We start from the raw sequence: 57,671 nt of genomic DNA, 5'->3' as shown, positions 1-57,671 counted from the left end.
TGTAGCAACAGGTTTATTATCATTATTAATGTTGTTTTCTGCAGGAATGTATTTGTTTAATCATGAAGCAGTAATGCAGATGTTTACAAACTTCGGATACCCAACATATATTATTTATCCGTATGCAGCTGCAAAAATATTAGGCCTAGTTGCTATTTGGTTTGTAGCAAATAAAACAATTAAAGAATGGGCGTACGCAGGTTTTTTCTTTGCATTTATACTTGCTTTTTTTGCACATGTTATGATTGGTGATGGTGAGCAAACAGCAGCATTGGTTGCAATGATTTTATTAATTATTTCGTACGTATACAGTAAAAAAATATAAAGATAAATGGCAAGTAAAGTATCATCAGAAACCATATTAACAACTAATAATTATTTTGCAGAGGCAACTATGCGAAATTATAAGGCGGTAATTGATGTGCCAACTAATAAAGGAGGTAATGATAAAGGACCAACGCCTGTAGAGTATTTATTAACAGCAATTGGAAGCTGTGTGTCAATTACATTACGAATGTATGCAGAGCGTAAAAAATGGGATGTTGGTAAAATAACTGTTAATGTAACTCAGAAAGAAGAGTTAACATCCGAAGGAATAAAAAAAACACTAACAGAAGAAATATCTTTTGAAAAAGAAGTTACAGAGTCGCAAAGAATTAAGTTGTTAGAAATGGCAACGAAATGCCCTGTTGCTAAAATGGTAAAAGGAGCAACTCCTATAACATCAAAAATAATATAAGAATGAAAAAAATAATAGCATTTGCAGGAAGCAATAGTAAGAAATCAATTAATAAAGAATTAGCAATTTATGCTGCTAGTTTAGTTGATGGGGCAGAAATAAATGTCTTAGATTTAAATAATTTTAGTTTACCTGTGTATGGAATCGATGAAGAGAATGTAAATGGAATACCGAAGAATGCTCAGAAGTTTTTTGATTTAATTCAAGATGCAGACGGAATTATCTTATCGTTAGCAGAACATAATGGGAATTTTACCGTGGCATTTAAAAATATGTATGATTGGATGTCTCGTATTAATTCGAAATTATGGAATAACATTCCGATGTTATTAATGGCAGCATCTCCAGGAGCAAGAGGTGGAGCATCTGCTTTATTAATAGCTAAAAACGGATTTCCACATTTGGGTGGAAACATAGTTGCAGATTTCTCTTTACCTAGTTTCTTTGATAATTTTAAAGAGAATACTATTGTTGATGAAGCTTTAAAACATCAATTAGAAAAAGCTGTTTTAATATTTAAAAAATCATTGTTATAAATTACGTGAACTGATTTTATATTCCTTGGAATTTAAAAGTGTTTTTGTGTAAATTTGTATTAATTAAAGAAATAAAAAATGAAGATTGTTATATACGGAAGAAAAGGACACGCCCACACGGTAGCTTTTAAAAACTATTTACGAATGGCAGATATTCCATTTGAATATAAGGATGTAGCAACTGATGAAAAAGCCAAACAGCATACAAAAGAATTATATGATGGCGTTTTAAAATACCCAACATTATTTATTAATGATGAGGTGTATTTAACACCAACTTCTGATGATTTTAATAAAATATTAAAGGAAGCTAGCCTAAAAGGTTAAGCTGACTTTATACTAATTACGATTAATTAAAAATGGGAGATATTTCTAAAGACATAAAATCTAAATTTCCAAGTAATAAAGTAAAAGCATTAATAAATATTAAATATACTGCAAATTGGTTAAGTAGTAACGAAAATGAATTTTTTAAACCTTACGGAATTTCACCGCAGCAATTTAATATTCTAAGAATTTTACGAGGAGCAGGAGAAGCTATAAAAGTACAGGTTATTAAAGACCGAATGATAGAGCGTGCTCCTAACGCAACTCGTTTAATGGATAAGTTATGCGAAAAAAAATTTATAGAAAGAATTCGTTGTGAACATGACAGGAGGGTAGTTTATATTAATATTTCTAAACAAGGATTAGAATTATTAACTACAATTGATAAATCATTAAATTTAGATTATTTAGGTAATTTAACCGAAAAAGAAGCTGCTCAACTAAGTGACTTATTAGATAAAATAAGATAATATATTTAGTAGTTAATATATTGAAATTGAATAATTATGTAAAAGTATTTTCCATGGAGATTATTTAGTGTTAAATCAATATAAAATGAAGAAACTAAAAACAATACAACATAAAGTAGCGAGTCCTTTAGTTAACATGGGGCCAATAAAACTGCGACAACCATTGCCAACAGAAGGGATCGAAAATGTAGATCCTTTTTTATTATTACACCATTACGGACCGTATGCAATTAGTGAATTTAACAATCCGTTTGATTTACCACCGCATCCACATCGTGGTTTTGAACCTATTACATTGTTATTTAAAGGCGAGCAATTACATAGAGATTCTTTAGGAAATGAAATGATTGTAAAAGCGGGAGATGTACAATGGACAACGGCTGGAAGAGGAATAATTCATGGAGAAGGACCATCAAAAGAATTTATTAAAAAAGGAGGTGATTTAGAAGGAATCCAATTGTGGTTAAACTTACCAGCGTCAAAAAAAATGATGCCAGCTAATTATCAACATTTAAAAAGTGAATATATCCCTGTAATTGAAAACGATGATGAAACTATTCAGTTAAAAGTTATTGCCGGAGAGCAGGCTAGTAAAAAAGGTTTGATAAAAACGCAAACAGCAGTGAATGTTTTTACGTTAAAAGTTAAAGAATCAGGAAGTGTAGAAATTAATATTCCTGAAGATCATCAGTCGTTAGTTTATTTATTAGATGGGGAAATTCTGATAAATGAATCAACAATATTAAAAAAAGGAGAAATACAAATGGTTGTTTTTAATAAAGACGGAAACTTAATAAAAATTGAAGCAAAAGGTACATCCAACTTGTTGGTACTTTCAGGAGCGCCTATTAAAGAAAAAATAACGCAATACGGACCTTATGTAATGAACACGCAAACCGAAATTATGGAAGCTATGCGTGATTATCAAAAAGGAAAGATGGGTTATTTATATTAATATTTTAGAAAATACTTTTGGTTCTAACAAACACCATTATATACTTGATGAACGCGATAAATATTTAAAACGATGAAAAAAATAATTCACAAAGCAGCCTCTAGAGGTTATGCAGATCATGGTTGGTTAAAGTCTAATCACACGTTTAGTTTTGGAAGTTATCAGGATTTTGAAAGAATGAATTTTGGAATGCTCCGTGTTTTAAATGATGATATTGTACAACCAAAAATGGGCTTTGGTACGCATCCTCATAAGAACATGGAGATTATTTCTATTCCAATGTCAGGTGCATTGTCTCATAAAGATAGTATGAATAACAAGCGTTCGATAGAAGTAGGAGAAGTGCAGGTGATGAGTGCCGGAACAGGAGTAACACATTCTGAATTTAATGATAGTAAAACAGATGAAGTTAATTTTTTACAACTTTGGATTATTCCAGAAATAGAAAATGTAACACCATATTACAATCAAAAAATGTTTGATGCTTCCGGAAGAAAAAATAAATTTCAAACATTAGTATCGCCAAGAAATAAGCAAATAGCAAACTCTTTACCTATAAATCAACAAGGATATATAGCAATGATTGATTTAGATGAAGGTGTTGAAGTTACCTATGAATTAAAAAATGCAGCTTATTTTTTCTTAATAGATGGATCGATTGATATCAATAATGACACATTAGAAACAAGAGATGCAATAGGTATTTATGATGTAGGTGTCGTAACTATTACTGGTAACAAAAACAGTAAATTATTGGTTATTGATGTGCCCATGAATATGTAATAATAATTGAATTTATTTATTCAAAAACCTTAGTTCTCTTTTAAGATCTCTTTAGCAGAAGAAAAGAGGTATAAATATATTAGTTTAATATATCCGTTATAATTTATCCTACTTAACAGATCTTAATATGATAGGATTTATTTATTAATATTTTATGATTTTGTAATTAGTTGTTTTACTTTTTAAGTTCAAAAAATAAACATATATTGCAAAGTATTATGCATGCATAATACTTTTAAATATTCAATTCATGAAATACAAACATATATTTGAGCCATTAGATTTAGGTTTTACAATCTTAAAAAATCGAATTTTAATGGGATCTATGCACACTGGTTTAGAGGAAGAAAAAAACGGAACTGAGAGAATTGCAGCATATTATGCAGAACGTGCTAGAGGAGGAGTAGGATTAATTATTACAGGTGGAATATCACCAAATATTCAAGGTTGGACAGCGCCATTTTCTGCTCGAATGAGCACAAAAAAACATGCAAGAGAACATAAAGTAGTTACAGATGCAGTGCATAAAGAAGGTGGTAAAATTTGCATGCAAATTTTACACTCAGGTCGTTATGGCTATCACCCAGTAACAGTAGCACCGTCAAAAATACAAGCACCAATTAATCCGTTTAAACCGTTTGCTTTAAAACAATCGGGAATTCGTAGAACGGTTAAAGATTTTGTGAACTGTGCAAAACTATCACAAGAAGCTGGTTATGACGGAGTAGAAATTATGGGTTCAGAAGGTTATTTAATTAATCAATTTATTGTAAAAAGAACTAATCAACGAACCGATAACTATGGAGGTAGTTACGAGAACAGAATTCGTTTAGCAGTTGAAATCGTTGAGAAAATTCGTAAAAGTGTAGGTGAAAATTTTATTATCATTTACCGATTATCAATGTTAGATTTGGTTGAACAAGGAAGCTCGTGGGAAGAAGTTGTTCAATTGGGTAAAGAGATTGAAAAGGCAGGAGCTACTATAATTAATACTGGTATTGGTTGGCATGAAGCACGAATTCCTACCATTGCAACATCGGTACCAAGAGCAGCATTTACTTGGGTAACACAAAAAATGAAAGAAGAGTTATCAATTCCGTTGATAACTTCTAACCGTATAAACATGCCAGAAACGGCAGAGAAAGTATTAGCAGAAGGACATGCAGATATGGTTTCTATGGCGCGTCCGTTTTTAGCAGATCCTGAATGGGTAAATAAAGCGAGAGAAGAAAAGGATGATGAAATAAATACCTGTATTGCTTGTAATCAAGCGTGTTTAGATCATGCTTTTCAGAAAAAAGTAGCTAGCTGTTTGGTAAATCCGAGAGCTTGTCATGAAACAGAATTCAATTATAATCCAGCAGAAACAAAGAAAACAATCGCAGTTGTTGGAGCAGGTCCCGCAGGTTTGGCAGCGTCAACCATTGCTGCTCAAAGAGGGCATGAGGTTACACTTTTTGATGCTGATAAAGAAACTGGAGGTCAGTTTAATATTGCAAAACAAATTCCGGGTAAAGAAGAGTTTTATGAAACTATCCGTTATTTTAATAAGCAATTAGAACTGCATAATGTAACTGTAAAATTAAATACAAGGGTATCTGCAGATGATTTAGCAAAAGGTAATTTTGATGAGGTTGTAATTGCAACAGGAATAAAACCTAGAGAGTTAAAAATTAACGGAATTGATCATGAGAAAGTATTAAGTTATATTGATGTCGTTAAATTAAAAAAATCGGTAGGCAAAAGAGTTGCCGTTATTGGTGCAGGAGGAATTGGGTTTGATGTATCAGAATACTTAGCACACGAAGGAGAAAGCACTGCTTTAAATATTGATGCTTGGTTAAAAGAATGGGGAATCGATAAAACTCTTACCGCAAGAAGTGGAATAGAAGGTGTTAAAGCAGCAATACATCCATCACCAAGAGAGATTTTTATGTTCAAACGAAGCAAAGGTAAGTTTGGAGCGAATCTTGGAAAAACAACAGGTTGGATTCATCGTGCAACTTTAAAGAAGAAAAAAGTACAATTTATTAATGAAGTGCAATACACTAAGATTGATGATGAAGGATTGCATTACACTCAAAATGAAGAACAAAAAGTATTAGCAGTTGATCATGTAATTATTTGTGCAGGTCAAGTTCCGTTAAAAGAATTACTAGAGCCTCTAGAAGCCAAAGGAATAAAAACCCATGTAATTGGAGGTGCAGATTTCGCATCAGAGTTAGATGCTAAAAGAGCTATAAATCAAGGCAGTAGGTTGGCTGCAGGAATATAGCTACAAGTAAAATTAAAATATTAAGAATCCTACATCAAGTAGGATTTTTTTGTTGCATAATTAAACAGTATTTTTAGCAAACTAATCAGAAAAAACAAACATGAAATCATTCACAATAAAAGAAATTAACTCATTATTAAAGGGGGAATTAATCGGAGATTGTTCCGAAGAAATTACCGCTCCAGAGCAAATTGAAAAAGCAAAAAAAGGTCAAATTACTTTTATTGGAAATAAGAAATTTGCTCGTTTATGGGATAGTTCTAACGCTAGTGCCGCAATTATTGATGCTAAAATAGAAATTGAACCAGGAGTTGATAAAGCATTTATAAAAGTAACAAATGCGGATCTAGCAATGGCAACATTATTAGAAGCATTTCAAGAAGATGGTCCTCATTTTGAAACTGATATTCATCCAACGGCAGTAATTGATAAAACAGCAAAAATTGCTGCAGGTTGTAAGATTGGTGCTAACACATATGTTGGTAAAAATGTGGTTATATCAGAAGGCGTTATTTTGTATCCGAATGTTTCAGTTTTTGATGATACTACTATTGGTAGTAATACAATCGTTTGGTCGGGTACCGTAATCAGAGAGCGAAGTGTAATTGGTAATGATTGTATTTTTCATGCAAATGTGAGTATTGGAGCAGATGGATTTGGTTACAGACCAAGTGAAAAAGGTTTAACTAAGATTCCACATATAGGAAATGTTATTATCGGAAATCAAGTAGAAATTGGAGCAAATTCTTGTGTAGATAGAGGTAAGTTTAGTTCTACTATATTAGGAGATGGATGTAAGATTGATAATTTAGTGCAAATCGGTCATAACTCTGTGTTAGGTAGATTTTGCATCATGGCAGGAAATAGCGGTTTAGCAGGTTCGGTAACATTAGGTGATGGCGTTGTTATTGGAGGAAGTGCTTCAATAAAAGATCATACAACAATTCATTCAGGTGCAAAGGTAGGAGCAGGATCAGGAGTTATTGCAGATGTTGCCGCAGGAAAAACAGTAGTTGGTTATCCTGCAACAGATGCTCGTGAAATGATGAAACAATGGGTTGCTTTACGTAAGTTAGCAAGAAGTTAAAAAATAAATTTACTTTTAAAAATCTTACTTCTGGTAAGATTTTTTTATGCGAATTATTTAAAGAGAAAATAAATGTCGATATTTGCAGTTCACATTTTTTATAAAGAGTAAATTATGGCAATGAATAAAAATACTGTCCTAGCTTGGGCAACGTTTATAATGATTTTAATAGGTCTTTTACTAGTAGGTTTAGGGGCTTTTAGATATGATGAAGTAGCTGGCTATGGATTTGCAGCAGTAGGTTTAGGTTTCTTTGCAAATGCATGGGTTTTTAATGCATTAAAAGGAAGAGTTTAATTAATAAAAAACAATAAAATGTCAGACGATAAGAAGGTCATTTTTTCAATGAATAAGGTTTCAAAGACCTATCAAAGTACTAATAAACAAGTTTTAAAAGATATTTATTTAAGCTTCTTCTACGGAGCCAAAATTGGTATTTTAGGTTTGAATGGATCGGGTAAATCTACCTTATTAAAAATCATCGCAGGAGTTGAGAAAAATTTCCAAGGAGATGTAACTTTTTCACCAGGATATAAAGTTGGTTATTTAGAGCAAGAGCCTAAATTAGATGATAGTAAAACAGTTATCGAAATTGTAAAAGAAGGTGTTGCAGAAACAGTAGCTATTTTAGAAGAATACAACAAAATCAACGATATGTTTGGTTTAGAAGAAGTGTATTCTGATGCTGATAAGATGGATAAGTTAATGGCGCAACAAGCAGAGCTTCAAGATAAAATTGATGCTTCGAATGCTTGGGAACTAGACACCAAACTAGAAATTGCCATGGACGCATTGCGCACTCCAGATGGTGATACACCAATTAAAAACTTATCAGGAGGGGAAAGAAGAAGAGTTGCTTTATGTAGACTTTTATTACAAGAACCTGAAATTTTATTATTAGATGAACCAACAAACCACTTAGATGCAGAATCTGTTCACTGGTTAGAGCATCATTTAGCACAATATAAAGGAACTGTAATTGCGGTAACGCACGATAGATATTTCTTAGACAATGTTGCAGGTTGGATTTTAGAATTAGACAGAGGTGAAGGAATTCCTTGGAAAGGGAATTACTCTTCTTGGTTAGATCAAAAATCTTCAAGAATGGCACAAGAAAGCAAAACAGCTTCTAAGCGTCAAAAAACATTAGAACGAGAATTAGAATGGGTTCGTCAAGGAGCAAAAGGTCGTCAAACAAAGCAAAAAGCGCGTTTGAAGAACTATGATAAATTGATGAGTCAAGATCAGAAACAAACTGATGAGAAATTAGAAATCTACATTCCTAACGGACCTCGTTTAGGAACCAATGTAATTGAAGCGAGTGGAGTTTCGAAAGCGTTTGGAGATAAATTATTATATGATAATTTAGAATTTAATCTTCCGCAAGCTGGAATTGTTGGAATTATTGGACCAAACGGTGCTGGTAAAACCACCATTTTTAAAATGATTATGGGAGAAGAAACTCCTGATGGCGGAAACTTTAAAGTAGGTGAAACAGCTAAGATTGCTTATGTAGATCAGGCACACTCTAATATCGATCAAGATAAATCTATTTGGGAAAACTTTTCTGAAGGTCAAGATTTAGTAATGATGGGCGGTAAGCAAGTAAATTCTAGAGCTTATTTAAGTCGTTTTAATTTCGGTGGAAGTGAGCAAAATAAAAAGGTTTCTACACTTTCTGGTGGTGAGCGTAATCGTTTGCATTTAGCGATGACTTTAAAAGAAGAAGGAAACGTTTTATTATTAGATGAGCCAACAAACGATTTAGATGTAAATACTTTAAGAGCCTTAGAAGAAGGTTTAGAGAATTTTGCTGGTTGTGCGGTTGTTATTAGTCACGATAGGTGGTTTTTAGACAGAATTTGTACACACATTTTAGCTTTTGAAGGAAACAGTGAAGTATATTTCTTTGAAGGTGGTTTCTCTGAATATGAAGAAAATAAGAAGAAACGTTTAGGTGGAGATTTAATGCCGAAACGTATTAAATATAGAAAGCTAATTAGATAATTACTTACTATATTTTATTATAAAAAACAAAAACTCGAAGCTAGCATACTTCGAGTTTTTTCTTTCCTTTTCATTTAACAATTCTCCCACCAATAATAAAAACTGTTTAGTAGATAGTTTTTCATAGTTTGTGTTTTATGTTAAAGAATTGTTAACTGCAATAAATGTGCCAAAAAACAATAATATTTATTACAAATACATAAAAAGTTTATAAATAGTGTTTATTTTTAACATTTAAGAAGTGTATTTTGTATTGTTGCTAAAGGTTTTAAACTAAGAGTAAGTGCTCTATTTAATATTTTAAAATAGTTTTATTAAAAATGATAAAGAAAAAGTATCAAAATAGTATAAAGATTTTAAGTGTTTTATTACTATTATTAATAGGAGTAAATTTTTATATATCAACTAAGGTAGAAAAATTTCTTTTAAAAAAATCGATTGAAAATAAAATTACATTTACAGGTAATGTATCAACAAATGTATTGTTTGGTAATGTATCAGTAAACAATATTGTAATTAAAAAGGGTAGTTTAGAGGTAGAAGTAGAAAGTGTATTATTAAAAGGTTTTTCATATTACTCATATTTTAAAAACAAAAAAATATCAGCAGATTTAGTACAGTTAAATACATTAGAACTTCAAGGAAAACTATTAAAAGATATTGTAAATAAATCAACAAAAGGCAGTACTAAAACGAATGCGACAGAAATAGAAATAGGTGCTGTAGAAGTAAATGGTTTAAAAGTAGATGTTATTGATTTAAAGAATAATTTTCTTAAAGTAGAGGAAGTTGTATTAAAAGTTACGGAAGTTAAATATGATACATCTCTAAAAAACGCTATTCCTTTTTTGTATAAAGAAATGTTTGTGTCTGTAAATAATTTTGAAAGAAAAACTTCAGAAACGCAAGCTTTTAAAATAGGTAATTTATCTTTTGAAAATTCAAAACTTACAATTGATAGTCTAGAAATAGTACCGTTAAAATCTAGAAAAAATTATATATACCATGTTGCTTATGAAACAGACTTATTAAGTCTTTTTATAAAAAAAATTAATATCCCTGAATTAAAAGTTATTAATAAAGAGAAATTATTTTTTGAAGCAAAACAGTTATTTATAGATGAAGGTGATTTTAATGTATACTTAAATGGAACAGTTTTAGAGGATGCAAATGAACGAAAAGACTTATACAGTAAAAGTTTACGAGAGTTGCCGTTTGAACTTAAATTAGACACGGTAAAAATTAGTAATAGTAAAATTGTATATGAAGAGTTAGCGGATGTTGAAAGAAAAGCCGGACTTATTAGTTTTCATAAAATAAATGCAACTATAAGTAACTTATTAAACATAAAAGTAAAAGATAGTTTTCCTACAACTAAAGTAATAATAAACTGTAGTTTTATGAATACATCTCCTTTAGAAATTGATTGGAGGTTTAATGTAGGTAGTTTAAATGATGCTTTTCAAATTAAAGGAAAGTTAGGAGCAGTGTATTCAGATAAAATAAATTCATTTATAAAACCAAATTTAAATGTAGAGTTAGATGGAGAAATTTCAAAATTATTTTTTAATTTCTATGGAAATGATACTGAGTCTAATGGAGATTTTGCAATTCAGTATAAAGGATTAAAAGTAAAAGTATTAAATAAAGATAGACAAATAAAAAAATTAGTGTCTTGGATTACTAGTTTAATAGTGAAAAACTCCTCTAAAGATGGTATAGAAAAAGTGAAAATTTTAAAACTTGAGCGAAATAAAACTCGTTCTTTTTGGAACTTTTTATGGGAGAATATTAAAGAGTCTTTGAAGAAAATTTTACTATAAAAAAACCTCACCAAATAGGTGAGGTTTAAGCAGTGTAAACTTATATTTTTTCTTTCTAACTATGAAAAGCAGCGTTATGTGCTAAATCTCCAGCACAACTATTACATTTACCAGCGGCATCTCCACCTCCTGCACATCCATTAGCACAAGTATAGTGGTATTGGCCAGCAGCGTTTGGTCCGGCAGCCGTTGGTGCTACAGGAGTAGACATTGGTGTTGTAACGGGTGTTTGTGGTGTGTTATGAAAAGCTTGGTTATGAGCAAGCGCTGTGTTACAAACCGGGCAAGCACCTTGAGCGCTTGAGCTTCCTCCTTTACATTTCTTAGGGCATATATAATGTGCACCACCTACAACATTAGTAGCGGAATTATTCATGCTTGGAAGTACAGGAACAGGACGTTCGTTAAAAGGAACGTTTAAAGGATGTGTAGCAGCTTTTTTTTCATCCGTTTTACAAGAATAAAAACATACTACTAACAATGCGAATATAGGGATCAATTTTTTCATCCTCAAAGATAAAAAAAAAACCTCGCCTAATAAATAGGAGAGGTTTCATTTATATAAACTTTAAGAGTTTTATAAGTGAATTACTTCATCATAAGCATCAGCAACAGCTTCCATCACTGCTTCACTCATTGTTGGGTGTGGGTGGATAGTTTTTAATACTTCATGACCTGTAGTTTCTAACTTACGGCCTAAAACAGCTTCAGCAATCATATCGGTAACACCAGCACCAATCATATGGCAACCTAACCATTCACCATACTTAGCATCAAAAATTACTTTTACAAAACCATCAGGAGTTCCAGCTGCAGTAGCTTTACCAGAGGCAGAGAAAGGAAATTTACCAACTTTTAATTCGTAACCAGCTTCTTTTGCTTGCTCTTCTGTGAATCCAACAGAAGCAATTTCTGGAGTAGCGTATGTACAACCAGGAATGTTTCCGTAATCGATAGCTTCAGTATGTACACCAGCTAATTTTTCAACCAAAGTAATTCCTTCGGCAGAAGCAACGTGTGCTAATGCAGGTCCAGGAGTAACATCTCCAATAGCATAATAACCAGGAATGTTAGTTTGATACCAGTCGTTTACTAAAATTTTATCTCTATCAGTTATAATACCAACATCTTCTAAACCGATGTTTTCAATATTCGTTTTAATTCCAACAGCCGATAATAAAATATCTGCTTCTAAAGTTACTTCTCCTTTTTTAGTTTTAACGTTCGCTTTTACGCCGTCACCAGAAGTATCAACAGATTCTACAGAAGAACTTGTCATTACTTTAATTCCAGCTTTTTTGAAAGAACGTTCCATTTGCTTAGAAACATCTTTATCTTCAACAGGAACAATATTTGGCATAAACTCTACAACAGTAACCTCAGTTCCCATTGAGTTGTAAAAATGCGCAAATTCAACACCAATAGCACCAGAACCTACAACTATCATAGATTTTGGTTGGCTTGGTAAGCTCATTGCTTCACGATATCCAATTACTTTTTTACCATCTTGTGGTAAATTAGGTAATACTCTAGAGCGAGCACCAGTAGCGATAATAATATTATCAGCGCTATATTCAGTTATAGTTCCGTCTTCGGCAGTAACATCAACTTTTTTACCAGTTTTAATTTTACCAAAACCGTTAATAATATCAATTTTGTTTTTCTTCATTAAAAAAGAAACACCTTTACTCATTCCTTCAGCAACACCACGACTACGTTTAATAACAGCTTCGAAATCTTTATCGATTGCTTCTGCCTTTAAACCATATTGGTCTACATGTTTTAAATAATCATAAACCTGAGCAGATTTTAACAATGCTTTTGTAGGAATACATCCCCAGTTTAAGCAAATTCCACCTAAGCTTTCTTTTTCAATTACTCCAACCTTAAATCCTAATTGAGATGCTCTAATAGCAGTTACATAACCTCCAGGACCACTTCCGATTATTAATACGTCGTATTTCATGTCGTTTATTTTTACTTGTTGTTTGTTTATTCGTTTTTATTTATGTCATCTCGAGTGATTTTATTTTTAAAATCATATCGATAAGTTGGGCGTTCGAGCGGGCTTTCACTACTCGCTTTTTTAGTTTTGTTCTCGATACAAATTTATTCATTCTTCATAAATTTACTCGAACTGACAACTAAAAAGAGCTCAAACACACCATTCAATCCCTAACGCGTTTACTTGTTAATTATCTACATTCTCTCAGGAACCTGAATTCCTAATAAGTTAAATGCTGATTTTATAGTATCGGCTACCTTTTTAGATAACTGAACTCTAAATACTTTTTTATCTTGATTCTCTTCTCCTAAAATGTGTACGTTTTGGTAAAAAGAATTGAATTCTTTTACTAATTCATACGTGTAATTAGCAATTACAGCTGGTGAATAATTCTTCGCAGCTTGCTGAATTATCTCAGGATATAATTCTAATTGTTTTATTAATTCTTTTTCTTTAGGGTGTAATTCTATCTCGGCTGCGCTCGATATGACATTGTAGTCGAAATCTGCTTTTCTTAAAATAGATTGAATTCTAGCATAGGTATATTGAATAAAAGGTCCTGTATTTCCTTGAAAATCTACCGATGCTTTTGGGTCAAACAAAATACGCTTTTTAGGATCTACTTTTAAAATAAAATATTTTAAAGCACCTAAACCGATAACTCTGTATAGTTCCTCTTTTTCTTCATCAGAATACCCTTCTAACTTTCCTAATTCTTGCGAAATAGTTCTTGCTGTTCCAGTCATTTCATCCATCAAGTCATCAGCATCTACAACAGTTCCTTCACGAGACTTCATTTTTCCAGAAGGTAAATCTACCATTCCGTAACTTAAATGATGTAACTGTTCTGCCCAAGAGTATCCTAATTTTTTTAAGATTAAGAACAATACTTTAAAGTGATAATCTTGTTCGTTACCAACAGTGTATACCATTCCGCCAACATCAGGCATGTCTTTAGAACGTTGTATAGCAGTACCAATATCTTGTGTCATGTAAACTGCTGTTCCGTCAGAACGCAATACTAGTTTTTCGTCTAAACCCTCGTCAGTTAAATCACACCAAACAGAACCATCTTCTTTTTTAAAGAAAACGCCACTTTTTAAGCCTTCATCAATAACATCTTTACCCAATAAATAGGTGTTACTTTCGTAGTATAACTTGTCAAAATCTACTCCAATACTTTTATAAGTAACATCAAATCCTTCATAAACCCAACTGTTCATTTCTTTCCACAAGTCAACTACTTGTTTATCTCCAGCTTCCCATTTACGCAACATTTGCTGTGCTTCAATAAATAAAGGTGCTTGTTTTTTAGCATCATCTTCAGAAATTCCTGAAGTAACTAAAGTTGCTATTTCTTTTTTATATTCTTGATCGAATTTTACGTAGTAATTACCAACTAATTTATCACCTTTTAATCCGGTAGACTCAGGAGTTTCTCCGTTTCCGAATTTTTCCCAAGCTAACATCGATTTACAAATATGAATTCCGCGATCGTTTATAATTTGTGTTTTGTATACTTTTTTACCTGATGCTTTTAAAATTTCAGCAACCGAATATCCTAATAATACATTACGAACATGCCCTAAATGTAAAGGTTTGTTGGTGTTTGGTGATGAATATTCAACCATACGAGAAGAATCATCCGCCGAAGGCGAAACAAATCCGTAAGTAGTATCTGTAGCTATTTTATTAAAGAAATCAGTATAAAAACTATTTTCAATTACTAAGTTTAAGAAACCTTTTACCACATTAAAATTAGTAATTTCAGTAACGTTTTCAACTAAATAAGCACCTAAATCGTTACCTATCTGAACAGGGTTTCCTTTTTTATACCTTAAAAGAGGAAAAACCACCACGGTGATATCTCCTTCAAAATCTTTACGAGTTGCTTGAAATTCTACTGTAGGAATTTCAATATTATATAAGGCTAAAAATCCTTCTTTTACTTTGGTTTCTATTAAGGTTTGTATGCTCATTAGTTGTTGAAAATTGAAGTGCAAAATTACATAATTTATTTGGATGATATTTAAACTGATTATAACAATTTATATGGTTAGTTTTGCAGTAAGTTTTGTCTTTAATATTTCTGAATATTATTTCAGGTAATTATTTGTTAATTAACAGTATCGAAACTTCTTCTTAAAATAAAAATTATGGATAAAGATTTAGAGAATTTAGAAAAGTTAGCAGCAGACGTAGAAAAGCAAAATAAAAAATACTTTGCCACCATAAAAAAGCGAGTACCTAAAAATTTTGATGTTGTAGTACAAGATATACATGAGAAGGAATTTGCAAAAACAGATTGTTTAGATTGTGGTAATTGTTGTAAAACTACAAGTCCGATTTTCACTGATAAAGATACAGAGCGTATTTCTAAGCATTTAAAAATGAAGGTTCGTGATTTTGAAGCGCAATATTTAGAGCGTGATTCTGATAATTTTATGGTGTTAAAAACAGCGCCATGTTCATTTTTAGATGAAAGTGATAATTCATGTTTTATTTATGATGTACGTCCGAAAGCATGTTCAGAGTATCCACATACAAACCGTAAGAAATTTATTCAAATAGCAGATTTAACAATAGCAAATACAGCTATTTGCCCTGCAACATATAGAATTGTTGAAGAACTTAAAAAACGTTTACCAGTTAGATCTAACGAGAAAATAAAAAGATTAGGTTAGTATTTTTTTCTTATTTTTAGAAAAATATTTTAACATTGGAAACCCTTATTCATTATTTTGAGACGATACCGTCTAGTCATCGAAGTTTAATTTTAGTTGGCGGAATTACTTTTTTCTGGTTATTAGAAGGAGCGATTCCTTTATTTGGATTTAAATATAGTAAGTGGAAACACGCTTTTCCTAATTTGTTTTTTACAGCAACTACCATTGTAATTAATTTTGCGCTTGCTTTTTTGTTGCTAAAAACTGCAGACTGGGTACAAGTAAATAATTTCGGATTGATTAATTGGTTGCCAGAAATTCCTTTATGGCTATATGTAGTTTTAGGCGTATTGTTTTTAGATTTCTTCGGAGCATATTTAGCACATTTAACCGAACATAAGATTCCAAAACTTTGGATGGTGCATTTGGTGCATCATACCGATCATGAGGTGGATACAACTACGGCGAACCGTCATCATCCTTTAGAAAGTGTAATTCGTTTTAGTTTTACTTTGGTTGGTGTTTTCTTGGTAGGAACTCCAATAGCAATTATAATGTTATATCAATCAATGTCGTTAATTTTTACACAGTTAACACACGCAAATATAAAGATGCCAAAAAAGCTTGATAAAATATTGAGTTATATTATTGTATCACCTGATATGCATAAGATTCATCATCATAATATGTTGCCTTATACCGATTCTAATTATGGAAATATTTTTTCTATATGGGATCGCTTATTCGGTACGTATATGGAGCTCGATAGAGAGAAAATTGTATACGGAGTAGATACTTTTCCAGATGCTGAAAAAAATGCCAGTTTAAAAGAGTTATTAAAACAACCTTTTGCAGGTTATAGAAAACCAACTAACTTATAACAGTAAAACTAATTACCGTCTACAAAAATAGTTTCTAAGTTTTTTATATAAGTATTCATTTTTACATTTGTTAAATTGGTAAGAATAGCGATTGTTATTTCTTCTTCCGGATAAATTAATAAGTAAGAAGAAGCTCCAATTCCGCCACCAGAATGACTTAGCTTTAGAGAATTGTTTTTTGTTTTTGAAATACTAATTCCAATCCCGTAATTAGTTTTTTTACCGTCGTTTGTTTTGTTAGATTTTGTTATTTCTAGTAAAGATTTTTTACTTATTATTTTGGGATTGATAAATTCAGATCCTAACAAAACCAAATCTTCTGATGTTGATAAAAAACCACCACCAGCAGCTTTATATAGATTGTTTACTTTTGGACCTATAATAACTTTATCTCTTCGTTTTATGTAAAAATTTGTAAGGCTATTAACTTTATAATTTGCAGATTCTGCAAAAGTATGATTCATTTTTAAAGGATTAAAAATTTCTTTATACATGAACTCAAAAAAATCATTATTTGAAGATTCTTGTATAACAACGCTTAATAAATTAAAGCCATAAGTACTGTATTTAAATCTAGTCCCTGGTTTAAACAAAAGGGCTGAGTTTTTAAATACATCTAATCCTTTTGTTATCGACATTTTTTTGTTGATTAAAAACTCATTTCCATTATAATGTCTAATTCCGGCCATATGTCCTCCAATTTGCCTGAGTGTAAAGTCATATTTTTTTCGAGGGAAATAGGGAGCATATTTGTACAAACTCTCGTTAAGTTTTATTTTATTTAGGTCAATAAGTTTGGCTAAACCGATTGATGTTATAGTTTTAGATATACTAGCAACTCTAAATAGTGTAGAGTTTGAAGAGACCTTCTTTTTATTTTCTAAATCAGCATAACCAAAACCTTGAGACCAAATATTAACACCCTTTTTTGCAATTGTTATACTAAGCCCGGGTATATTTTGATTAAGTATAAGTTTTTTAGTAATATTTGTTGCAGTAGTTATTTGTTTTTTTAGTTGAGCATTTGATATGCTAAAAGAAAACGAAACCACAAATAATAGTAGTTTAACAGATAATTTCATAGTTATTCAATTTTGTTTATCAAATCTAAAATATATTTTCCACGAGCTTTACAACCTTTACTTTCATGAATAATTTTAGTTCTTATTAAGTGTTGTAATTCGGTATGGACCCAATCTTTTTGTAATCCGAATAAATATAAAAAATTCATAGTATAAGCACGTACTGCTATTTTTTGATCCGTAATCAACCAATCAAATCCAACTTCAATAATTGTATCTATATGCTTTTGTGTTACTATAATTTGTGTTTCGTTTTCCTTTTTAGAAGTATATGCGTTTGCCAAATGTTCACAAATTTTAGCACAAGGTCGCACAGCACTATCATAATATACTCTCGATATATTATCAACAAAATTAGTAACGTAAGGATGTATATATTCAATTCCGTGATGCGTACAAATCCATTCTAACACCCAAGCGGCCTTAATAGATATTTTATTATTTACATCAAAAGTTAAATCAACTAATTGTTTTATTAAATTTGGTTGTGCCAGTACAATATTAGCAGCCTTATTTCTGTTTACCCTAGCAGGATTTTTCATATCATTTAAAACAGAAATTAAAAAATCAATACTCATATTGGTACGGTTTGTGTATTTTTGGTTTTAGTAAATCATCAAATTAAGTAAAAAAATTATCAATGCTAAATATAAAGAGGATATTTTCAACAGTACTTTTATTATCAGTTTTTTTTGTGGTTTCTGTAGAAGCTCAGAAATTAAATAAATTAGATGTAAACGGAAAAAGAACTGGGGTTTGGAAAAAGAATTATGATAATGGGAAAATTCGTTATTCAGGTACTTTTAAAAACGGAAAAGAAATAGGAGTTTTTAAATTTTACAATATCACATCATCTACCATACCAACAATTATAAAAACGTTTGTTAATGATACAGCAGATGTTAAATTTTACAATCAACTAGGTAAACTAAAAAGCGAGGGTAAAATGATAGGTAAAAAGCGTATTGGTAAATGGGTTTATTATTTTTCTAACGGGAAAATTTTTTCTGAGGAAGAATATAAAGATGGAAAACTAGATGGAAATCTTAAAAATTATTACCCTAACGGAAATCTAACACAAGAAACATTTTATAAGCAAGGTGAAAAAGATGGAGTTTCTAAAACGTATACTGATTCTGCAATTTTAATAGAAGAGGTGTTTTATGTAAACGGAATGTTAGAAGGTGAAGGTAAGTATTTTGATTTAAAAGGAGTTATAAAAGAAAAGGGTGTCTATAAAAACGGAAAAAGAGTAGGTAAGTGGGAGTTTTATATGGACGGTGAAATCGTTGATAAAAGGAAAAAAGAAAAACTATCTGACTTAAAAAATAAGAATTAATAGTTATCAATTAAATTGATGATTCTATTAGTTTTATCCATTATATAAACAGAAACTTATTCGTAAATTTGTAGCTCATAAAAGTAAAGAATGAAAAGAGTAGTAGTAGGACTTTCGGGAGGTGTAGATAGTAGTGTAACCGCTTATTTATTAAAAGAACAAGGGTACGAAGTAATTGGTTTGTTTATGAAAAACTGGCATGATGATTCGGTAACTATATCTGATGAATGCCCTTGGTTAGAAGATAGCAATGATGCAATGATTGTTGCAGATAAATTAGGAATTCCTTTTCAAACAGTAGATTTAAGCGATCAATACAAAGAACGTATTGTAGATTATATGTTTAATGAATACGAAAAAGGACGTACACCAAATCCGGATGTTTTATGTAACCGAGAAATTAAGTTTGATGTTTTTATGGACATTGCTTTAAGTCTTGGTGCCGATTATGTGGCAACCGGTCATTATTGTAGAAAAGATGAAGAAGTTATTGATGGTAAGCCTATTTATAAACTTTTAGGAGGAAAAGATAATAATAAAGATCAATCGTATTTTCTATGCCAATTATCGCAAGAACAATTATCTAAAGCAATGTTTCCTATTGGTGAATTAACAAAGCCAGAAGTAAGAGAAATAGCTAAAAAAGCAGATTTAATTACTGCGGATAAAAAAGATTCTCAGGGATTATGCTTTATAGGTAAAGTTCGTTTACCTGATTTTTTACAACAAAAATTAGAACCTAAAGAAGGAGTAATTGTACAAATTCCTTCAGATTTTGAACAATATACGCGTCCAATTCCGAAGTTTAAAAACAAAGAAGCAGAACTAAGTTATTTTTCAACAAAATTCTCTTATAATAAAGAGGACGGAAAAACAGTTGGGAAACATCAAGGAGCGCACTATTTTACAAAAGGACAACGTAAAGGTTTAAATGTTGGGGGTACCAAAGAAGCTTTGTATGTTATTGAAACCGATGTAAACGAAAATGTAATTTATACAGGTGAAGGCAAAAATCACCAAGGTTTATATCGTAATGTATTATTTGTGTCGAATAAAGAATTACATTGGGTTCGTGAAGATTTAGCTTTAAAACCAGGCAAAACCTTGGAAGTTGAAGCTCGAATTCGTTACCGTCAGAAATTAGAAAAAGCAACGCTTCATAAAGTTGAAAATGGATTGTATGTTGAGTTTGAAAACAAGCAATCTGCTATTCAAGAAGGGCAATTTGTAGCTTGGTATATAAACGAAGAGCTTTTAGGTTCGGGAGTTATTTCTTAAAAGATATCATAAAGAAGAAAATAAAAATATGAAAAAAGGATTGCTATTATTAATCTTATTAGTGAGTTTTAAAGGTTATTCTCAAAAAGATTCTATTGTTAATTATTTAGATAAAAAAGGAAAGATAACAAAGGATAAGGAGATAGCTAGATCTTTTGAAATAATAACAAAGAAATCAGATTCTTTGTGGTTTGTTAGAAAATTTAGAAGAAGCGGAAAGTTATATAATTATACCTATTATAAATCAAAAGATAAAAAAAATAAGATTGGCGAGTCGGTTAATTTTAACAAGTATGGGAAAATGACTTCTTTATTATATTACAATAATAAAGGAGAAAAACATGGAAAAGAAACACGTTGGTTTGACAATGGAAATAAGAATATAGAAGCCTTATATTTAAAAGGAAATAAAGAAGGAGTTTGGAAATTATATCATTATAATGGAACAATTGCCAGTAGAGGTGTTTTTAAGAATGATTCCCTATTAAAGTCTACTTTCTATAATTTACAAGGAAATAAAATTGATTTTAAATACGTTAATTTTAAGATTAAAAAACCAACATTTAAAGGTGGAAATAAAAAATATATTGATAAACTTAAAAAGTTAATAAGAAATATAGACTTTAAGGTTAAAGGAAAAGTCAACGTTTATTATGTAATAGATACTAAAGGAAGGATTAAAGATGTTACTATAGATGAGGAACTTCCCACCAAATTAAAGGAACAAATAACCACTTTTTTTGAAAATATTGAAGGTTGGATTCCTGCAACACATTTAAATAGAACAATTCCATTTAATTTTTCTCAACCATTAAACTTTAGAGGTTAAAATGCAAAACAAAATCACACAACTTTTTAATATTAAATACCCAATTATTCAAGGAGGAATGATTTGGGTTTCTGGATGGAAATTAGCGTCTGCTGTTTCTAATGCAGGCGGATTAGGTTTAATAGGTGCAGGATCTATGTATCCAGATGTTTTACGTGAACATATTCAAAAATGTAAAAAAGCAACAGATAAACCTTTTGGTGTAAATGTACCAATGTTATATCCTGATATTGAAAAAATCATGGATATTATTATTGAAGAAGGTGTTAAAATCGTTTTTACATCCGCAGGGAATCCTAAAACGTGGACTTCTTATTTAAAAGAAAAAGGAATTACGGTTGTACATGTTGTAAGTTCTGTAAAGTTTGCTTTAAAAGCCGAAGCTGCTGGAGTAGATGCTGTGGTTTGTGAAGGTTTTGAAGCTGGTGGACATAACGGACGCGAAGAAACTACTACGCTTACCTTAATACCAATGGTAAAGCAAGAAGTTAAAATACCTGTGATTTCTGCAGGAGGAATAGGATCGGGTAGAGGAATGTTAGCAGCGATGGTTTTAGGAGCAGACGGTGTACAAATTGGTAGTCGTTTTGCGGCAACTATAGAGTCTTCAGCACACGATAACTTTAAGAAAAAAATTGTTGATGTTAAAGACGGAGGAACGCAATTAACATTAAAGGAATTAGCACCAGTTCGTTTGGTTAAAAACAAGTTTTTCAATCAGGTTGAGGAGTTGTACGCTAATAATCCATCATTAGATGATATAAAAGAATTATTAGGACGTGCAAGAGCCAAAAAAGGAATGTTTGAAGGTGATTTAGAAGATGGAGAATTAGAAATTGGACAAATAGCAGGAATTATAAATGAAATAAAGTCAGCTAAAGAGGTTATCGAAGAGATAGTGACAGAATACGAAGAGATTAAATTATCAATAAACAATTTATAATTAGTTAAATTTATAAAAATAAAAAAAGGAAGCTCTAGAGCTTCCTTTTTTTATTTTATAAAATGCATGTTTTAGTAATTTACATAATCTACAATTTCTAATCCGTAACCAATCATACCAACACGTTTGGTTTGTTTTGTGTTAGAAACTAAACGCAATTTATGCAAGTGTAAATCGTGTAATATTTGTGCTCCAATACCAAAATCTTTGTTATCCATCACAACATTAGGAGCCTTCATTTCACCATTAGCTTGGTTGTCTTTTAAACCTCTTAAACGGTTTAATAAGTTTAAAGCTTGATTTTCTTGATTGATAAAAACAATAGCACCTTTACCTTCTTCATTAATGACATTAAACATTTGATCTAGTTTTTTGTCAGCATTGTTGGTTAGAGTACCAAGAATATCATTGTTAATTAAAGTTGAATTAATTCGGGTTAACACAGCATCATCTTTTGTCCAATTACCTTTCGTTAAAGCGATATGGATTTGTTTATTGGTAGTTTGTTGATAAGCTCTTAAACGAAAATCACCAAAACGAGTTTGTATATTAAAATCCTCTTTCTTTTCAATTAAAGAATCATGTTCCATTCTGTACGCCACTAAATCTTCAATAGAAACAATTTTTAGGTCGAATTTTTTGGCTACTTTTAATAGCTGCGGTAAACGAGCCATCGTACCATCTTCATTCATGATTTCTACAATAACACCTGCTGGTTTTAAACCGGCTAAACGTGCAAAATCAATTGCAGCTTCGGTATGACCGGTTCTTCTTAAAACACCTCCGTTTTTTGCTTTTAAAGGAAAAATATGTCCTGGACGAGCAAGATCGAAAGGTTTCGTATCAGCATCAACTAGAGCTTTAATTGTTTTAGATCTATCGGCAGCAGAAATACCGGTGGTAACACCTTTTCCTCTTAAATCTACAGAAACGGTGAAAGCAGTTTCTAAAGGATCTGTATTGTTGTTAACCATCATATTTAACTCCAGTTCTTTACAACGATCTTCGGTAAGTGGTGTACAAATTAAACCTCTACCGTGTGTTGCCATGAAGTTAACCATCTCTGGAGTAATTTTTTCGGCCGCAGCTAAAAAATCACCTTCATTTTCGCGATCTTCATCGTCTACAACAATTATAACTTTTCCGTCTCTAATATCTTGTATGGCCTCTTCAATTGTATGTAATTGAATTTTAGTTGCTGTTTGTGTTGTCATTGTTATGTTGTTTTCTCTTTTTAGAGAATAGGTTTTTAAATAAATTGACAAGCGGACTGATAAAGGTTTTAAAATCGAACAAACCTTTGTCTTTACTTGCTCTAATCGTTAATGTTATAGCCAAAGGTAGCATTAAAAATACACTTAGCCAAGAGCCTGTTATAGCTGTTACAGAGCTTTCTTCAGCTAGGTTTCGTCCAAAAGTATTTGTAAAAAAATAAAGAACATATATACCAATGGCTAAAATCATGGGTAACCCCATTCCTCCTTTTCGTATGATAGAACCTAGTGGTGCCCCTATAAAGAAAAGTAATAGGCAAGAAAGTGAAAAAGCAACTCTGTTGTAAAATTCAATATCATATAAGTTAAGATATTTTCTTCTTCTTTTTAGTGTTTCTTTACTGGATTTATAATTATTTAAGCTACGTTTAATTTTCGAGTTTGCAGTATTTATTATATTTTGTTTTTCTCTAACCTCAAAATTTTTAAGTATATCAGACGAAAGTTCTTTATTAACTAAAGAGTCTGGATATGAATGTAAATCTTCAATATCAATACTTAAAAATAAATTTTTAGATCGACTAGTAATAAAAGCGTCATAGTTTTTTTTTAGGGTAGGCAGCGTATCTTTAAGTTGTGCTAAACTTAACATGTTGTATTGCCTTGTGTATTTTTCTTCACCAATATCATCTTCACTAAAAGAAGAGATGTCTATATTAATAGTGTATTCATCAAAATAAGCATGAGAAGCAGGCATTTTTTGCTTTTCCTTAAATGTCATACCGTTACTAATATGATGCTCAAAATAATATCCCTCTTCTAAAATTAGGGTCATATATCTGCTTCCTTCTTCAGAAATTATTCTTCCTCTTTTCGCTGTTATAATTTTATTATTTCCTTTTTTAGCAGATAAATCATAAATCATTACTTGTTTAAGAAGGTTGTTTTCTTCACCATACTTTTCTTCAAATTTAATTTGAAAGTTTGGTAATTCGGTATTAAAACTTCCAGCGACTAGAGCAATTGCAGGTTGTTTCTTCTTAATATTTACCTTCATGTTTAGTTGTTTTAACATTGCATACGGATATACATTGTTTAAAAACACAAAGTTTACAGCACTTAAAAAAATAGTTAAAAACATTAAAGGTCGCACCATTCTAGGTAACGAAATACCAGCGGATTTTGCCGCTGCAAACTCATAGTTTTCAGATAAGCCTCCTAAAGTCATAATAGAAGAAAGTAAAACTCCAATAGGTAAAGCTTGCGGTGCCATAAGTAGCATTGTGTACCAAAGAAATTTTAAGATAATAACAAGGCTAATTCCTTTACCTGCAAAATTATCAAAAGCAAGCCATAGAGCTTGCATTACTAATACGAATAGTATTATTAAGAATGTTGCGAAAAAAGGCTGTAAGAAGCTTTTTAAAATATATTTGTCTAATGTTTTCACAGTAGCAAAGGTAGTGGGTTAGATGAATAAAAGAGTATAAATTTTGTTAATGATTTTTACAATCATTAACAAAATTTATACTTTGAGTTTAATCGATAAAGTATCCTTGTTTTAGGAACTTTTCTTTATCGAATGAAAATAGATTTTTAGAAATAGGTTGATTACTTTTAAACTTAGTTATTGTAAAAGTTGTTTCAGCTCCGTTGGAACCTATTTGAACTAATTTATAAATATGCTTTGTTTTTGCATCTATACCTAATTGAACTTTTATAATATCAGAATTACTATCAATAGGCGTTAGGTTTACAAACTGTACTTTACGGCCGTTGTTGTTTTCTAGTTTTCCCATAGAAAAAGTATAGCCTTCTTTATAAAAAGTTAATAGTTTAGATGGATAAATAAATCCGTCTTCTTCTTCTAAATCTCCATTAGATATATTTACTTCTTTTTCTTCTTTATTGATTACAACTAATTTTCTACCATCAAAAACAAAGTTATTTCCCAAATAATCTAAATTGTATTTTTCGCCAGATAGTGTAATTACTCCACGTATAGGAGGATCGTTTGTTATACCAGCTTCTTTATTTATTAAAGAAGAGTTAAAACCAATAAGCATGTTATTGTAAGCGCCCATTTTGCTAGAAACTTCATCTAACAACTGTTTAGCCTGCGTAGAAGTGTTTTGACCAATGGTGGTTACACTAATAAATAATCCAATAAATAATAATGCTAGTTTTCTCATTTTATATCTTTTTTCCGTTACGGGAATATTTTTATAACTATTAATTTTTTTCGTTTTCTAGTAATTGTTCTAAAGCAACAAAATCAGGAACTAGAACTTGCCTAGCTTTGCTTCCTTCAAAAGGTCCCACAATACCAGCAGCTTCTAGTTGATCTATTATTCTACCAGCTCTATTGTATCCTAATTTTAATTTACGTTGCAATAAAGATGCCGAACCTTGTTGTGCTGTAACAATAACTTCGGCAGCACTTTTAAACAATTTATCCCTGTCTTCAATGTCTATATCAACATTTGTGCCACCTTCTTCACCTACATATTCAGGTAGTAAATGGGCATCAGGATATGCACGCTGTGAGCCAATAAAGTCTGTTATTTTTTCAACTTCAGGCGTATCAACAAAAGCACACTGAATTCGGTTTAAGTCATTTCCTGCGGTATATAATAAATCTCCACGACCAATTAATTGATCTGCTCCACCAGCATCTAAAATTGTTCTAGAATCTATTTTAGAAGTTACTCTAAACGCTATTCTTGCAGGGAAATTTGCTTTAATAATACCTGTAATTACATTTACAGAAGGTCTTTGTGTAGCCACAATTAAATGAATTCCTATGGCACGTGCTAATTGTGCTAAACGAGCAATTGGTGTTTCTACCTCCTTACCAGCAGTCATAATTAAATCAGCAAATTCATCAATTACCAAAACGATATATGGTAAAAATTGATGTCCGTCATTCGGATTTAACTTACGTGCTTTAAACTTCGTATTGTATTCTTTGATATTACGAACCATGGCGTTTTTAAGCAAGTCGTAACGGTTGTCCATCTCTATACATAAAGAGTTCAATGTGTTTACAACTTTGGCAGTGTCGGTAATAATAGCCTCTTCACTGTCAGGTAATTTTGCCAAATAATGACGCTCAATTTTATTAAACAATGTTAATTCTACTTTCTTCGGATCTACCAAAACAAACTTAACTTCTGCAGGATGTTTTTTGTATAATAAAGAAGTTAAAACAGCATTTAAACCAACTGACTTTCCTTGACCTGTTGCACCTGCCATTAACAAGTGTGGCATTTTAGCTAAATCGACAACAAAGGTTTCATTAGAAATTGTTTTACCCAAGGCTATAGGAAGCTCCATTTGAGATTCTTGAAATTTCTTTGATGCAATAACAGAATGCATAGAAACAATTGTCGATTTTTTATTCGGAACCTCAATACCAATAGTTCCTTTACCAGGAATAGGTGCGATAATACGAATACCTAAAGCAGAAAGAGATAAGGCAATATCATCTTCTAAATTCTTTATTTTCGAAATTCGAATACCGGCTTCAGGAACAATTTCATATAATGTAATTGTTGGTCCTACGGTTGCTTTAATTTGTTCAATACCAATTTTATAGTTCTTAAGTGTTTCTACAATTCGGTTTTTGTTAGCCTCAAGTTCTTCCGGATCTATAGAAATAGTTTCGTTATATTCTTTTAATAAATTAAAGGTTGGGAATTTGAAGTTTCCTAAATCTAATGTGGGATCAAATTCACCAAAATCTTTAACTAATTTATCAGATAAGTTTTCAGCAACACTTTTTTCTTCAGAATTTTGTTCAATAGCAATCTCAATCTCTTTTTTTGTTTCTTCGGATACTTTTACTAAAGGTTCGTTCTTTAAAGCTACATTTAAAGTAATCTCTTCTCCTTCTTCTTTTGGTTCTGTAGTGGTTTTTACTCCAGAATGTTTAGAAATAGTAGGCTGCAAGTTTTCTACAGATAATTCAAATCCAGACTTTGGCTCTGTAGCTTTCGCTTTAAGAGGTTCTTTAACAATATCTTGATTAACGATTGTTGTGTCTACTATTTTGTTTTCTTTTGCAGCTTTTACTTTCTCGCTGATTTTTTCAGGAGTAATACTAAAACGAATAATTAAATAAGCAATCAAAAAGAAAAACAATAAAATGCTTAATCCTGTTTTTCCTAAGAATGTTTGTAAGTATTCATTTAATTCAAAACCAATAACACCAGATAAAAGTGCATTCTTTTTTTCTACAAATCCTAATGAAATAGATAACCAAAGCATTATTAATAAACCCCAATTCCATGAAATTATGATTCTTTTTAAATTGGTTTGAAGTAAGATTCTTGCTCCCGTTAAAAATAGCGTAACAGGTATAATAAAAGCACCTAAACCAAAGCCCTTATAAATAAAAAAGTTGCTTAGTTTAGCTCCTATTTTGCCTAATAGATTTTTAGTAGGAATTGCTTTATTAGAGAACTGTGATAAAGCACTTTGATCTTCTTGCCAAGAGAAGAAAAAAGAGATAAATGCAACAGTTAAAAATATTGAAAAAAGCACCAAAAAAGCACCTAAAATAGTTTGGTTGTGTTTGTTAGAAAAAAAGGAATATACTTTTTTTAACGAATTACTTTTAGGTTGTTTCTTTTGAGTGGTTGTCTTTTTTTTTGCCATGTATTTAGGTTAGAAATAAATTGAACGTTACAAGATAGCTATTATTTTAGGAAGATAAATTATACCTGCAATAATCAATGAGGTAAAGGCTGCAAAAGCGGGTGCGCCAGCTGCAATATCTTTTATAAAACCTATTTTTTCATGATAATCAGGATGCACAAAATCAGCTACTTTTTCAACAGCAGTATTTAAAGCTTCTGCTACTAAAACCATTCCGATAACTAAAGTTTGAAGCATCCATTCATTCATAGAAATGTTAAAACAAAAACCTAAAACAGTAGCAATAAAGCCAAAAAAAAATTGTGCTTTAATACTATCTTCAGTAGTAATTAATAACCACATTCCTTTTAAAGCAAAGGTCATACTACGCAACCTTCCTTTAATAAAACCGTCATTAGGATTTTTCATAAAATATTATAAAGCTTTTAAAGCTGTTTCGTAATTTGGTTCATCAACAACCTCACTTACTTGTTCTGTATATACAACGTTTCCTTCTTCGTTAATTATAACAATACAACGAGAGTGTAAGTTAGCTAAAGGACCATTTGTAATTTCTAAACCATAATCTTTACCGAATTTTCCAGTAGCAAAATCAGATAACATAATTACGTTTTCAATTCCTTCAGCGCCACAAAAACGACCTTGTGCAAAAGGTAAATCTCTAGAAATACATAAAACTTTTGTATTGTCTAAACCTGCAACTTTTTTATTGAATTCTCTAACAGATGTAGCACATGTACCTGTATCTACACTAGGAAAAATATTTAAAATTAATCTGCTACCTGAAAAATCAGCTAATTTTTTAATTGATAAATCGGTTGCAACTAAATAAAAGTCAGTTGCTTTACTACCATTTTTCGGTAAATTTCCTGTTGTATTTATTGAATTTCCTTTTAATGTTATTGTAGCCATTTTCTGTTTGTTTTATAAAAATCAAAGGTAATTAAATTAATTAAAAAATGAAGAAGATAAAGATAGCGGACTGTTAAAAAAGTTATCTTCGCATTTTGAAATACAATACCTTTTGAACTTACAACAATACACATCAGAATTTAAATACAACCTAAAGCTTGCAGCCCCAGTAATGTTAGGAATGTTAGGGCACACTTTTGTAAGTTTTGTAGATAATATTATGGTAGGGCAATTAGGAACGGCCGAGTTAGCAGCTGTTTCTTTAGGAAACAGTTTTATGTTTATTGCAATGTCTTTAGGAATCGGGTTTTCTACAGCAATTACACCACTAATTGCAGAAGCAGATTCTTCTAACAATTTTAAAGAAGCAAAAGCTACCTTCAAACACGGTTTGTTTTTATGTACCACTATAGGTATTTTAATGTTTCTATTGGTTTTCTTATCAAAACCTTTAATGTATTTAATGAAACAACCTGTTGAAGTTGTTGAATTAGCAATTCCGTATTTAGATTTGGTTGCTTTTTCTTTAATTCCGATGATTGTTTTTCAGGCATTCAAACAATTTAGTGATGGTTTGTCTATGACACGTTATCCAATGTATGCTACAATTTTAGCGAATGTTATAAATGTAGTTTTAAATTACTTGTTGATTTTCGGGAAATTCGGATTTCCAGAAATGGGAATTGTAGGTGCTGCATACGGAACCTTGTTATCTAGATTTGTAATGGTATTTCACCTTTGGTGGATTTTAAAAAGAAAAGAACGCTCGGAGCTATTGGTAACTAATATCAAATTATTTGTACTCGATAAATTAATGCTTCGTAAAATAATAAACTTAGGAGCACCAAGTGCTATGCAAATGTTTTTTGAAGTAGCTATTTTTACAGCAGCCATTTGGTTAAGCGGATTGTTAGGTAAAAATGCTCAAGCAGCAAATCAAATAGCCTTAAACTTGTCTTCAATGACATTTATGGTCGCTATGGGATTAGGAGTTGCCTCTATGATTAGAGTAGGAAATCAAAAAGGGTTAAAAAACTTTATAGCCCTTAGAAGAATCGCCTTTTCTATCTTTTTGTTAGGAATTATATTAGCAATAGGTTTCGCAACCATTTTTTACCTATTTCACAAATCGCTACCTAATTTATATGTAGATTTAAGTGATGCTGAAAACTATGCGGATAATATGGAAGTAATGAAGATTGCAGCAAATTTATTAATTGCGGCAGCTATTTTTCAAATATCAGATAGTATTCAGGTTGTAATATTAGGAGCATTAAGAGGGTTACAAGATGTTAAAATACCAACAATAATTACTTTTATATCGTATTGGATTGTAGGTTTTCCTATCAGTTATTTTTTAGGAACTGAAGAAACTTATGGTAGTTTTGGTATTTGGTTAGGTTTATTAGCGGGTTTAACAACAGCATCTGTTTTACTTTTTATTAGATTTAATAGATTAACTTTAAAATTGATTGAAAGAAACTCCGTTATTGGGGTTAAATAAAATATAAATAATACGTTTTTTATGAATTTACCTAAATTTTTATTAGCAGATAATAGTAATCATCCAGAAGATATTTTTGTCTTACATACAGAATTTCCACGTTTTTTAATCAATTTAAAAGATGATGAAGTAGAATGGTTTGAAGATTTAACAGGGGAAACAGAAGAAGATATTACTACCGAATTAGCCGGTTTAATGGATAAGGCAGGAGAGTTTTATGATAAAGAAATGGAAGGCTTAGAGTAAGTTTCTTTCTAAAAACTTATTCTCCAATATAGATTGCTTGCTCAATCTAATTTTAAAAGATTTAGCAAGCAATTTTTTTGTAATCAGGTTAAGAGGAAATAATTAAAGGTTAATAAAATTATAATCAATTTTTTCTTCTGTAAAATTTAGTTTTAAATAATTTGGGGTTTTATTATCATCTTTCAAGTCATCCACGACAATGTGAGTTGTATTACCCAAAATAGCAGTATTTTTCTTGTGGTCATGACCAGTAGCTACCACATCTACACGATGTCTTATAAATAAGTCTAATAAAACTTGCACCTCTTCACCTATAAGTGGTAAATTAGATTTTGAATCTAAGCGAAATAGACTGTTATGAGTAAATACATTACAGTACCTGTAATCTTTTCTTTTCGCTTCTAAAAGTTTTTTAAACCATTTTAGTTGTTTGTCACCTAAAGTTCCTCCACCAGTATCTAAACAAATAAAAAGATCGCTTGCAGCTGGAGTATTTACAACAAAGTAATAAGACGATGAGCCAAATAAAGAATAAAAACTTTTCCAACCATCATAATATAAGTCATGATTTCCTGCAATAGGATAGTACATTAGCAAATCTTTTGAAGGAATGTGTTCTGCAAAAAAATCATAATCATCTTTACGCCCAGATGTTAAATCGCCTAATAATACAGCAGCGGTGGCTTCCTTATCTATTGCTTCTTTAAAGAAAGCATCTATACCTTTTATTCCGCCAATATGAGAATCTCCCATTAAATGTAGCGCATACGTGTTTTTATCTAAATTTAATTCAGAATACCCATACTGCTCATTCCAGTTAAGAGATTGCTCAAAACGTTTATTTGCATCTTCGTAAGAGGTGAAAAAACCACGGAATTCATTATCATCACAAGACAATAGAGAGAATAATAGACAAAGTAATAATATTTTTATTTTCATATTTTCCATTTTATACCTCCTCTAAAAAAATAGCCAAAATGATTAGCACTGATATTAAAAATACCCGAACGCCTATACCATGAGTCAAGATATAAAGTTAGATTAGGTTTTAGTTTATACTTCATTTGTAAATTAATACGAGGATGAACTAATTGATCAATTGCATAATAATCAAAATTAGTAACAGAGAAACCAACATTCCAATCACTATCATGAGTTTTAAGGAAAGCAGTAACTAAGTACATTACGATATAATTTTCATGTAATTTGCTATTCGATTTATCAATGTTATATTCTTTTCTGGCTTTTGCATTATTGCATACGTTTTAAAATTTGTACCAATTTCAAAAAGGATATGTTTAAACTTTCTTGTTTCTAATCGTATTCCGTAATTGGTTTCATACATTAAATCTGAAAATCTATTTAGCATAAAAAAACCTTTAACGTCAAAAGAAAAGTTTTTTATTAAAAATTTTCTAGAACCTATGATATCAATCCCGGTAAGTGTGTTTGGATTACTACTCATTAAGTCAAATTGTATTCCAGTTTCAATATTATATTTTTTATACTGATAATTACCTCTATAGGCATTTTTTATATATACACCTTCTGATACATTATTTTCACCAATATCTATAAAAGATTCGAGTTCTAATTGTGCATTCATACTATTAATGATAATTATGATTATCAATGTTGTTAGTGAATGTTTTAATTTACTCTCTTTATTGTATTGTATTTTTTTTGTGTTCCAAGTATTTTTATACATCGTAATCATAATTAGTGAAACCTCGCTAATAATATAGTAAGTATATTTTAAGAATTTGTTAAGTTTAACAAATATTTCATAGATTTTTTTTAGTAATAGAATCATGTATTTGATTTCCACGAATTAATATATTAGTAAATTTAGTTAAGGTTAATGGTTTATATTTTTTTTAAACTTTTGAATAATTTTATTTTTGTTTGATGATAACTTTAGTGGTATAGATGGTTTTAATTCATCAAAAAAATGAATTCGCAAAGTTCGCTTATTTTTAATAATAAATTAAGATAAGATTACCTATTTTTTAGCACGTTCTACCAATTCTAACTGTTCTAGTTTTGCTTTGGTTGTAAATAAACCATAATTGATAAAAACAGTTTTCTTTTCAATTTTATCAATTGTTCCTACAGAGTTTCCATCAATTAATCTAACGCGGTCATTTACACAGTAAACGTAAGCAGCTTTTTCGATTGCTATTTTTTTAGCTTCTTCTTTCTTTTCAGATCTAATTTTTACTACTTTTTGAAGCACTTCTTTTTCTACTTTTTTTATAGCTTCTTGTTGCTTCTGAGTAGTAATTTTATCTTGTTTTTTTTCTAATTTTGTTAATTTTTTAAGTGGTGCTTTTTTTATGCGTTTTGTGTTTTCTGCAGCAACCCATTTAAAAAACTCGGTAGATAATTCCTTTTTATTGTTGGTTTGAAAATACTTATTAAGTAATTCGTTTGTCTTTCTTCCCAAGGTAAGCATTCGTTGATTGTTATCGTACAACTCTTGAAAACCTGAAAGTTTGCTTTGTATTTTTTGCTCTTTTTCCTGTAAACTGTCAATATGTTCTTGTCCTTTAGATTTTTGTTTAACCAAACTGTCGGAAGTTTTTTGTAAACGATTGCGTTCTTTCTGAAGTTTAGAAATTGTTTTATCTAATCTAATTTTCTCAGTTTCTACTCTTTTTTTAGCTCTGTTGATTAAGCTGTACGGAATTCCGTTTTTCTGAGCAACTTCAAAAGTAAAAGAACTACCTGCTTGTCCTATAAATAATTTATATAAAGGCTCTAAAGTACGTTCATCAAACTGCATGTTTGCATTAGTAATATTATCTAGTTCGTTAGCCAAAACCTTTAAATTAGCATAATGCGTTGTAATAATTCCGAATGCTTTTCTTTCGTAAAATTCTTCTAAGAAAATTTCCGCCAAGGCACCTCCTAATTCAGGATCAGAACCAGTACCAAATTCATCAATTAAAAACAATGTGTTATCGTCGCATTTTTTCAAAAATGAACGCATATTTTTTAAGCGATAACTATAAGTACTTAGTTGATTTTCTATGGATTGATTATCTCCAATATCCGTTAATATAGTGTTGAATAACGTAGTTTCACTTCGCTCGTGAACAGGAATCAATAATCCGCTTTGTAGCATCAACTGTAATAAACCAATTGTTTTTAAAGTGATACTTTTTCCACCAGCATTGGGACCCGAAATAACAATAATTTGTTGTTTCTCATCTAACTGAATAGTTTGAGGAAATGTTTTTTTATTCTGATCTTTATTCTTTTTCCATAACACAGGGTGATAAGCATCTTTAAAAAGAATCTTTTTCTCTTTGGTAATTTTAGGCAATAATCCGTTAATGCTTTTCGCATATTTTGCTTTAGCAGCAACCGTATCTAAATGTGTTAAAAAGACAATATATTCCTTTAGTAAAGGTGTAAAAGGATGAATTTTACTAGCTAAGGCTCTTAATATTTTAACAACCTCTTGCTTTTCTTCATAAATTAAATTTTGTAATTCTCTACTATAAGCCAAGGTAGCTTGTGGCGCTATATAAACAATGTTACCCGATTTAGAAGCACCTAATAAACTACCTTTTATTTTGCGACGATGCATTGCTGTAACAGCTAAAACACGCTGATTATCTATAATAGTTTCTTTAATATCATCTAAATAACCATTGGCTATATTTCTACTTAAAGCATGTGTAAAACTTTCAGATATTTTTCCGCGTATGTTGTTAACATCTTTACGTATTTGTTTTAAAACAGGCGAAGCGTTATCTGCAACTTTACCATATGAGGTAATAATTTCTTTTATGCTATCAGAAACAAAAGTTGTAAGTTCTATCTGATCACTTAAAGTAAATAAAGTAGGGTAGTATGTTTTAAATTTTTTTAAAAACTTTTTCATTTCGTTTACAGTTTCTGTAACTGTAGCAACTCTTAAAAAAGATTCGGTTTCTAAAAAACTATTTTCTATGGCTAATCGTTTAGTTTCTTCTGTTATGTCTTCAAAAAAGTGATTTGGAAGTCTGTTTTCATTTTCAAAAGAAGACAGGTATTCGTTTACTAAATTTAATTCGAAAAATAATTTTCTTTTATTTGATATTGGCTGAACAGTAAGCGTTTTTTTCTTACCTAAATTTGTAATACAATGTTCTGCAACTTGTTCTAAAACTGTTGTGAATTCTAAATCTTGAAGTGTCTTTTCTGAAATGTTTTTAGTCAAAATAGTATATTTGAAACGGATACAAAAATAACAAACAATGCAACTAAATATTAGTGATAGCTGGAAAAATATTTTACAAACTGAGTTCGAAAAGCCATATTTTAAAAATTTAACCAGTTTTGTTGATAATCAATATAATAATCACACCTGTTTCCCGTATAAAGAAGCTGTTTTTGCAGCTTTTAATTATTGTTCTTTTGATGATTTAAAGGTTGTAATTATAGGACAAGATCCATATCATGGAAAGGGGCAGGCAAACGGATTGTGTTTTTCTGTTAAAGACGGAATTAAGCATCCGCCGTCATTAAAGAATATTTTTAAAGAAGTAGAAACTGATGTTGGTATTCCGTCTGTTGTGTCTGGAGATTTGTCTCGTTGGGCTACACAAGGGGTTTTGTTACTAAATGCTACCTTAACGGTAAGAGAAGGTGAGGCAGGAAGTCATCAGCAACAAGGTTGGGAAGAGTTTACAGATGTTGTTATTAGAAAAATATCAGAAGAAAAAGAAAATGTTGTGTTTTTACTTTGGGGAAAATTTGCAGAAAAAAAAGGAGGCGTTATTAACTTAGAAAAGCATACAATTTTTAAAGCTCCACATCCATCGCCATTAGGAGCTTGGCGAGGTTGGTTTGGTAGTGGTCATTTCTCTAAAACGAATGATTTTTTGAGGAGTAAGGATTACGATGAAATAAAATGGTAATAAAAAAAGCTTGGTAATTTAATTACCAAGCTTTTTTTATATAAAATTAAGACAGCTTATTTGTTGTATAACACCCAAGTTCCTTTTTCTAATAAAGGTATTGCTTGTTTATATTTAACATCTTTTTCTTCGCCAGACATTACATTTTTAATAGTAACTTTTTCGTTACGACCAATTTTTGGTTGCTCACGAACTACAGTTTCAATAACTTGTTCTTCTTGAGTTTGCTGATTACGAGCTCTGTTCATTGCTTGCTGAGAAGAGTTTTGAACCTCGTCTTTACGAGTATCTAATTGTTCTCTTTTTTGTTCAGTAGCTTCTGATACTTGTGATGCATCTTGACTTGGCAACTGACCTTTAAATAAGAAAGATAAAACCTCTTTGTTAATCTTGTCAACAGTTGCTTGGAATAATTCGAAAGCTTCAAACTTATAAACTAATAAAGGGTCTTTTTGCTCATACGTAGCATTTTGAACGGTTTGTTTTAACTCGTCCATTTTACGTAAGTGATCTTTCCAGTTTTCATCAATAATAGATAACGTAATGTTCTTTTCGAAATCGTTTACTAATGATTTTCCTTCAGATTCGTAAGCTTCTTTTAAGTTGGTTACAACTTGTAATGTTTTTACACCATCAGTAAAAGGAACCACAATACGTTCGTAACGATCACCTTCTGTTTCAAAAACATTTTTAATTACAGGAAAAGCATTATCTGCATGTCTTTCTGTATCATTTTTATAATGAGCAGAAACAATAACATATAATTTATCAGTTAACTCTTCTTCTGTTAATTTGTTGAATTCGTCTTCAGAGAAAGGAGAGGTCATTGATGAAAAACGAATTAATTCGAACTCGAAGTTCTTATAATCGCTATTCATTTTATTTTGCTTTACAATTGAGCTACAAGTATCATAAATCATATTTGCAATATCAATCTGTAAACGCTGACCATCTAATGCATGACGACGGCGTTTGTAAACAAACTCACGTTGTGCATTCATAATATCATCATACTCAAGTAAACGCTTACGAATACCAAAGTTATTTTCTTCTACTTTCTTTTGCGCTCTTTCAATAGATTTAGAAATCATAGAATGCTGAATTACTTCACCTTCTTTTAATCCCATTCTGTCCATCATTTTAGCAATTCTATCAGAACCAAATAAACGCATTAAGTTGTCATCTAGTGCTACATAAAACTGTGTAGAACCAACATCACCTTGACGACCTGCACGACCACGTAACTGACGGTCTACACGACGAGAATCATGACGCTCTGTACCAACAATTGCCAAACCACCAGCTTCTTTTACTTCTTTTGATAACTTAATATCGGTACCACGACCTGCCATGTTTGTTGCGATGGTTACTACGCCAGCATTACCTGCTTCGGCAACAACATCAGCTTCACGTTTATGTAATTTTGCATTTAATATGTTATGCGGAATCTTACGCATTTGTAACATTCTACCTAATAATTCTGATATTTCTACAGAAGTTGTTCCGATAAGAACTGGACGACCTTGGTTTGATAATTGTACAACATCATCAATAACAGCGTTGTATTTTTCGCGCGTAGTTTTGTAAACTAAATCTTCTTTATCATCTCTTTGAATAGGTCTGTTTGTTGGAATCTCTACAACATCTAATTTATAGATTTCCCAAAACTCACCAGCTTCTGTAATCGCGGTACCTGTCATACCAGATAACTTACGATACATTCTAAAGTAGTTTTGTAAAGTAACGGTTGCAAACGTTTGTGTTGCATCTTCGATATTTACATTTTCTTTAGCTTCTAATGCTTGGTGTAATCCGTCAGAGTAACGACGTCCGTCCATAATACGACCGGTTTGCTCATCAACAATCATTACTTTATTGTCCATCACAACATATTCAACATCTTTTTCAAAAACAGTATATGCTTTTAAAAGCTGATTCATTGTGTGTATACGTTCGCTTTTTACGCTAAAATCGCGATATAATTCTTCTTTTCTATTTGCTTTTTCCTCAGGAGAATCGTCACTATTATCAATTTGACCAACAATAACACTGATGTCTGGTAAAACAAAAAATGTATCGTTAGTTGTTTTTTCTGACAAATGAGCAATACCTCTATCCGTTAAATCAATTTGATTATTTTTTTCTTCTACAGTAAACCATAATTCAGTATCAACCTCTGGCATCAACTTATTATTGTCTTGCATATAAAAGTTTTCTGTTTTTTGAAGAATTTGCTTGATTCCTTCTTGTGATAAAAACTTAATTAATGCTTTGTTTTTAGGAAGACCACGGTAAACTCTTAATAATAAAAAACCACCATCTTTTGTGTTTCCTTCTTTTAGCAATGCTTTAGCTTCTGCTAAAACACCAACTAAATATTTATTTTGTAGTGAAACTAAATCGGCTACTAATGGTTTTAATTCGTTAAATTCATGACGATCACCTTGTGGCACAGGACCAGAAATAATTAAGGGTGTACGAGCATCATCAACTAAAACAGAATCTACTTCATCAATAATTGCGTAGTTAGGTGCTCTTTGTACTAAATCGTTTTTAGAGCTAGCCATATTATCACGTAAGTAATCGAAACCAAACTCATTGTTGGTACCGTATGTAATATCGGCATTATAAGCTTTTCTACGTTCTTCTGAATTAGGTTGGTGAAAGTCGATACAATCGGTGCTTAAACCATGAAATTCGAAAATTGGCGCCATCCAAGCACGGTCACGTTTTGCTAAGTAATCATTTACAGTTACTACATGCACACCGTTACCTGTTAAGGCATTTAAGAACACAGGTAGGGTAGATACAAGTGTTTTACCTTCACCAGTCATCATTTCTGCAATTTTACCATTGTGTAAAACAGATCCACCAATTAATTGCACGTCGTAATGAATCATGTCCCAAGTAACTTCTTTACCTGCAGCATCCCATGAACTTGCCCAAAAAGCTTTGTCGTTATCTAAAGTAATATGTTCTCTAGTAGCAGATAATTCCCTGTCGAAAGCAGTTGCTGATACCTCTAGTTTATCATTATTCGTAAAACGTTTGGCAGTTTCTTTAACTACAGCAAAAGCTTCTGCCATAATATCTAATAAAACAGCTTCAGATGTTTGGTAAGATTCGTCTTTTAATTTATCAACTTCAGTATATATTTCTTCCTGACGATCAATATCAGCAGTTAAAGCTTCTTCTTCTAACGTTGCTATCGTTTCAGTAAAAGATTTTGTAGCTTCTTTTATCTTCGATTTAAATTCGATTGTTTTTGCTCGTAACTCATCGTTAGATAAATTATTTAATGAATTTTCGAAAGATCGTACTTTCTCAACAATCGGTTGTAGAGATTTTAGGTCTTTTTGTTGTTTATCACCAACAAAAAGTTTTAGAATCGAATTTAAAACGCTCATTTGTAAAATATTGTTTTATAGCTAGTTAACTTTTGGTTAATAGCGTTAATTATATAGTTGTGTTTATGCTTAAAAGTAAGCAAAAAAAAAGCCTCTTATATTAGAGACTTTTTGTGATTGTATTTTTAGTATTCGTCTTCGTTCCAAAGATAATCTTCTTCAGTCGGATAGTCTGGCCAAATTTCAATTATCGAATCGTATGAATCTCCTTCATCTTCAATATCTTGTAAATTTTCAACGACTTCTAAAGGCGCTCCAGTACGAATAGCGTAATCAATTAGTTCGTCTTTAGTTGCAGGCCAAGGTGCATCTGCTAAATATGATGCTAGTTCAAGTGTCCAATACATTTATTTGTCTTTTTAGTAAGATTCTCGCAAAAATAATTTTTTTTTGGAGAAAGTCAAGTTTTTTTTAAAAAAATGTGAAATCAATAAAAAAAGAACTTAGTTACAGTTTTTCAGGAATCCATTTAACCTCCTCTGCGTTTAAGTCTTGGGACAACTTTCGTGCCAGTACAAAAAGGTAGTCAGAAAGTCGGTTTAAATACATTAAAACAGCACTGTTAATTTCTTCTTCTTCATTTAAAGCTACTGATAAGCGCTCTGCTCTTCTACAAACACAACGTGCTATGTGACAGAATGACACAGTTTCGTGTCCTCCTGGTAAAATAAAATGAGTCATTTGCGGTAAGCTCTTGTTCATAAAATCCATCTGATCTTCTAAAAACTGAATAGAAGCAGCTGTTATTTTATGTATATTTAAACGCTCTTTACCATTTTTTAAGGTTTCTTTTTCTGGCGGAGTTGCAAGCATTGCACCAAGTGTAAATAATTCACTTTGAATTTTAGAAAGTGAGTTTCTTAATAAGTCATCTGTATTTTTGTCTCTTATTAAACCTATATATGAATTTAATTCATCTACAGTACCATAGCTTTCAATTCGTAAATGGTGTTTAGGAACTCTAGTTCCACCAAAAAGAGCTGTAGTTCCTTTATCGCCAGTTTTAGTATATATTTTCATTATGCTTTTTATTATTGTTTTGGTAAAGTTAGTTTTTCCAAAATATATTTAGGGCAACGCATTGGTTTTTTTGTATTCATATTTATAAAAGCTAAAATAGTGTTGCCTGTGCAAATTAATTGATTGTCTTGATTGGTAATTTCGTAGTCAAATTCTATTTTAACAGAAGGTGTTTTTTTTATAACAGTTGTAATTGTTATTTGATCGTCATATACGGCTGATTTTTTAAAATTACACGATAATGAAATAACTGGCAGCATTACCCCATTTTTTTCCATATATTTGTATGTAACACCTGTAGAACGCAGTAGTTCTGTGCGGCCGATTTCGAAGTATTGTGCGTAATTACCGTGATATACCACTCCCATTTGGTCAGTCTCTGAATATCGAACACGGATTGTAGTTTTATTTTTTAACAAATTATATTTTGTTTTTAAGATGCAATAACGTTACGTAAAAAATAGTTAAGAATCAATAGGAGATTGATTTTTTTATACTGAATTTTATTCACACTTTTGTTCGCTCAAACAGGTATACCTGTAGCCCCCAGAAATCGAATAAAAATTAACAACTAAAATTGTTTTTAACCCAAATGACTAAAACTGCTGATTCAGTTTGGAATGAATGTTTGTCTTTTATAAAGGACAACATTAAGTCCCAAGCATATAAAACTTGGTTTGAGCCTATTAAGCCAACAAAATTGGCCGGGGAAGCTCTTACAATTCAGGTGCCTAGTAAATTTTTTTACGAATGGCTAGAAGAGCATTATATTAAATTATTAAGAGTAGCTTTAGTAAGAGAATTAGGGAGCGAGGCCAAATTAATTTACGATGTACGTATGGAAAATACGTATAGTAGTAATAGCCCTCAAACAGTAAAAATACCGAGTTCAAACCGTAACCCGTTAAAACCTCAAAAAGTAACAGTTCCTTTAGAATCTAAAAGAGAATTAAAAAATCCTTTTATTATTCCTGGGTTGCAAAAGGTAAAAATAGAATCTCAATTAAATCCGAATTATAATTTTAATAATTTTGTTGAAGGTGATGCAAACCGATTAGCACGATCTGCGGGTATGGCAGTAGCTAATAAACCAGGAGGAACTTCATTTAATCCGTTATTAATTTACGGAGGAGTTGGTTTAGGTAAAACACATTTAGCACACGCTATAGGAGTAGAGATAAAAGACAAATATGCTGATAAAACAGTTTTATATATTTCATCAGAAAAATTTACACAACAATTTATCGATTCTGTAAAATCGAATACGAGAAATGATTTTATTCATTTTTATCAAATGGTTGATGTTTTAATTATTGATGATGTTCAGTTCTTATCAGGAAAAACAGGTACACAAGATGTATTCTTTCATATTTTTAATCATTTACATCAAAATGGAAAGCAAGTAATTTTAACTTCTGATAAAGCGCCTGTAGATATGCAAGACATAGAGCAGCGTTTATTATCTCGTTTTAAATGGGGATTATCAGCTGAATTACAAGCACCAGATTTTGAAACACGTGTTTCTATTCTTCAAAATAAATTATATAGAGATGGTGTTGAAATGCCAGAAGAAATTGTAGAATATATAGCAAAGAATATAAAATCTAATGTTCGTGAATTAGAAGGTGTTATTATTTCGATGATAGCACAAGCTTCTTTTAATAGAAAAGAATTTACGGTTGAATTAGCAAAAGAAATTGTTGATAAATTTGTTAAGAATACAAAGAAAGAAGTTTCTATCGATTATATTCAAAAAGTAGTATCGAAGTATTTCGATATGGATGTTGCTACTTTACAATCTAAAACACGTAAAAGGCACATTGTTCAAGCACGTCAGTTAGCGATGTTTTTTGCAAAACGTATGACCAAATCTTCATTAGCTAGTATTGGAAGTCAGATTGGTAAAAGAGATCACGCTACCGTTTTACATGCCTGTAAAACTGTTGATAATTTAACAGAAACAGATAAGCAATTTAAAAAATACGTGGAAGATTTAACAAAGAAGTTAACCTTGTAATTATGAAAAAAATACTAATGGTTTGTTTGGGGAATATTTGTCGTTCGCCATTAGCCGAAGGTATTTTACAATCAAAATTATCAAGCGAATTTTTTAAAGTTGATTCTGCTGGTACTGCTGGTTATCATGTTGGTGAATTACCAGATGAAAGATCTATTGAAGTAGCTAAAAAATACGGAATAGATATAACAAACCAACGCTCAAGAAAATTTGTGAAATCAGATTTTAAGGAATCTGATTTAATTTATGCAATGGATGAAAGTAATTATCACAATATTCTTTCGATAATTGATGATAACGAAGATGCTCGAAAAGTAAAAATGATTTTAAACGAGCAATATCCAACAGAAAGCAGAAATGTTCCAGACCCATATTACGGAGGTAATCAAGGTTTTGAAAATGTATATAAAATGTTAGATGAAGCCTGTGAAATTATTGCTTCAAAATTAGAGAACTAATGAAAGGGAAATTATACTTAATACCAACAACTTTAGGCGAAACTGAACCATTAGAGGTAATGCCTATATCAGTTAAAAAAGTAATAGAACATCTTGACCATTTTATTGTAGAAAATGAAAAATCTGCAAGAAGATTTATAAAAAGAATTACACCAAATAAAGCACAACCTTCTTTAGAGTTATTATTGTTAGATAAATATTCGAATGATATTGAAATTCGAAATTATTTAGATATTTGTGATAAAGGAATTTCAATTGGTTTATTATCAGATGCAGGTGTTCCTGCAGTTGCAGATCCTGGTGCAAGTATTGTAAAATTGGCACACGAAAGAGGTGTTCAGGTAGTGCCTTTAGTAGGGCCTTCGTCAATATTAATGGCGATGATGGGTTCTGGTATGAATGGGCAGAACTTTGCTTTTAACGGTTATTTACCTATCGATAAATCGGATAGAAAAAGAGCAATAAAAGAACTAGAAAAAATTTCTAGAGATAAAAATCAATCTCAAATTTTTATAGAAACACCTTATCGTAATGAAAAGATGTTAGATGATTTGCGTACAATTTTATCTCCTGAAACAAGGGTCTGTGTAGCGTGTGATATAACATTACCATCAGAATATATAAAAACACATACAGTACAAGAATGGAAAAATATAAAAACGGATTTACACAAACGACCTACTATTTTTATACTTCATAAAACATAAAAAAATCGCATCTTACTAAGATGCGATTTTTTTATGTTTTTTAACGTTTTAAACGCGCGCTTTTTTATTAGGTTTGATGTTAGAAACATCATAACCGGCGAATTTTTTCATGTATGATTTTATAGATGTTCCAAACGCATCGTTAAATCTAAAAACTCCGTTTGATCGCAAGTATTTTTTAACGTTACCAGCACCACTTAAATGTGCTGCAGCTAAAATACCAGATTCGGTAATTTTAGTACCATTAATAGTTTTACCTACACTTCTTCTAATGTCTTTTCTTAAAATCCATTTATTTACTTTACAGTAAGCCACGAATGCCTTTTCTTGTAATTCAGGAGTTTTTAAGAAGTTTTGCGTATTGTAAATTCTAAACCTTTTTAAGGTTTCTCTTCCGAATTGGTATTTCCCTAAATAGCCTAGTTTGTTTACAACTCGGTATCTTCCTTGTGATTCTTTAAAAGCTAAAGCTTCTTTAAAACCAACAAAATCTTTAACCAAGAAAGGAATATTAAAGTTATGAGCATAATATGCTGTTTTCTTTGGTTTAGGTGTTGTTTTATCTTTTTTAACCTCTGGAGTTGTAAAGCTAACGAGCGCTACAAAACCTATTAATAAAAACACTAAATACTTGATAATTAGTTACTTTCTGTTTAGCGGTGCAAATGTACACTAATTAATATAAATCATTAGCAATCAATACGTTAAGATTGTTGTGAAATATGAAAATCTCTCGTTATTGATGCTTTTATTATTTAAAAATCAATGAAATGATAATTAGATTATCTTATTTGTGGTTTTTTTGATGTTTTACTGAGAATAAAATTTTGTTAAAATTACCTAACAATTCCTCGTTGATTAACCCACCGTTGGTATTTAGCAGCATTTCTGTTATGTTGAGCTAAAGAGCTTGCAAAATCATGAAAACCAATTTTTTCAACGCTTGCACACATATAGTGGTAGTTATATAGTACATTAGAAAAAAGATTTAGGCTCAATATCTAAAATTTTACAGATAGCTAAAAAACGATACATATCAAGTTTCGTTTTTCCAGTTTCTAATTTATAGTATGCGTTTTGACTTAAACCAATTTTTTCTCCAAAATCCACTTGCGACATCCCCGTTTTTAATCTTTCTTCTTTTAACTTTATAAGAATTAAAGAAAGTTCAATTTCTGTAGACTTTTTCATGCTCTTTTTTTGTGCTAAAGATATTATTATAAAAATAGCTTTTGCGACTAATGGTTAACCCTATTTTAAAATAGGGTTAACCATTAGTCGCAAAAGGAGTAGGAATATTTTTGTGTCAGTTTTTTAAATGTATAGTTTTGAAAAACATTGCAATTTAGTCAATATGCTATGGTTGACTATAAATATTTCATAGATTAACTAAATATTTTATTAAATTAAAAATTATGAAAAAAGTATTTTTAACAGCACTATTTTTAGGTGCTTTTGTTACAGCGAATGCAACAGGTTTAGAAAAAATGAATGATAACAATATTGAGTCATTTAAAGTAGAAAAATTTGTAAAAAAAGATGTTAAAACAATTTCTACTATAAGTTATGATGAAGTTAGTGGTGACTGTAGTATTCATATTAAGAATAATCAAACAGGACAAACTGTAGTTAATATTACTGTGAAAACAGAGACGGCAGCAGATTGTAAGCAGCTATTGTCAGACTTGTTAGATGCATTACAGTAATAATTAATTTTAAAGGTTTTGCATGTATTAAAAAACATGTAAAACCTTTTATGTAATAAGAAAAAAATGAAATTTATTTTACTATTACTTATGCCTTTATTAGGGTTTTCACAACAAAATAAGATTACTGTTGAGTATGATTTTTATGATAATTCTAGATATAATGAAACAATTGCAGTATTAAATTGTGATAATGAGAAAGCCATATTTAAAACTTTTTTAGAAAAATTAAATACAGGTAACAAGGCAAGAATAACTTCTTCTAATGAGATTACTATAGGTGGAGATAGAATTGATATTTATAGATTAACCAATAAAAAAAACAATACACTTATTAGTTATGATATAAGAAAAAAAACTATTTATGAAATAGTTGAAGAAATTCCAAAAATGAATTGGAAAATAGATTATACAGAAACAAAAAAAATAGCTAACTATAATTGTAATAAAGCAACAGTTAATTTTAGAGGTAGAGATTATAAAGCATGGTACTCTATAAAATTACCTTTTTCTTTTGGTCCATGGAAATTTAATGGTTTACCAGGTTTAATTCTAGAAATAAAAGATGTAACGAATACTTTTAAATGGAGAGCAAGTAAAATTAAATATCCAGGTGTAAAAAAAATTGAAGTTCCTTACAAAAAAGTTAAAAGAGTATCCTTAAGAAAACTTATTAAAATTGAAGAAGAGAATTCGAAAATAATGAGGGCTAAACTTATGAGTTTATTACCAAAAGATGCAATTGTTACAATACCTAAAAATGATAGAAATGACCTTGAATTAGTATATGAATGGGAAAAATAAATTTATTTTTTACAGTTTATTTATTGGTATTTGCTAATAGTTTGTTCTCTCAATCTAAAATTCATGGATATATAAAGAATAGCCGTAAAGAAAATATTAATAGTGTTGCTGTTATTTTAAAAGATAAAAACACTAAAAGTATTGTGTCTTATTGTTATTCAAATGAAAAAGGATATTTTTATTTTGATAAAGTTAAAAAGGGACATTATTCTTTAACATTTTCCTCGTTGCCTTATAAAGAATTAACTATTGATTTACTTGTTGATAATAAGCTAGTAGTTATTGAAAAAAAGGTTGTTCTTGAGGATAATAAAATAACATTAGATGAAGTAATTGTAAAAAGTAAGCGTTCAATTATTGTTAAAAAAGATACAATACTCTTTAATGTGTCATCTTTTATAGATGGAAGTGAATATTCTGTAGAGGATTTATTAAAGAAAATTCCCGGGCTTACTGTAGATAGTGAAGGAACTATAAAAGTAGGAGATAGGGAGATAGAAAAATTAATGGTAGATGGTGATGATTTCTTTGAAAAAGGTTACAAGATATTATCTAAAAGCATGCCTTCTTATGCTATAAAAGAAGTAGAGATACTAAAAAAATATTCTAATAATCGTTTATTAAAAGGTATAGAAGATAGTGATAAAGTTGCTTTAAATTTAAAACTAGATAAAAATTCAAAAAGAATTTGGTTTGGTAATTCTAAAGCAAGTATTGGTAATAATAATTTTTATCATTTCAAGGGGAATTTAATGAATTTTGGAAAGAAGAATAAGTATTATTTTCTTACCAATTTAAATAATTTAGGATATGATGCGGTAGGTGATGTACAAGAGTTAATAAATCCGTATAGATTAGATGAACCTGGTAGTATTGGAGATGATCAAAAAGCAACAAGTTTATTAGAATTATCAAATATAAATTTAAGCTTTAATAAAAATCGTACAAATTTTAATAATGCAAAGTTACTATCATTAAATGCAATTTTTAATCCTTCAGATAAACTAAAGATAAAAGCTTTAGGTTTTTTTAATAGTGATATTGTTGGTTTTACTAAAAACAGCCTAGAGATTGTTGATTTAGATAATATTAGTTTTGATAATAAAGAAAATTATAAGCTAACAAAAAAGAATAACATCGCTTTTGGTAAACTGGATATAAATTATAATATATCTAAAAATAAAATGTTGATATCTTCTCTAAAGTATAATCAAGGAGATTTTAATAGCGTTTCCAATTTAGTGTTTAATGGTGATACAACAATTGAAGGAGTAAAATCTAAAAATAAACTGTTTGATCAAAAAATAACCTATACTCATAAATTAGATGACAAAAAGGTGTTGTTATTAACAGGGAGATTAATAAATGAAGAAACACCTCAAAATTACAAAGTAGATAGATTTTTGTTTAGTGATTTATTTGTAAACACCGATAAAGTTAACAATGTAAAACAATATAGTGCGAACTATATGCAATTTGCAGGTGTGAGTGCTCATTTATTAAATAGAAAAAAAAATGGGAGTTTATTAGAATTACAATTAGGTAATAAGTTTAGAGGAGATGAGCTTACATCTAATTTGTCTTTACTAGAGAATACTAATGTTGTAAGTACGCCTGTTGGATATCAAAATAAAACTATTTATAGGGTAAATGATTTGTATCTTAAGAGTAAATATCTTTATAAGCTTAAAAAAATTAAATTTTTGGGAGAATTAAATTTTCATCAAATTCTTAATTTTCTAAAAAATGAAAATACTACAAAAGAACAAAAACCTTTTTTTATAAACCCTAAGATAGGGGTTAGTTGGGCTATAAATGATAGAAATAAAATTTCATCTTATTATTCTTATAATAAAACAAATACAAGTATAATAGATGTTTATAGTAATTATTTACTAACTGATTTTCGATCTTTTTCAAGAGGAATCAATGAATTAAATCAATTGAGCACATCTAACTTAAGGTTTAACTATAATTTAGGTAATTGGAGTGATCGTTTTTTTGCTAACATTTCAATGTTTTATAATGTAAATCATGATTTTTTTTCCTCAGAGATTAATTTAAGTCAAAATTACGTTCAAGTAAATAAAGTTTTAATTAAAGATAGAAAGTTAATAGGAATTGTAGCAAATGCAGACTACTATTTTAAGTTTATTAATTCAATTTTAAAACTAAAAACTGGTTATGTTAAGAGTGAATATAAAAACACAATTAATAATTCTAGTTTAAGAGAAATAATAACAAAGAATTATAATTATGGTTTTGAATTACGTTCTAGTTTTCGAGGTTTTTTTAATTACCATATAGGGTCAGAATGGAAAGATATTCAAATAAAAATTATAGAAAATAATTCTTTTGTAGATAATGTTAGCTTTTTAGATTTATCCTTTGCATTTAACAAAAGTCTTAATTCTAAAATAAAATTAGAACACTATTCTTTTGGAAATTTAAAAGTAAATAATAGATATACTTTTTTAGATTTTGAAAGCACTTACACGTTAATTAAAAATAAATTAACAATGGAGTTAGTTGGTAAGAATTTGTTTAATGTAAAGCAGTTCAGAGATTCTAATATAAGCGATATTGGAACTTCGACAACAGAATACAATCTGCTGCCAAAATCTATACTAATAGGTTTGGAATATAGGTTCTAAAGAATAAACTTACCTATTTATTCCACGTTGTGTAATCCATCTTTGGTATTTAGCCGCGTTTCTGTTGTGTTGTGCTAAAGAACTTGCAAAATCATGAAAACCAATATTATCTACACTTGCACACATATAATAGTAACCATGTTTTTTGTAGTTTAAAACTGCATCTATTGATGATACATCTGGCATTGCAATTAATGATGGCGGTAAACCTGTATTTTGATACGTATTATAAGGCGATTTAATTTTAAGATCGTTATTAAGTACACGTTTTACAATAAAGTCATCACCTTTAAGTTGTTTAATCGCATATATAACTGTAGGGTCTGCCTGTAAAGGCCAACCATCTCTTAACCTGTTTAAATACAAACCAGCTACAATTGGGCGTTCGCTTTTTTGCGCAGTTTCTTTTTGTACGATAGAAGCCAAGGTAATAACTTCCTTTTTTGATAAGTTTAGTTTTTTAGCTTTAGCTAATCTTGCTGTATTCCAAAAGCGATTGTATTCAATAAGCATTTTACTGCGGAATTTTTCAGCAGAGGTGTTCCAATAAAATTCATAACTATTAGGAATATACATTCCTAAAGCATTTTTTTGATTGAAACCATTTTTCACTAAAAAGTCTTTCTCTCTCATTACTTTTACTAAAGAAATGGAGTCAGTTTCAATTTGTTCTGCAATTCTACCTGCCAGTTTTTCTAATGAATCTTGATTGTTAAAAGATAATTTTATCGGAGTCTGGTTTCCGCTCCTCAATAAGTTTACTACATCGTTTAAACTCATTCCTTTTTTTAGAATGTATTTTCCGCCTTTCGGTTTTGTGAATTTTTTCTTTTCGGCAACCCAAATAAAGTTTTCAGGTTTATCGATATAATTAGAAAGCTGTTTTTTTAATCCATCAAAAGTATCATCAGATTTTATATAAATAGCGCCGCTTTTAGTAACCGCATTGCCAAATATTTTCTGATAAAAATTAAAACCAATAATTCCGCCAATTAAAAATATAATGGCAATAGCTATGTATATTATTCTCTTATTCATTTATCAATTGAAATAAAATTTCGTCTTTATATATATTGTTGCTTAAAATCCAATCTTTTTTAACACCGATTTCTTTAAAATTGTGTTTTGTAAAAAGATGAATGCTGTTTTTATTATCGCTTGTAATATTAGCGTATAATTGGTGTATTTGTAAGTATGTAAAACAATAGTTGTTTAATAGTTGTAAAGCTTCAGATGCAAATCCGTTTTGTTGATAATCAGGGTGAATTAAAATTCCGATGCCGGCTCTTTTATGCTGCGGATTAAAATCAAAAACATCAATCATACCAATAGCATTTAACGAAGTGTTATCTTCAATAACTAGGCGTAATTGTTTTGCTTCATAAATATCTAAATGAGCATTTTCTAAATATTGTTTTAAAATAAATTTCGAAAACGGAACTTGCGTATGACTAACTTCCCAAAAAGATTCATTGTTTTCTATTTGAAACAAAAATTCTAAATCTTCAGGTTCAAGCGCTCTTAAATTTATATGTGTACCTTTTAATGTATTCATTACAATTCAATTTCGCCTTTAAACACACAAACGGCCGGTCCTTTTAAAAATATATTGCTGAATTTGCCATTTTCTTCATCAAAACTAACTTCAAGTAAACCACCTTCTACATGTAGTTTAATTAAAGTTTCAGTTGTTTTTTTAGTAGCGTACATTGCAATAGCAACTGCAGTAACGCCTGTTCCGCAGGCTAAAGTTTCATTTTCCACACCTTTTTCATAGGTTCTAACCCTAAAAGTATTGTTGTTTATTTGTTGTGTGAAATTAACGTTAGCACCAGGAGAATCGTAACTGTATCTTATTTTTTTTCCGTTTTCAAAAACAGGGTAATTCTCTAAGGATTCAACTATCTCTACATGATGTTGTGTGCCTGTAAATGCATAAACAGCGTCTTTTTTTATGTTGATTTCGTTTACGTTTACCATGTGTAATGAAATAATGTCGTTATCAATTTCGGCATAATGTGCACCATCAAAAGCAGTAAAGGTTGTTTTACGATCAATAATGTTTAGTTTTTTAGCAAAAGCAACGGCACATCTTCCGCCATTTCCGCACATAGTTTCGCTTCCATCTGCATTAAAATAAATCATTCTAAAATCGGTTGTGTTGTGATTTTCAATTAAAATCACGCCATCGGCACCAATTCCAAAATTTCTATTACATAGTTTATTAATAAAAGCAATGTTATTTTTTGGAAATATTTTTGTGCGGTTATCGACTATAACAAAGTCGTTACCTGTTCCTTGGTATTTGTAAAAAACTAAATTCATAAGAAGCAAATATACAAGATTTCTAATGAATTAAAATGTGTTAAATAGCGGTTAAAATCCGTTAAAACAACGTTAAACAACTTTTTTGAAAATGTTAAAATATTATATTTGAATAGATAAATTTTGTAAGCAAATGAAAAAAACAATTAAAACATTAGGAATCGCCATTTTAGGAGGCGTAATTACACTTGCAGGATATAAGATGTTTATTGAAAGTCCGCAAGAAATAATTCAGGTGAGCGAAATACAATCACCATTAAAAACAATACCAGCAAACTATCCATCAACAGTCATTAATTCGGAATTAAGTCCTACTGATTTTACCGAAGCGGCAGATAAAACAGTGCATGCAGTAGTGCATGTTAAAAATACAGCGGTAAGAACACAGCAGAATCCGTATGCGCAACTTTTCGGACGAAGCGGTACACGTAAATATGAGCAAGTAGGAACGGGGAGTGGTGTTATAATTTCTCCTGACGGATATATTGTAACTAATAATCACGTAATAGATAGGGCTAGTGAAATTGAAATTACCTTAAACAATCGTAAAAAGTTAAAAGCTGTTTTAGTAGGAACTGATAAAAGTAATGACATTGCTTTGTTAAAAGTAGATTCTGACGAGGATTTACCATATTTACCTTTTGGTAATTCAGATAATGCAAAAATAGGAGAATGGGTTTTAGCAGTAGGAAATCCTTATAATTTAACATCAACAGTTACAGCAGGTATTGTAAGTGCAAAAGGACGTGATTTAGATGGGAATAGAAATATTGAAGCTTTTATTCAAACAGATGCAGCCGTAAATCCTGGTAATAGTGGTGGAGCTTTAGTAAATACTAGAGGAGAATTAATAGGAATAAACACAGCGATATCATCTAAAACAGGTTCTTTTATTGGGTATTCTTTTGCGGTGCCATCTAACATTGCTAAAAAAGTAGTAGATGATTTGTTAGAATTCGGATCTGTACAAGAGGCAATAATTGGTATTAGCGTTGATAATTCAATAAAAGATATTGAAGGTGTTAAAATTGGTGAAATAGAAAGTAATAGTGAAGCAATAAAAGCAGGTTTATTAGAGGGGGATATTATAACCAAAGTAAACAATATTAAAATAACTAAGTTTTCTGATTTGAAGGGGCAATTAACCGCAAAAAGACCTGGGGAATATGTAAACCTAACGGTTACTAGAGATGGCGAAGATTTAATGAAAACTGTTAAATTGGGTAAAAAAAGTACATTTACCTCATTTTCTTTCGGAGTGCAATTAAAAGATTTAACATCAAAAGAAAAAAGAAAGTATAATATAAAGCAAGGTGCAAAAATTACGGCAACTAAAAACAAAGGGTTTCAGTATTATAAAGTAGGAGCTGGTTATATTTTAACTAAAATAAACGGAAAAGAAATAACGAGTGCTTCTGAAGCTGTTACTGCTTTAGATGCTTATACTGGTAATCAACAAATGATACTAGAATTAATGAGTCCTGAAGGTAAAAAAGAATATTTTAGATTTTAAAATATTTTAATAAAAGGTACAAATGTCGTTGAAAATTATTTTTTAACGACATTTTTCTTTGGTGAAACTATTTATGAAACCGTTTGAAATACTTATTTTTACAGCAAATTTTTAAAAATTTAGTTAACACACAACTATGTCAACAATAACAAATTACGAAAATGAAGTAGTAAGTCAGGCGCAAGTAAGACGAGCTACGGTTGAGTTTATTAATATCGTTAATGATTTATGGTACGATAAATCGATAGAATTAGTTTTATTTAGAAATCCGTTAGTAGATAAAAGAGCTAGTGAGGTTTTAAATTTAATAGATTATGCTAGAGAATTCGTAGCAAAACCAATTTCTATAAACGATGCTTTAGAAATAGCAAAAGCAATACAATCTATCGATTTACCAGCATCAAAATTAGATATCGGTAAATTAGCATACGAATATCATTTACAAGATGATGACAATGCTGATAAATTAGCTTTTGTACAAAATCAATTAAAAGACGCTACACAGGCAGAAAATATTCAGCCTAAAGATGTTGTGTTATATGGTTTTGGACGTATCGGTCGTTTATTAGCGCGTGAGTTAATGAGTAAAATGGGTAAAGGTTCTCAATTAAGATTAAGAGCAGTTGTTACTCGTGGTGAAATTAACGAAGCAGTATTAGAAAAAAGAGCATCATTATTAAGTATCGATTCAGTTCACGGAGATTTCTTAGGAACTGTTCAGGTTGATGTAGATAACAATGCGTTAATTATTAACGGAACTACAGTGTATATGATTTCTGCTGGTAAACCAGAAGATATCGATTATACTACATACGGAATCAACGATGCATTAATTATAGACAACACAGGTGCTTTTAAGGATAAAGAAGCATTAAGTCGTCATTTAGTACCAAAAGGAGCAAGTAAAGTATTATTAACTGCGCCAGGAAAAGGAATTCCTAATATCGTACACGGAGTAAATCATTCAGAAAACAACCCTGATAATGTAGATATTTTCTCTGCAGCCTCATGTACAACCAATGCTATTACACCAGTATTAAAAGTATTAGAAGATAACTTCGGAATTAAAAAAGGTCATTTAGAAACCATTCATGCCTATACTAACGATCAGAACTTAGTAGATAACATGCATAGTAAGTACCGTAGAGGTAGAGCAGCAGCTTTAAATATGGTAATTACAGAAACGGGAGCAGGTAAAGCAGTAGCAAAAGCATTGCCAGCTTTAGAGGGTAAATTGACATCAAGTGCTATTCGTGTTCCAGTACCAAACGGATCATTAGCAATATTAAACTTACAATTAAATTCAAGCACCACGGTAGAAGCTGTAAATGCTATTATGAAGCAATATGCTTTAGAAGGTGATTTAGTAGAGCAAATTCAATACTCATTAAATAATGAATTAGTATCATCAGATATAGTTGGTACAACAGCTCCTTCAATTTTTGATAGTAAAGCAACTATTGCAGATGGTAATACAATTGTAATATATGTTTGGTATGATAATGAGTACGGGTATTCTCATCAAGTAATGCGTTTAGCAAAGCATATCGCTAAAGTTAGACGTTATACATATTATTAGCATAATATAATAAATTAGTAAAAATAGGTCAAAACATTTTTTGTTTTGACCTATTTTGTTATATTTGAGGATTATAACCCCTAACTCCCCAAATTATGAGAAAAGTATTCCCTATGCTTTTGTTGTTGCTAAGTGTCGTAACAACATCTTTTTCGCAAGAAATTAATGAACTAGATTTTTTAACGTCAGGTAAATGGCAGGTTGAGTCAGTACAAATCGGTGATGAAATTCAAAATTATTCAGATGATAACAGTTGGATGGTTTTTTACAAAGATGGTAAGTACCAAGTTGTAATGAATAACGATGAGAAAAATGGTAATTGGAAGTTTGAAGAAGTTACCAAATCTATTAAGTTTGAAGGAGATGAAAGTTTGGTTGATGGTTTAAAAATTAAACAATTAAATAATAAAGAGCTTTTATTCTCTGCTACAGAAGGTGATATCGTTTACACAATGAAATTAAGAAAATAATAGATACAACATCATATATTTAAAAAAGACTAAAGTATTTGCTTTAGTCTTTTTTGCGTTGAAAAATTAGTATATTTTTTATATTATGTCATTTAATTATAAATAATTAAATTTATTAACTTTTTTATTGAGGGTAAACTAGGTTGGTTTTTATACTGAAGAAAAAACCATTTATACATAAAATCATACCATTTATACAAAAGTGTTTTTGTAAAGTGTTTTTTCGTTGCATATTTGCGGCATAATACACAGGGGAAATTATATTGATAAATTGGGGGATTAATCAATATTGAAAATTTTAAAAAAGCATCACTTATTTTAGGTGATGCTTTTTTGTTTGTGTTTTTTTAGTGATTGAGTTAAAAATCAATTGCACATATTACTACTTGTATATGTATTAGTGGTTTCTATTTTAAACAACTACACAACTTTTGTTATTGACGATTAATACCCAAAACTTTTTCTTAAATTAGCTTTAAAATTAAAGACATGAAATTATTTTTTCCTTCTATTTTAATAATATTAATGATTGCAACAACTAATGCGCAAACAAGATTACCATATTACGAGATTCCGGAAGCAGCAACGGAATATACTGCAGGAGCAGTTGCTAGTAGAATCATAGACGGATTAGGTTTTCGTTATTATTGGGCAACAGAAGGATTAACAGTTAAAGATTTGGATTTTAAGCCAAATAAAGAATCAAGAAGTTCAATAGAAACAATAGATCATATTTTAGGCTTATCTCAGGTTACTTTAAATGCGATGTTAAAGAAACCGAATGGAGAAAAACAACCTGAAATGACATTTACAGAGAAACGTAAAAATACGTTAGAAAATTTAAAAGATGCAAGTGATATTTTAAGAGTAAGCAAAGATGTATCACAATATAAAATTATATTTGGAGAAAAAGAATTCCCGTTTTGGAATACTTTAAACGGACCAATATCGGATGCAACTTGGCACGTTGGTCAAATAGTTTCTTTTCGTCGTTCTTCTGGGAATCCAATATCAAAAGGAATTCAGTTTTTAACAGGTACAGTAAAAAAATAATATATTGTTAGTCCTACTATTTTAATGACAATTCAACAACAAATACAATCGCTTCGCGATGAACTAAATCTGCACAATTATAATTATTATGTGTTAGATAATGCAACTATTTCAGATTATGATTTCGATATAAAACTGAAAGAGTTGGAAAAGTTAGAGTTAGATTATCCACAGTTTTTTAATTCAAATTCGCCAACGCAGAGAGTAGGAGGAGAAATTACTAAAAATTTCGAAACTATTACTCATAAAAACAGAATGTATTCTTTAGATAATTCTTATTCTAAAGAAGATTTACAAGACTGGGAAAAGCGCATTCAAAAAATGTTAGGCTCTGATGATATTGAATATACATGCGAGCTTAAATACGATGGCGCATCTATAAATTTAACCTATGAAAAAGGTCAGTTTGTAAAAGCGGTAACACGAGGAGATGGTTTTCAGGGAGATGATGTAACCACTAATATTCGTACTATAAAATCAATCCCGTTAACACTTAATGGTGATTTTCTTGCTGATTTTCAGATGCGTGGAGAAATCATCTTACCTCTTGAAGGATTCCGTAAAATGAATGAAGCAAGAGTTGTAAATGGAGAAGAAGAATATAAAAACCCTAGAAATACAGCAAGTGGAAGTTTAAAATTGCAAGACAGTGCTGAGGTTGCAAAACGCCCATTAGATTGTTTTTTGTATCAAGTAGTTACAGAAGAACGTAAATATAAAACACATTATGAGAATTTAGAGAATGCTCGAAAAGTAGGTTTTAAAGTGCCAGAAACAATTACACTAGCAAAAACTATCGATGCTGTTTTTGATTTTGTAAATAACTGGGATGTTAAAAGACATGATTTGCCATATGAAACAGACGGAGTTGTAATTAAAGTTAATAATTTACAACAACAAGAAGAACTTGGGTATACGGCAAAAGCACCGCGCTGGGCAATAGCTTATAAGTTTAAAGCAGAACAGGTATCAACAGTTTTAGAAGAAATAACGTATCAGGTAGGCCGAACAGGAGCTATAACGCCAGTAGCAAATTTAAAACCTGTGCAATTAGCAGGAACTGTAGTGAAAAGAGCTTCGTTACATAATGCTGATCAGATTGAAAAATTAGATATTCGAATAAATGATACTGTTTTTGTAGAAAAAGGAGGTGATATTATTCCGAAAATTATAGCAGTAGATGTATCAAAAAGACCTGATGATTCTGAATCTACAAAATATGCAACCAATTGCCCAGAATGTAATACCGAACTTATAAGAAATGAAGGTGACGCAAAACATTACTGTCCGAATGAGTTTGGGTGTGCACCACAAATTACAGGAAGAATTCAACATTACATCAGTAGAAAAGCCATGGATATAGATGGTTTAGGAGGAGAAACGGTCGATTTATTGCGTAAAGAAGGATTGATTAAGAGTTATGCTGATTTATATGATTTAACAGTTGATCAGGTAATTCCGTTAGAGAGAATGGCTGAAAAGTCTGCTAGAAATATGATAGCAGGAATTGAGAAGTCAAAAGAAATTCCGTTTGAAAAAGTACTGTTTGCTTTAGGAATTCGCTTTGTGGGAGAAACTGTAGCAAAAAAACTAGCAAAGCATTTTAAGACGATAGATAATTTATTAGCGGCCGATTTAGAAACGCTAATTTCTGTAGATGAAATAGGAAGTAGAATAGCCCAAAGTATTATCGATTTTTCAAACAATTTAGAAAATATTCAATTAATTAATAGGTTAAAAACTCACGGAGTTCAGTTAGAGGTTTCTGCAGAAAGTTTAGAAGGTCAGACAGATAAACTTGCTGAAAAAGTATTTGTGGTTTCTGGTGTTTTTCATCAAATGAGTAGAAATCAACTTAAAAAAGCTATTGAAGATAACGGCGGAAAAGTAAGTTCATCAATCTCTAAAAAAACAAGTTTTATTGTTGCTGGAGATAATATGGGACCAAGTAAATTAGCGAAAGCAGAAGGTTTAGGTGTTTCTATTATTTCTGAGCAAGATTTTATCAATATGATTAATTAAGAAAATATTTTTAAAAACATAAATTTACTCAAACTCATATTGTAATATGACAAAACAGATTAAAATAACGATTGCATCCATTATTTTTTTATTAGTAGTTATTATAGATGTGTATGCGGTGATAATTCGGGATAAAAGTTTAGAAATGATTTTTAAACCTTTACTAATGACAACCTTGGTAATAGTTTATTTACTATCTGTTAAGAAACCTAATTTCTGGTTGGTTTCAGCATTGTTTTTTTCATTTTGGGGTGATGTATTTTTATTAGATAAAACAAATTATTTTGTATTCGGATTGGCTTCTTTTTTAATAGCACATGTTTTGTACGTAAAAATGATTTCTAAATTTTTAGCAAAAAAATCTATTGTTAAAATATTAAAAGCAGCGGTGATTTTTGTGCTGTTGTTTTTGGGAGTATTGTATTTAATAAAAGATAATTTAGGAGAAATGTTAGTTCCTGTAATT

At 30.5% G+C, this 57,671-nt stretch carries 57 protein-coding genes (2 of these 57 running past the window's edge); 33 read left to right on the top strand and 24 right to left on the bottom strand.

What is annotated here, in order from left to right:
* The 12 genes from H0I30_RS03140 to H0I30_RS03085 form a co-directional block, all read left to right on the top strand.
* Positions 1-325 carry the 3' portion of a DoxX family protein gene (locus H0I30_RS03140; RefSeq protein WP_218772862.1) on the top strand. The gene continues 26 nt to the left of window position 1, outside the view, so only the last 325 of its 351 coding nucleotides appear in the window; the start codon falls outside the window, past its left edge; the stop codon is at positions 323-325.
* Between the two features lie 6 nt (positions 326-331).
* Complete coding sequence (locus H0I30_RS03135; protein WP_218772861.1) at positions 332-739, top strand: OsmC family protein; 408 nt, start codon at positions 332-334, stop codon at positions 737-739.
* 2 nt (positions 740-741) lie between these two features.
* A complete protein-coding gene (locus tag H0I30_RS03130; RefSeq protein WP_218772860.1) occupies positions 742-1,275 on the top strand; it encodes an NADPH-dependent FMN reductase in 534 nt (177 codons plus the stop codon).
* A gap of 78 nt (positions 1,276-1,353) precedes the next feature.
* Positions 1,354-1,602: a glutaredoxin domain-containing protein gene (locus H0I30_RS03125; protein ID WP_218772859.1), complete on the top strand. Its 249-nt coding sequence runs from the start codon at positions 1,354-1,356 to the stop codon at positions 1,600-1,602.
* Positions 1,603-1,634: 32 nt separating this feature from the next.
* Positions 1,635-2,072 carry a MarR family winged helix-turn-helix transcriptional regulator gene (locus tag H0I30_RS03120; protein ID WP_218772858.1) on the top strand — a complete coding sequence of 146 codons (438 nt, stop codon included), beginning with the start codon at positions 1,635-1,637 and terminating at the stop codon, positions 2,070-2,072.
* An 85-nt stretch (positions 2,073-2,157) separates the two neighbouring features.
* Positions 2,158-3,027: a pirin family protein gene (locus H0I30_RS03115; protein WP_218772857.1), complete on the top strand. Its 870-nt coding sequence runs from the start codon at positions 2,158-2,160 to the stop codon at positions 3,025-3,027.
* Between the two features lie 72 nt (positions 3,028-3,099).
* Positions 3,100-3,810 carry a pirin family protein gene (locus H0I30_RS03110; protein ID WP_218772856.1) on the top strand — a complete coding sequence of 237 codons (711 nt, stop codon included), beginning with the start codon at positions 3,100-3,102 and terminating at the stop codon, positions 3,808-3,810.
* Between the two features lie 250 nt (positions 3,811-4,060).
* On the top strand, positions 4,061-6,085 hold the full coding sequence (locus tag H0I30_RS03105) for an NADPH-dependent 2,4-dienoyl-CoA reductase (protein WP_218772855.1): 2,025 nt from the start codon (positions 4,061-4,063) through the stop codon (positions 6,083-6,085).
* A 100-nt stretch (positions 6,086-6,185) separates the two neighbouring features.
* On the top strand, positions 6,186-7,172 hold the full coding sequence (gene lpxD, locus H0I30_RS03100) for a UDP-3-O-(3-hydroxymyristoyl)glucosamine N-acyltransferase (protein WP_218772854.1): 987 nt from the start codon (positions 6,186-6,188) through the stop codon (positions 7,170-7,172).
* Positions 7,173-7,286: 114 nt separating this feature from the next.
* A complete protein-coding gene (locus H0I30_RS03095) occupies positions 7,287-7,469 on the top strand; it encodes a CAL67264 family membrane protein (protein ID WP_218772853.1) in 183 nt (60 codons plus the stop codon).
* An 18-nt stretch (positions 7,470-7,487) separates the two neighbouring features.
* Entirely contained in the window at positions 7,488-9,179 is a 1,692-nt protein-coding gene (ettA, locus tag H0I30_RS03090) for an energy-dependent translational throttle protein EttA (protein WP_218772852.1), read from the top strand.
* A gap of 320 nt (positions 9,180-9,499) precedes the next feature.
* The gene (locus tag H0I30_RS03085; protein ID WP_218772851.1) at positions 9,500-11,002 is read left to right on the top strand and encodes a hypothetical protein; all 1,503 of its coding nucleotides are present in this window, start codon (positions 9,500-9,502) and stop codon (positions 11,000-11,002) included.
* 55 nt (positions 11,003-11,057) lie between these two features.
* On the opposite strand, the gene H0I30_RS03080 is transcribed toward H0I30_RS03085, so the two are convergent.
* The 3 genes from H0I30_RS03080 to argS form a co-directional block, all read right to left on the bottom strand.
* Positions 11,058-11,510: a heavy metal-binding domain-containing protein gene (locus H0I30_RS03080; RefSeq protein ID WP_218772850.1), complete on the bottom strand. Its 453-nt coding sequence runs from the start codon at positions 11,508-11,510 to the stop codon at positions 11,058-11,060.
* Positions 11,511-11,579: 69 nt separating this feature from the next.
* Complete coding sequence (lpdA, locus tag H0I30_RS03075) at positions 11,580-12,968, bottom strand: dihydrolipoyl dehydrogenase (protein WP_218772849.1); 1,389 nt, start codon at positions 12,966-12,968, stop codon at positions 11,580-11,582.
* A gap of 233 nt (positions 12,969-13,201) precedes the next feature.
* Positions 13,202-14,986, bottom strand: coding sequence for an arginine--tRNA ligase (gene argS, locus H0I30_RS03070; RefSeq protein WP_218772848.1), 1,785 nt, complete (start codon positions 14,984-14,986; stop codon positions 13,202-13,204).
* A 177-nt stretch (positions 14,987-15,163) separates the two neighbouring features.
* On the opposite strand from argS, the gene H0I30_RS03065 reads away from it, so the two are divergent.
* Together H0I30_RS03065 and H0I30_RS03060 are read left to right on the top strand one after the other, a co-directional pair.
* Positions 15,164-15,691, top strand: a complete 528-nt coding sequence (locus tag H0I30_RS03065) for a YkgJ family cysteine cluster protein (RefSeq protein WP_218772847.1) — start codon at positions 15,164-15,166, stop codon at positions 15,689-15,691.
* Positions 15,692-15,726: 35 nt separating this feature from the next.
* Complete coding sequence (locus H0I30_RS03060) at positions 15,727-16,554, top strand: sterol desaturase family protein (RefSeq protein ID WP_218772846.1); 828 nt, start codon at positions 15,727-15,729, stop codon at positions 16,552-16,554.
* Positions 16,555-16,562: 8 nt separating this feature from the next.
* Here H0I30_RS03060 and H0I30_RS03055 read toward each other — a convergent pair whose 3' ends face one another.
* On the bottom strand, positions 16,563-17,636 hold the full coding sequence (locus tag H0I30_RS03055) for a serine hydrolase (protein WP_218772845.1): 1,074 nt from the start codon (positions 17,634-17,636) through the stop codon (positions 16,563-16,565).
* Between the two features lie 2 nt (positions 17,637-17,638).
* The gene (locus H0I30_RS03050; protein WP_218772844.1) at positions 17,639-18,214 is read right to left on the bottom strand and encodes an adenylosuccinate lyase; all 576 of its coding nucleotides are present in this window, start codon (positions 18,212-18,214) and stop codon (positions 17,639-17,641) included.
* 62 nt (positions 18,215-18,276) lie between these two features.
* Between H0I30_RS03050 and H0I30_RS03045 the strand changes: the two genes are divergently transcribed.
* From H0I30_RS03045 to H0I30_RS03030, 4 genes are all read left to right on the top strand, one after another.
* The gene (locus tag H0I30_RS03045; protein ID WP_218772843.1) at positions 18,277-18,975 is read left to right on the top strand and encodes a toxin-antitoxin system YwqK family antitoxin; all 699 of its coding nucleotides are present in this window, start codon (positions 18,277-18,279) and stop codon (positions 18,973-18,975) included.
* 90 nt (positions 18,976-19,065) lie between these two features.
* Positions 19,066-20,253, top strand: coding sequence for a tRNA 2-thiouridine(34) synthase MnmA (gene mnmA, locus H0I30_RS03040; protein WP_218772842.1), 1,188 nt, complete (start codon positions 19,066-19,068; stop codon positions 20,251-20,253).
* Positions 20,254-20,281: 28 nt separating this feature from the next.
* Entirely contained in the window at positions 20,282-21,082 is an 801-nt protein-coding gene (locus tag H0I30_RS03035) for a toxin-antitoxin system YwqK family antitoxin (RefSeq protein ID WP_218772841.1), read from the top strand.
* Between the two features lies 1 nt (position 21,083).
* Positions 21,084-22,025 (top strand): nitronate monooxygenase family protein, encoded by a 942-nt coding sequence (locus tag H0I30_RS03030; RefSeq protein WP_218772840.1) that lies wholly within the window; start codon positions 21,084-21,086, stop codon positions 22,023-22,025.
* 71 nt (positions 22,026-22,096) lie between these two features.
* Here H0I30_RS03030 and ribB read toward each other — a convergent pair whose 3' ends face one another.
* The 6 genes from ribB to tpx all read right to left on the bottom strand — a co-directional run bounded on the left by ribB (position 22,097) and on the right by tpx (position 28,810).
* Positions 22,097-23,239 (bottom strand): 3,4-dihydroxy-2-butanone-4-phosphate synthase, encoded by a 1,143-nt coding sequence (gene ribB / locus H0I30_RS03025; RefSeq protein WP_218772839.1) that lies wholly within the window; start codon positions 23,237-23,239, stop codon positions 22,097-22,099.
* The gene (locus H0I30_RS03020; RefSeq protein WP_218772838.1) at positions 23,217-24,689 is read right to left on the bottom strand and encodes an LptF/LptG family permease; all 1,473 of its coding nucleotides are present in this window, start codon (positions 24,687-24,689) and stop codon (positions 23,217-23,219) included. The genes ribB and H0I30_RS03020 overlap by 23 nt, the downstream gene beginning before the upstream one ends.
* Positions 24,690-24,777: 88 nt before the next feature.
* Positions 24,778-25,431, bottom strand: coding sequence for an outer membrane lipoprotein carrier protein LolA (locus tag H0I30_RS03015; protein ID WP_218772837.1), 654 nt, complete (start codon positions 25,429-25,431; stop codon positions 24,778-24,780).
* A 40-nt stretch (positions 25,432-25,471) separates the two neighbouring features.
* Positions 25,472-27,898: a DNA translocase FtsK gene (locus tag H0I30_RS03010; RefSeq protein ID WP_218772836.1), complete on the bottom strand. Its 2,427-nt coding sequence runs from the start codon at positions 27,896-27,898 to the stop codon at positions 25,472-25,474.
* A gap of 27 nt (positions 27,899-27,925) precedes the next feature.
* Complete coding sequence (locus H0I30_RS03005) at positions 27,926-28,306, bottom strand: diacylglycerol kinase family protein (protein ID WP_218772835.1); 381 nt, start codon at positions 28,304-28,306, stop codon at positions 27,926-27,928.
* A 6-nt stretch (positions 28,307-28,312) separates the two neighbouring features.
* Complete coding sequence (gene tpx, locus H0I30_RS03000) at positions 28,313-28,810, bottom strand: thiol peroxidase (RefSeq protein ID WP_218772834.1); 498 nt, start codon at positions 28,808-28,810, stop codon at positions 28,313-28,315.
* Between the two features lie 112 nt (positions 28,811-28,922).
* Here tpx and H0I30_RS02995 point away from each other — a divergent pair, with 112 nt between their 5' ends.
* Complete coding sequence (locus tag H0I30_RS02995; RefSeq protein ID WP_218772833.1) at positions 28,923-30,314, top strand: MATE family efflux transporter; 1,392 nt, start codon at positions 28,923-28,925, stop codon at positions 30,312-30,314.
* A gap of 21 nt (positions 30,315-30,335) precedes the next feature.
* The gene (locus H0I30_RS02990) at positions 30,336-30,560 is read left to right on the top strand and encodes a hypothetical protein (protein ID WP_218772832.1); all 225 of its coding nucleotides are present in this window, start codon (positions 30,336-30,338) and stop codon (positions 30,558-30,560) included.
* 102 nt (positions 30,561-30,662) lie between these two features.
* Here H0I30_RS02990 and H0I30_RS02985 read toward each other — a convergent pair whose 3' ends face one another.
* From H0I30_RS02985 to H0I30_RS02970, 4 genes are all read right to left on the bottom strand, one after another.
* Positions 30,663-31,499 carry a metallophosphoesterase gene (locus H0I30_RS02985; RefSeq protein ID WP_218772831.1) on the bottom strand — a complete coding sequence of 279 codons (837 nt, stop codon included), beginning with the start codon at positions 31,497-31,499 and terminating at the stop codon, positions 30,663-30,665.
* Positions 31,496-31,744, bottom strand: coding sequence for a conjugal transfer protein TraF (locus tag H0I30_RS02980; RefSeq protein ID WP_218772830.1), 249 nt, complete (start codon positions 31,742-31,744; stop codon positions 31,496-31,498). Before H0I30_RS02980 ends, H0I30_RS02985 begins: the two co-directional genes overlap by 4 nt.
* Complete coding sequence (locus tag H0I30_RS02975; protein ID WP_218772829.1) at positions 31,744-32,268, bottom strand: hypothetical protein; 525 nt, start codon at positions 32,266-32,268, stop codon at positions 31,744-31,746. The genes H0I30_RS02980 and H0I30_RS02975 overlap by 1 nt, the downstream gene beginning before the upstream one ends.
* Positions 32,269-32,562: 294 nt before the next feature.
* Complete coding sequence (locus tag H0I30_RS02970; RefSeq protein ID WP_218772828.1) at positions 32,563-34,770, bottom strand: DNA mismatch repair protein MutS; 2,208 nt, start codon at positions 34,768-34,770, stop codon at positions 32,563-32,565.
* Positions 34,771-34,807: 37 nt separating this feature from the next.
* Here H0I30_RS02970 and ung point away from each other — a divergent pair, with 37 nt between their 5' ends.
* Positions 34,808-35,470 (top strand): uracil-DNA glycosylase, encoded by a 663-nt coding sequence (ung, locus tag H0I30_RS02965; RefSeq protein ID WP_218772827.1) that lies wholly within the window; start codon positions 34,808-34,810, stop codon positions 35,468-35,470.
* 56 nt (positions 35,471-35,526) lie between these two features.
* On the opposite strand, the gene secA is transcribed toward ung, so the two are convergent.
* The 4 genes from secA to H0I30_RS02945 form a co-directional block, all read right to left on the bottom strand.
* Complete coding sequence (gene secA, locus H0I30_RS02960) at positions 35,527-38,877, bottom strand: preprotein translocase subunit SecA (RefSeq protein ID WP_218772826.1); 3,351 nt, start codon at positions 38,875-38,877, stop codon at positions 35,527-35,529.
* 125 nt (positions 38,878-39,002) lie between these two features.
* Positions 39,003-39,224, bottom strand: coding sequence for a DUF2795 domain-containing protein (locus H0I30_RS02955; RefSeq protein WP_028889331.1), 222 nt, complete (start codon positions 39,222-39,224; stop codon positions 39,003-39,005).
* Positions 39,225-39,324: 100 nt separating this feature from the next.
* Positions 39,325-39,897: a cob(I)yrinic acid a,c-diamide adenosyltransferase gene (locus H0I30_RS02950; RefSeq protein ID WP_218772825.1), complete on the bottom strand. Its 573-nt coding sequence runs from the start codon at positions 39,895-39,897 to the stop codon at positions 39,325-39,327.
* 11 nt (positions 39,898-39,908) lie between these two features.
* Positions 39,909-40,316, bottom strand: coding sequence for a thioesterase family protein (locus H0I30_RS02945; RefSeq protein ID WP_218772824.1), 408 nt, complete (start codon positions 40,314-40,316; stop codon positions 39,909-39,911).
* Between the two features lie 173 nt (positions 40,317-40,489).
* Between H0I30_RS02945 and dnaA the strand changes: the two genes are divergently transcribed.
* From dnaA to H0I30_RS02930, 3 genes are read left to right on the top strand one after another with little or no spacing between them, the layout of a single operon-like run.
* Entirely contained in the window at positions 40,490-41,914 is a 1,425-nt protein-coding gene (gene dnaA, locus H0I30_RS02940; RefSeq protein ID WP_218772823.1) for a chromosomal replication initiator protein DnaA, read from the top strand.
* Positions 41,915-41,916: 2 nt separating this feature from the next.
* A complete protein-coding gene (locus H0I30_RS02935; RefSeq protein ID WP_218772822.1) occupies positions 41,917-42,372 on the top strand; it encodes a low molecular weight protein-tyrosine-phosphatase in 456 nt (151 codons plus the stop codon).
* Positions 42,372-43,079: an SAM-dependent methyltransferase gene (locus H0I30_RS02930; RefSeq protein WP_218772821.1), complete on the top strand. Its 708-nt coding sequence runs from the start codon at positions 42,372-42,374 to the stop codon at positions 43,077-43,079. Before H0I30_RS02935 ends, H0I30_RS02930 begins: the two co-directional genes overlap by 1 nt.
* Before the next feature lie 48 nt (positions 43,080-43,127).
* On the opposite strand, the gene H0I30_RS02925 is transcribed toward H0I30_RS02930, so the two are convergent.
* Together H0I30_RS02925 and H0I30_RS02920 are read right to left on the bottom strand one after the other, a co-directional pair.
* Positions 43,128-43,703: a peptidoglycan-binding protein LysM gene (locus H0I30_RS02925; protein WP_255554320.1), complete on the bottom strand. Its 576-nt coding sequence runs from the start codon at positions 43,701-43,703 to the stop codon at positions 43,128-43,130.
* A 351-nt stretch (positions 43,704-44,054) separates the two neighbouring features.
* Complete coding sequence (locus tag H0I30_RS02920) at positions 44,055-44,270, bottom strand: helix-turn-helix domain-containing protein (protein ID WP_218772820.1); 216 nt, start codon at positions 44,268-44,270, stop codon at positions 44,055-44,057.
* 224 nt (positions 44,271-44,494) lie between these two features.
* Between H0I30_RS02920 and H0I30_RS02915 the strand changes: the two genes are divergently transcribed.
* From H0I30_RS02915 to H0I30_RS02905, 3 genes are all read left to right on the top strand, one after another.
* Positions 44,495-44,785: a hypothetical protein gene (locus tag H0I30_RS02915; protein ID WP_218772819.1), complete on the top strand. Its 291-nt coding sequence runs from the start codon at positions 44,495-44,497 to the stop codon at positions 44,783-44,785.
* A 66-nt stretch (positions 44,786-44,851) separates the two neighbouring features.
* Positions 44,852-45,589 (top strand): GLPGLI family protein, encoded by a 738-nt coding sequence (locus tag H0I30_RS02910; RefSeq protein ID WP_218772818.1) that lies wholly within the window; start codon positions 44,852-44,854, stop codon positions 45,587-45,589.
* Positions 45,577-48,243, top strand: coding sequence for a carboxypeptidase-like regulatory domain-containing protein (locus H0I30_RS02905; RefSeq protein WP_218772817.1), 2,667 nt, complete (start codon positions 45,577-45,579; stop codon positions 48,241-48,243). The genes H0I30_RS02910 and H0I30_RS02905 overlap by 13 nt, the downstream gene beginning before the upstream one ends.
* A 9-nt stretch (positions 48,244-48,252) precedes the next feature.
* Here H0I30_RS02905 and mltG read toward each other — a convergent pair whose 3' ends face one another.
* From mltG to dapF, 3 genes are read right to left on the bottom strand one after another with little or no spacing between them, the layout of a single operon-like run.
* Complete coding sequence (gene mltG / locus H0I30_RS02900; RefSeq protein ID WP_218772816.1) at positions 48,253-49,281, bottom strand: endolytic transglycosylase MltG; 1,029 nt, start codon at positions 49,279-49,281, stop codon at positions 48,253-48,255.
* Positions 49,274-49,798 carry a GNAT family N-acetyltransferase gene (locus tag H0I30_RS02895; protein ID WP_218772815.1) on the bottom strand — a complete coding sequence of 175 codons (525 nt, stop codon included), beginning with the start codon at positions 49,796-49,798 and terminating at the stop codon, positions 49,274-49,276. The genes mltG and H0I30_RS02895 overlap by 8 nt, the downstream gene beginning before the upstream one ends.
* Positions 49,798-50,568, bottom strand: coding sequence for a diaminopimelate epimerase (gene dapF, locus H0I30_RS02890; RefSeq protein ID WP_218772814.1), 771 nt, complete (start codon positions 50,566-50,568; stop codon positions 49,798-49,800). Before dapF ends, H0I30_RS02895 begins: the two co-directional genes overlap by 1 nt.
* A 133-nt stretch (positions 50,569-50,701) precedes the next feature.
* On the opposite strand from dapF, the gene H0I30_RS02885 reads away from it, so the two are divergent.
* The 6 genes from H0I30_RS02885 to H0I30_RS02860 form a co-directional block, all read left to right on the top strand.
* On the top strand, positions 50,702-52,081 hold the full coding sequence (locus tag H0I30_RS02885; RefSeq protein WP_218772813.1) for a trypsin-like peptidase domain-containing protein: 1,380 nt from the start codon (positions 50,702-50,704) through the stop codon (positions 52,079-52,081).
* Positions 52,082-52,217: 136 nt separating this feature from the next.
* A complete protein-coding gene (locus H0I30_RS02880) occupies positions 52,218-53,660 on the top strand; it encodes a glyceraldehyde-3-phosphate dehydrogenase (protein WP_218772812.1) in 1,443 nt (480 codons plus the stop codon).
* A gap of 95 nt (positions 53,661-53,755) precedes the next feature.
* Entirely contained in the window at positions 53,756-54,130 is a 375-nt protein-coding gene (locus tag H0I30_RS02875) for a hypothetical protein (protein WP_218772811.1), read from the top strand.
* Between the two features lie 489 nt (positions 54,131-54,619).
* The gene (locus H0I30_RS02870) at positions 54,620-55,183 is read left to right on the top strand and encodes a hypothetical protein (protein WP_218772810.1); all 564 of its coding nucleotides are present in this window, start codon (positions 54,620-54,622) and stop codon (positions 55,181-55,183) included.
* Between the two features lie 24 nt (positions 55,184-55,207).
* Positions 55,208-57,205 carry an NAD-dependent DNA ligase LigA gene (gene ligA / locus H0I30_RS02865; protein ID WP_218772809.1) on the top strand — a complete coding sequence of 666 codons (1,998 nt, stop codon included), beginning with the start codon at positions 55,208-55,210 and terminating at the stop codon, positions 57,203-57,205.
* Positions 57,206-57,251: 46 nt separating this feature from the next.
* Positions 57,252-57,671, top strand: the 5' portion of a protein-coding gene (locus H0I30_RS02860; RefSeq protein WP_218772808.1) for a lysoplasmalogenase. It continues 231 nt past the right edge of the window; only the first 420 of its 651 coding nucleotides appear in the window; the start codon lies at positions 57,252-57,254; the stop codon falls past the right edge of the window.

Origin of the sequence: Tenacibaculum sp. AHE14PA, from assembly GCF_019278465.1 — a bacterium.
In the GTDB taxonomy this organism is placed as follows: domain Bacteria; phylum Bacteroidota; class Bacteroidia; order Flavobacteriales; family Flavobacteriaceae; genus Polaribacter; species Polaribacter bernardetii.
This window is presented reverse-complemented; position numbering and strand designations above follow the sequence as displayed.

Excerpts from the sequence above, each read along its gene's own strand:
- H0I30_RS03015 (WP_218772837.1), bottom strand. The coding sequence starts at position 25,431 with ATGAGAAAACTAGCATTATTATTTATTGGATTATTTATTAGTGTAACC.
- H0I30_RS03010 (WP_218772836.1), bottom strand. The coding sequence starts at position 27,898 with ATGGCAAAAAAAAAGACAACCACTCAAAAGAAACAACCTAAAAGTAAT.
- H0I30_RS02935 (WP_218772822.1), top strand. The coding sequence starts at position 41,917 with ATGAAAAAAATACTAATGGTTTGTTTGGGGAATATTTGTCGTTCGCCA.
- mltG (WP_218772816.1), bottom strand. The coding sequence starts at position 49,281 with ATGAATAAGAGAATAATATACATAGCTATTGCCATTATATTTTTAATT.
- H0I30_RS02955 (WP_028889331.1), bottom strand. The coding sequence starts at position 39,224 with ATGTATTGGACACTTGAACTAGCATCATATTTAGCAGATGCACCTTGG.
- H0I30_RS03065 (WP_218772847.1), top strand. The coding sequence starts at position 15,164 with ATGGATAAAGATTTAGAGAATTTAGAAAAGTTAGCAGCAGACGTAGAA.
- H0I30_RS03115 (WP_218772857.1), top strand. The coding sequence starts at position 2,158 with ATGAAGAAACTAAAAACAATACAACATAAAGTAGCGAGTCCTTTAGTT.
- dapF (WP_218772814.1), bottom strand. The coding sequence starts at position 50,568 with ATGAATTTAGTTTTTTACAAATACCAAGGAACAGGTAACGACTTTGTT.
- H0I30_RS02990 (WP_218772832.1), top strand. The coding sequence starts at position 30,336 with ATGAATTTACCTAAATTTTTATTAGCAGATAATAGTAATCATCCAGAA.
- H0I30_RS03055 (WP_218772845.1), bottom strand. The coding sequence starts at position 17,636 with ATGAAATTATCTGTTAAACTACTATTATTTGTGGTTTCGTTTTCTTTT.
- H0I30_RS03080 (WP_218772850.1), bottom strand. The coding sequence starts at position 11,510 with ATGAAAAAATTGATCCCTATATTCGCATTGTTAGTAGTATGTTTTTAT.
- lpxD (WP_218772854.1), top strand. The coding sequence starts at position 6,186 with ATGAAATCATTCACAATAAAAGAAATTAACTCATTATTAAAGGGGGAA.
- H0I30_RS03045 (WP_218772843.1), top strand. The coding sequence starts at position 18,277 with ATGCTAAATATAAAGAGGATATTTTCAACAGTACTTTTATTATCAGTT.
- H0I30_RS02895 (WP_218772815.1), bottom strand. The coding sequence starts at position 49,798 with ATGAATACATTAAAAGGTACACATATAAATTTAAGAGCGCTTGAACCT.
- H0I30_RS03035 (WP_218772841.1), top strand. The coding sequence starts at position 20,282 with ATGAAAAAAGGATTGCTATTATTAATCTTATTAGTGAGTTTTAAAGGT.
- H0I30_RS02885 (WP_218772813.1), top strand. The coding sequence starts at position 50,702 with ATGAAAAAAACAATTAAAACATTAGGAATCGCCATTTTAGGAGGCGTA.
- H0I30_RS02930 (WP_218772821.1), top strand. The coding sequence starts at position 42,372 with ATGAAAGGGAAATTATACTTAATACCAACAACTTTAGGCGAAACTGAA.
- ettA (WP_218772852.1), top strand. The coding sequence starts at position 7,488 with ATGTCAGACGATAAGAAGGTCATTTTTTCAATGAATAAGGTTTCAAAG.
- H0I30_RS02985 (WP_218772831.1), bottom strand. The coding sequence starts at position 31,499 with ATGAAAATAAAAATATTATTACTTTGTCTATTATTCTCTCTATTGTCT.
- secA (WP_218772826.1), bottom strand. The coding sequence starts at position 38,877 with ATGAGCGTTTTAAATTCGATTCTAAAACTTTTTGTTGGTGATAAACAA.
- H0I30_RS03095 (WP_218772853.1), top strand. The coding sequence starts at position 7,287 with ATGGCAATGAATAAAAATACTGTCCTAGCTTGGGCAACGTTTATAATG.
- H0I30_RS02905 (WP_218772817.1), top strand. The coding sequence starts at position 45,577 with ATGGGAAAAATAAATTTATTTTTTACAGTTTATTTATTGGTATTTGCT.
- ribB (WP_218772839.1), bottom strand. The coding sequence starts at position 23,239 with ATGACAACACAAACAGCAACTAAAATTCAATTACATACAATTGAAGAG.
- H0I30_RS02950 (WP_218772825.1), bottom strand. The coding sequence starts at position 39,897 with ATGAAAATATATACTAAAACTGGCGATAAAGGAACTACAGCTCTTTTT.
- H0I30_RS02870 (WP_218772810.1), top strand. The coding sequence starts at position 54,620 with ATGAAATTATTTTTTCCTTCTATTTTAATAATATTAATGATTGCAACA.
- H0I30_RS02980 (WP_218772830.1), bottom strand. The coding sequence starts at position 31,744 with ATGTACTTAGTTACTGCTTTCCTTAAAACTCATGATAGTGATTGGAAT.
- H0I30_RS02910 (WP_218772818.1), top strand. The coding sequence starts at position 44,852 with ATGAAATTTATTTTACTATTACTTATGCCTTTATTAGGGTTTTCACAA.
- H0I30_RS02975 (WP_218772829.1), bottom strand. The coding sequence starts at position 32,268 with ATGTATAAAAATACTTGGAACACAAAAAAAATACAATACAATAAAGAG.
- H0I30_RS03105 (WP_218772855.1), top strand. The coding sequence starts at position 4,061 with ATGAAATACAAACATATATTTGAGCCATTAGATTTAGGTTTTACAATC.
- H0I30_RS02880 (WP_218772812.1), top strand. The coding sequence starts at position 52,218 with ATGTCAACAATAACAAATTACGAAAATGAAGTAGTAAGTCAGGCGCAA.
- H0I30_RS02915 (WP_218772819.1), top strand. The coding sequence starts at position 44,495 with ATGAAAAAAGTATTTTTAACAGCACTATTTTTAGGTGCTTTTGTTACA.
- H0I30_RS03110 (WP_218772856.1), top strand. The coding sequence starts at position 3,100 with ATGAAAAAAATAATTCACAAAGCAGCCTCTAGAGGTTATGCAGATCAT.
- tpx (WP_218772834.1), bottom strand. The coding sequence starts at position 28,810 with ATGGCTACAATAACATTAAAAGGAAATTCAATAAATACAACAGGAAAT.
- ung (WP_218772827.1), top strand. The coding sequence starts at position 34,808 with ATGCAACTAAATATTAGTGATAGCTGGAAAAATATTTTACAAACTGAG.
- mnmA (WP_218772842.1), top strand. The coding sequence starts at position 19,066 with ATGAAAAGAGTAGTAGTAGGACTTTCGGGAGGTGTAGATAGTAGTGTA.
- H0I30_RS03125 (WP_218772859.1), top strand. The coding sequence starts at position 1,354 with ATGAAGATTGTTATATACGGAAGAAAAGGACACGCCCACACGGTAGCT.
- H0I30_RS03050 (WP_218772844.1), bottom strand. The coding sequence starts at position 18,214 with ATGAGTATTGATTTTTTAATTTCTGTTTTAAATGATATGAAAAATCCT.
- H0I30_RS03120 (WP_218772858.1), top strand. The coding sequence starts at position 1,635 with ATGGGAGATATTTCTAAAGACATAAAATCTAAATTTCCAAGTAATAAA.
- argS (WP_218772848.1), bottom strand. The coding sequence starts at position 14,986 with ATGAGCATACAAACCTTAATAGAAACCAAAGTAAAAGAAGGATTTTTA.
- H0I30_RS02920 (WP_218772820.1), bottom strand. The coding sequence starts at position 44,270 with ATGAAAAAGTCTACAGAAATTGAACTTTCTTTAATTCTTATAAAGTTA.
- H0I30_RS03085 (WP_218772851.1), top strand. The coding sequence starts at position 9,500 with ATGATAAAGAAAAAGTATCAAAATAGTATAAAGATTTTAAGTGTTTTA.
- H0I30_RS03030 (WP_218772840.1), top strand. The coding sequence starts at position 21,084 with ATGCAAAACAAAATCACACAACTTTTTAATATTAAATACCCAATTATT.
- H0I30_RS02875 (WP_218772811.1), top strand. The coding sequence starts at position 53,756 with ATGAGAAAAGTATTCCCTATGCTTTTGTTGTTGCTAAGTGTCGTAACA.
- dnaA (WP_218772823.1), top strand. The coding sequence starts at position 40,490 with ATGACTAAAACTGCTGATTCAGTTTGGAATGAATGTTTGTCTTTTATA.
- ligA (WP_218772809.1), top strand. The coding sequence starts at position 55,208 with ATGACAATTCAACAACAAATACAATCGCTTCGCGATGAACTAAATCTG.
- lpdA (WP_218772849.1), bottom strand. The coding sequence starts at position 12,968 with ATGAAATACGACGTATTAATAATCGGAAGTGGTCCTGGAGGTTATGTA.
- H0I30_RS03130 (WP_218772860.1), top strand. The coding sequence starts at position 742 with ATGAAAAAAATAATAGCATTTGCAGGAAGCAATAGTAAGAAATCAATT.
- H0I30_RS03135 (WP_218772861.1), top strand. The coding sequence starts at position 332 with ATGGCAAGTAAAGTATCATCAGAAACCATATTAACAACTAATAATTAT.
- H0I30_RS03005 (WP_218772835.1), bottom strand. The coding sequence starts at position 28,306 with ATGAAAAATCCTAATGACGGTTTTATTAAAGGAAGGTTGCGTAGTATG.